At 36.6% G+C, this 57,671-nt stretch carries 53 protein-coding genes (1 of these 53 only partly in view); 41 read left to right on the top strand and 12 right to left on the bottom strand.

Annotation, left to right across the window (positions count from 1 at the left end):
- From AC0VZ9_RS27470 to AC0VZ9_RS27445, 6 genes are all read left to right on the top strand, one after another.
- On the top strand, positions 1 to 843 hold the end of the coding sequence (locus tag AC0VZ9_RS27470; protein ID WP_159870499.1) for a tyrosine-type recombinase/integrase. 1,164 nt of this gene lie to the left of the window's left edge; only the last 843 of its 2,007 coding nucleotides appear in the window; its start codon lies off the left edge, out of view; its stop codon occupies positions 841 to 843.
- Positions 836 to 1,240, top strand: coding sequence for a DUF6262 family protein (locus AC0VZ9_RS27465; RefSeq protein ID WP_236566336.1), 405 nt, complete (start codon positions 836 to 838; stop codon positions 1,238 to 1,240). Before AC0VZ9_RS27470 ends, AC0VZ9_RS27465 begins: the two co-directional genes overlap by 8 nt.
- Before the next feature lie 705 nt (positions 1,241 to 1,945).
- Positions 1,946 to 2,698 (top strand): hypothetical protein, encoded by a 753-nt coding sequence (locus AC0VZ9_RS27460; protein WP_159870502.1) that lies wholly within the window; start codon positions 1,946 to 1,948, stop codon positions 2,696 to 2,698.
- A gap of 361 nt (positions 2,699 to 3,059) precedes the next feature.
- Entirely contained in the window at positions 3,060 to 3,395 is a 336-nt protein-coding gene (locus AC0VZ9_RS27455; protein WP_159870505.1) for a YolD-like family protein, read from the top strand.
- A gap of 39 nt (positions 3,396 to 3,434) precedes the next feature.
- Entirely contained in the window at positions 3,435 to 3,830 is a 396-nt protein-coding gene (locus tag AC0VZ9_RS27450) for a YolD-like family protein (RefSeq protein WP_236566337.1), read from the top strand.
- A gap of 2 nt (positions 3,831 to 3,832) precedes the next feature.
- Positions 3,833 to 4,195 (top strand): YhjD family protein, encoded by a 363-nt coding sequence (locus AC0VZ9_RS27445; protein WP_159870508.1) that lies wholly within the window; start codon positions 3,833 to 3,835, stop codon positions 4,193 to 4,195.
- Between the two features lie 42 nt (positions 4,196 to 4,237).
- Here AC0VZ9_RS27445 and AC0VZ9_RS27440 read toward each other — a convergent pair whose 3' ends face one another.
- The gene (locus AC0VZ9_RS27440) at positions 4,238 to 4,516 is read right to left on the bottom strand and encodes an HU family DNA-binding protein (RefSeq protein WP_159870511.1); all 279 of its coding nucleotides are present in this window, start codon (positions 4,514 to 4,516) and stop codon (positions 4,238 to 4,240) included.
- Positions 4,517 to 4,924: 408 nt separating this feature from the next.
- Here AC0VZ9_RS27440 and AC0VZ9_RS27435 point away from each other — a divergent pair, with 408 nt between their 5' ends.
- The 12 genes from AC0VZ9_RS27435 (at position 4,925) to AC0VZ9_RS27380 (ending at position 19,877) form a co-directional block, all read left to right on the top strand.
- On the top strand, positions 4,925 to 5,350 hold the full coding sequence (locus AC0VZ9_RS27435) for a hypothetical protein (RefSeq protein WP_019380475.1): 426 nt from the start codon (positions 4,925 to 4,927) through the stop codon (positions 5,348 to 5,350).
- Entirely contained in the window at positions 5,347 to 5,946 is a 600-nt protein-coding gene (locus tag AC0VZ9_RS27430) for a hypothetical protein (protein WP_009336127.1), read from the top strand. The genes AC0VZ9_RS27435 and AC0VZ9_RS27430 overlap by 4 nt, the downstream gene beginning before the upstream one ends.
- A 219-nt stretch (positions 5,947 to 6,165) precedes the next feature.
- Positions 6,166 to 6,537 (top strand): pilin, encoded by a 372-nt coding sequence (locus AC0VZ9_RS27425; RefSeq protein ID WP_159870514.1) that lies wholly within the window; start codon positions 6,166 to 6,168, stop codon positions 6,535 to 6,537.
- A 73-nt stretch (positions 6,538 to 6,610) separates the two neighbouring features.
- Entirely contained in the window at positions 6,611 to 6,955 is a 345-nt protein-coding gene (locus AC0VZ9_RS27420; RefSeq protein WP_159870516.1) for a PrgI family mobile element protein, read from the top strand.
- Complete coding sequence (locus AC0VZ9_RS27415; RefSeq protein ID WP_019380453.1) at positions 6,952 to 7,872, top strand: hypothetical protein; 921 nt, start codon at positions 6,952 to 6,954, stop codon at positions 7,870 to 7,872. Before AC0VZ9_RS27420 ends, AC0VZ9_RS27415 begins: the two co-directional genes overlap by 4 nt.
- On the top strand, positions 7,811 to 9,916 hold the full coding sequence (locus tag AC0VZ9_RS27410; RefSeq protein WP_159870518.1) for a VirB4 family type IV secretion system protein: 2,106 nt from the start codon (positions 7,811 to 7,813) through the stop codon (positions 9,914 to 9,916). The genes AC0VZ9_RS27415 and AC0VZ9_RS27410 overlap by 62 nt, the downstream gene beginning before the upstream one ends.
- Before the next feature lie 16 nt (positions 9,917 to 9,932).
- Positions 9,933 to 14,018: a hypothetical protein gene (locus AC0VZ9_RS27405; RefSeq protein WP_159870520.1), complete on the top strand. Its 4,086-nt coding sequence runs from the start codon at positions 9,933 to 9,935 to the stop codon at positions 14,016 to 14,018.
- 4 nt (positions 14,019 to 14,022) lie between these two features.
- Positions 14,023 to 15,420, top strand: coding sequence for a hypothetical protein (locus tag AC0VZ9_RS27400; RefSeq protein WP_475397537.1), 1,398 nt, complete (start codon positions 14,023 to 14,025; stop codon positions 15,418 to 15,420).
- A 582-nt stretch (positions 15,421 to 16,002) separates the two neighbouring features.
- On the top strand, positions 16,003 to 17,826 hold the full coding sequence (locus tag AC0VZ9_RS27395; RefSeq protein WP_475397532.1) for a reverse transcriptase/maturase family protein: 1,824 nt from the start codon (positions 16,003 to 16,005) through the stop codon (positions 17,824 to 17,826).
- Positions 17,827 to 17,933: 107 nt separating this feature from the next.
- Positions 17,934 to 18,668, top strand: coding sequence for a M23 family metallopeptidase (locus AC0VZ9_RS27390; protein ID WP_475397536.1), 735 nt, complete (start codon positions 17,934 to 17,936; stop codon positions 18,666 to 18,668).
- Between the two features lie 43 nt (positions 18,669 to 18,711).
- The gene (locus AC0VZ9_RS27385; RefSeq protein ID WP_159870522.1) at positions 18,712 to 19,242 is read left to right on the top strand and encodes a hypothetical protein; all 531 of its coding nucleotides are present in this window, start codon (positions 18,712 to 18,714) and stop codon (positions 19,240 to 19,242) included.
- A 2-nt stretch (positions 19,243 to 19,244) separates the two neighbouring features.
- Positions 19,245 to 19,877, top strand: a complete 633-nt coding sequence (locus AC0VZ9_RS27380) for a hypothetical protein (RefSeq protein WP_159870524.1) — start codon at positions 19,245 to 19,247, stop codon at positions 19,875 to 19,877.
- Between the two features lie 20 nt (positions 19,878 to 19,897).
- Here AC0VZ9_RS27380 and AC0VZ9_RS27375 read toward each other — a convergent pair whose 3' ends face one another.
- Both AC0VZ9_RS27375 and AC0VZ9_RS27370 read right to left on the bottom strand, forming a co-directional pair.
- On the bottom strand, positions 19,898 to 20,608 hold the full coding sequence (locus tag AC0VZ9_RS27375; RefSeq protein WP_159870526.1) for a hypothetical protein: 711 nt from the start codon (positions 20,606 to 20,608) through the stop codon (positions 19,898 to 19,900).
- 11 nt (positions 20,609 to 20,619) lie between these two features.
- Positions 20,620 to 21,654 (bottom strand): hypothetical protein, encoded by a 1,035-nt coding sequence (locus AC0VZ9_RS27370; protein WP_159870528.1) that lies wholly within the window; start codon positions 21,652 to 21,654, stop codon positions 20,620 to 20,622.
- A gap of 215 nt (positions 21,655 to 21,869) precedes the next feature.
- On the opposite strand from AC0VZ9_RS27370, the gene AC0VZ9_RS27365 reads away from it, so the two are divergent.
- Positions 21,870 to 22,718, top strand: coding sequence for an ATP-dependent DNA ligase (locus tag AC0VZ9_RS27365; RefSeq protein ID WP_019380460.1), 849 nt, complete (start codon positions 21,870 to 21,872; stop codon positions 22,716 to 22,718).
- 177 nt (positions 22,719 to 22,895) lie between these two features.
- On the opposite strand, the gene AC0VZ9_RS27360 is transcribed toward AC0VZ9_RS27365, so the two are convergent.
- On the bottom strand, positions 22,896 to 23,393 hold the full coding sequence (locus tag AC0VZ9_RS27360) for a hypothetical protein (protein WP_159870530.1): 498 nt from the start codon (positions 23,391 to 23,393) through the stop codon (positions 22,896 to 22,898).
- A 386-nt stretch (positions 23,394 to 23,779) separates the two neighbouring features.
- Here AC0VZ9_RS27360 and AC0VZ9_RS27355 point away from each other — a divergent pair, with 386 nt between their 5' ends.
- The 3 genes from AC0VZ9_RS27355 to AC0VZ9_RS27345 all read left to right on the top strand — a co-directional run bounded on the left by AC0VZ9_RS27355 (position 23,780) and on the right by AC0VZ9_RS27345 (position 24,878).
- Positions 23,780 to 24,019: a hypothetical protein gene (locus AC0VZ9_RS27355; protein ID WP_159870533.1), complete on the top strand. Its 240-nt coding sequence runs from the start codon at positions 23,780 to 23,782 to the stop codon at positions 24,017 to 24,019.
- Positions 24,020 to 24,065: 46 nt separating this feature from the next.
- The gene (locus tag AC0VZ9_RS27350) at positions 24,066 to 24,251 is read left to right on the top strand and encodes a hypothetical protein (RefSeq protein WP_159870536.1); all 186 of its coding nucleotides are present in this window, start codon (positions 24,066 to 24,068) and stop codon (positions 24,249 to 24,251) included.
- A gap of 423 nt (positions 24,252 to 24,674) precedes the next feature.
- Entirely contained in the window at positions 24,675 to 24,878 is a 204-nt protein-coding gene (locus AC0VZ9_RS27345) for a hypothetical protein (RefSeq protein ID WP_159870539.1), read from the top strand.
- A 127-nt stretch (positions 24,879 to 25,005) separates the two neighbouring features.
- On the opposite strand, the gene AC0VZ9_RS27340 is transcribed toward AC0VZ9_RS27345, so the two are convergent.
- Entirely contained in the window at positions 25,006 to 26,415 is a 1,410-nt protein-coding gene (locus AC0VZ9_RS27340) for a YfcC family protein (protein WP_159870542.1), read from the bottom strand.
- A gap of 112 nt (positions 26,416 to 26,527) precedes the next feature.
- On the opposite strand from AC0VZ9_RS27340, the gene AC0VZ9_RS27335 reads away from it, so the two are divergent.
- The 7 genes from AC0VZ9_RS27335 (at position 26,528) to AC0VZ9_RS27305 (ending at position 34,623) form a co-directional block, all read left to right on the top strand.
- Positions 26,528 to 27,325, top strand: a complete 798-nt coding sequence (locus tag AC0VZ9_RS27335; protein ID WP_159870545.1) for a MurR/RpiR family transcriptional regulator — start codon at positions 26,528 to 26,530, stop codon at positions 27,323 to 27,325.
- Between the two features lie 12 nt (positions 27,326 to 27,337).
- Positions 27,338 to 28,468 (top strand): M20 peptidase aminoacylase family protein, encoded by a 1,131-nt coding sequence (locus tag AC0VZ9_RS27330; RefSeq protein ID WP_159870548.1) that lies wholly within the window; start codon positions 27,338 to 27,340, stop codon positions 28,466 to 28,468.
- A 1-nt stretch (position 28,469) separates the two neighbouring features.
- The gene (gene menC / locus AC0VZ9_RS27325; RefSeq protein WP_201306616.1) at positions 28,470 to 29,615 is read left to right on the top strand and encodes an o-succinylbenzoate synthase; all 1,146 of its coding nucleotides are present in this window, start codon (positions 28,470 to 28,472) and stop codon (positions 29,613 to 29,615) included.
- A gap of 299 nt (positions 29,616 to 29,914) precedes the next feature.
- Positions 29,915 to 31,210 (top strand): IS110 family RNA-guided transposase, encoded by a 1,296-nt coding sequence (locus AC0VZ9_RS27320; RefSeq protein ID WP_159870551.1) that lies wholly within the window; start codon positions 29,915 to 29,917, stop codon positions 31,208 to 31,210.
- 712 nt (positions 31,211 to 31,922) lie between these two features.
- The gene (locus AC0VZ9_RS27315; protein ID WP_159871962.1) at positions 31,923 to 33,218 is read left to right on the top strand and encodes an IS110 family RNA-guided transposase; all 1,296 of its coding nucleotides are present in this window, start codon (positions 31,923 to 31,925) and stop codon (positions 33,216 to 33,218) included.
- A gap of 458 nt (positions 33,219 to 33,676) precedes the next feature.
- Positions 33,677 to 34,018 (top strand): YunG family protein, encoded by a 342-nt coding sequence (locus AC0VZ9_RS27310; protein ID WP_159871936.1) that lies wholly within the window; start codon positions 33,677 to 33,679, stop codon positions 34,016 to 34,018.
- Between the two features lie 89 nt (positions 34,019 to 34,107).
- The gene (locus AC0VZ9_RS27305; protein WP_159871933.1) at positions 34,108 to 34,623 is read left to right on the top strand and encodes a phosphoribosylanthranilate isomerase; all 516 of its coding nucleotides are present in this window, start codon (positions 34,108 to 34,110) and stop codon (positions 34,621 to 34,623) included.
- A gap of 176 nt (positions 34,624 to 34,799) precedes the next feature.
- On the opposite strand, the gene AC0VZ9_RS27300 is transcribed toward AC0VZ9_RS27305, so the two are convergent.
- The 3 genes from AC0VZ9_RS27300 to AC0VZ9_RS27290 are packed head-to-tail and all read right to left on the bottom strand — an operon-like array spanning position 34,800 to position 36,413.
- Positions 34,800 to 34,967, bottom strand: coding sequence for a hypothetical protein (locus AC0VZ9_RS27300; RefSeq protein ID WP_159871930.1), 168 nt, complete (start codon positions 34,965 to 34,967; stop codon positions 34,800 to 34,802).
- An 11-nt stretch (positions 34,968 to 34,978) separates the two neighbouring features.
- Positions 34,979 to 35,950: an ATP-dependent Clp endopeptidase proteolytic subunit ClpP gene (gene clpP, locus AC0VZ9_RS27295; RefSeq protein WP_285871507.1), complete on the bottom strand. Its 972-nt coding sequence runs from the start codon at positions 35,948 to 35,950 to the stop codon at positions 34,979 to 34,981.
- Between the two features lie 40 nt (positions 35,951 to 35,990).
- Positions 35,991 to 36,413, bottom strand: a complete 423-nt coding sequence (locus AC0VZ9_RS27290; RefSeq protein WP_159871924.1) for a MerR family transcriptional regulator — start codon at positions 36,411 to 36,413, stop codon at positions 35,991 to 35,993.
- Between the two features lie 87 nt (positions 36,414 to 36,500).
- Between AC0VZ9_RS27290 and AC0VZ9_RS27285 the strand changes: the two genes are divergently transcribed.
- The 3 genes from AC0VZ9_RS27285 (at position 36,501) to AC0VZ9_RS27275 (ending at position 39,010) form a co-directional block, all read left to right on the top strand.
- Positions 36,501 to 36,647 (top strand): hypothetical protein, encoded by a 147-nt coding sequence (locus tag AC0VZ9_RS27285; RefSeq protein WP_159871921.1) that lies wholly within the window; start codon positions 36,501 to 36,503, stop codon positions 36,645 to 36,647.
- A gap of 63 nt (positions 36,648 to 36,710) precedes the next feature.
- Positions 36,711 to 38,006, top strand: coding sequence for an IS110 family RNA-guided transposase (locus tag AC0VZ9_RS27280; RefSeq protein ID WP_341071464.1), 1,296 nt, complete (start codon positions 36,711 to 36,713; stop codon positions 38,004 to 38,006).
- Between the two features lie 518 nt (positions 38,007 to 38,524).
- A complete protein-coding gene (locus AC0VZ9_RS27275; RefSeq protein ID WP_159871956.1) occupies positions 38,525 to 39,010 on the top strand; it encodes a YjdJ family protein in 486 nt (161 codons plus the stop codon).
- 213 nt (positions 39,011 to 39,223) lie between these two features.
- On the opposite strand, the gene AC0VZ9_RS27270 is transcribed toward AC0VZ9_RS27275, so the two are convergent.
- Complete coding sequence (locus AC0VZ9_RS27270; protein ID WP_009333976.1) at positions 39,224 to 40,453, bottom strand: IS110 family RNA-guided transposase; 1,230 nt, start codon at positions 40,451 to 40,453, stop codon at positions 39,224 to 39,226.
- Between the two features lie 389 nt (positions 40,454 to 40,842).
- On the opposite strand from AC0VZ9_RS27270, the gene AC0VZ9_RS27265 reads away from it, so the two are divergent.
- From AC0VZ9_RS27265 to AC0VZ9_RS27250, 4 genes are all read left to right on the top strand, one after another.
- Positions 40,843 to 42,129, top strand: coding sequence for a S41 family peptidase (locus tag AC0VZ9_RS27265; RefSeq protein WP_159871958.1), 1,287 nt, complete (start codon positions 40,843 to 40,845; stop codon positions 42,127 to 42,129).
- Between the two features lie 299 nt (positions 42,130 to 42,428).
- Positions 42,429 to 43,631 (top strand): IS110 family RNA-guided transposase, encoded by a 1,203-nt coding sequence (locus AC0VZ9_RS27260; RefSeq protein WP_159871975.1) that lies wholly within the window; start codon positions 42,429 to 42,431, stop codon positions 43,629 to 43,631.
- 434 nt (positions 43,632 to 44,065) lie between these two features.
- The gene (locus tag AC0VZ9_RS27255) at positions 44,066 to 45,793 is read left to right on the top strand and encodes a T7SS effector LXG polymorphic toxin (protein ID WP_236566356.1); all 1,728 of its coding nucleotides are present in this window, start codon (positions 44,066 to 44,068) and stop codon (positions 45,791 to 45,793) included.
- Positions 45,794 to 45,823: 30 nt separating this feature from the next.
- Positions 45,824 to 46,342: a SecY-interacting protein Syd gene (locus tag AC0VZ9_RS27250; RefSeq protein ID WP_201306633.1), complete on the top strand. Its 519-nt coding sequence runs from the start codon at positions 45,824 to 45,826 to the stop codon at positions 46,340 to 46,342.
- A gap of 351 nt (positions 46,343 to 46,693) precedes the next feature.
- On the opposite strand, the gene AC0VZ9_RS27245 is transcribed toward AC0VZ9_RS27250, so the two are convergent.
- Positions 46,694 to 47,929, bottom strand: a complete 1,236-nt coding sequence (locus tag AC0VZ9_RS27245; RefSeq protein ID WP_159871969.1) for an IS110 family RNA-guided transposase — start codon at positions 47,927 to 47,929, stop codon at positions 46,694 to 46,696.
- 382 nt (positions 47,930 to 48,311) lie between these two features.
- On the opposite strand from AC0VZ9_RS27245, the gene AC0VZ9_RS27240 reads away from it, so the two are divergent.
- From AC0VZ9_RS27240 to ltrA, 5 genes are all read left to right on the top strand, one after another.
- Positions 48,312 to 49,607, top strand: a complete 1,296-nt coding sequence (locus AC0VZ9_RS27240) for an IS110 family RNA-guided transposase (protein WP_159870551.1) — start codon at positions 48,312 to 48,314, stop codon at positions 49,605 to 49,607.
- Positions 49,608 to 50,205: 598 nt separating this feature from the next.
- Positions 50,206 to 50,745, top strand: a complete 540-nt coding sequence (locus AC0VZ9_RS27235) for an RNA polymerase sigma factor (RefSeq protein WP_285871337.1) — start codon at positions 50,206 to 50,208, stop codon at positions 50,743 to 50,745.
- The gene (locus tag AC0VZ9_RS27230; protein ID WP_159871184.1) at positions 50,735 to 51,643 is read left to right on the top strand and encodes a stage II sporulation protein P; all 909 of its coding nucleotides are present in this window, start codon (positions 50,735 to 50,737) and stop codon (positions 51,641 to 51,643) included. The genes AC0VZ9_RS27235 and AC0VZ9_RS27230 overlap by 11 nt, the downstream gene beginning before the upstream one ends.
- A 184-nt stretch (positions 51,644 to 51,827) precedes the next feature.
- Positions 51,828 to 52,112, top strand: a complete 285-nt coding sequence (locus AC0VZ9_RS27225) for a hypothetical protein (RefSeq protein ID WP_159871187.1) — start codon at positions 51,828 to 51,830, stop codon at positions 52,110 to 52,112.
- 834 nt (positions 52,113 to 52,946) lie between these two features.
- The gene (gene ltrA / locus AC0VZ9_RS27220) at positions 52,947 to 54,746 is read left to right on the top strand and encodes a group II intron reverse transcriptase/maturase (protein WP_159871190.1); all 1,800 of its coding nucleotides are present in this window, start codon (positions 52,947 to 52,949) and stop codon (positions 54,744 to 54,746) included.
- Positions 54,747 to 55,131: 385 nt separating this feature from the next.
- Here ltrA and AC0VZ9_RS27215 read toward each other — a convergent pair whose 3' ends face one another.
- Together AC0VZ9_RS27215 and AC0VZ9_RS27210 are read right to left on the bottom strand one after the other, a co-directional pair.
- On the bottom strand, positions 55,132 to 55,404 hold the full coding sequence (locus AC0VZ9_RS27215) for a hypothetical protein (RefSeq protein ID WP_251284901.1): 273 nt from the start codon (positions 55,402 to 55,404) through the stop codon (positions 55,132 to 55,134).
- Positions 55,405 to 55,415: 11 nt separating this feature from the next.
- The gene (locus AC0VZ9_RS27210) at positions 55,416 to 57,137 is read right to left on the bottom strand and encodes a helix-turn-helix domain-containing protein (RefSeq protein ID WP_159871196.1); all 1,722 of its coding nucleotides are present in this window, start codon (positions 57,135 to 57,137) and stop codon (positions 55,416 to 55,418) included.
- Between the last annotated feature and the right edge of the window lie 534 nt (positions 57,138 to 57,671).

Raw genomic sequence — 57,671 nt, 5'->3', positions numbered from 1 at the left:
GAAAAGCATACTGTTCCTATATCTAAGGAAATCGTAACTATTATAAAAATGCAACAAGAGTATGTACTTTCGCGTTCTCAAGGAGACGATAATCCTAATAGGTTCTTGTTTCCTGTGCTATCCGGTAGAAATAAAGGTAAAGCTGTATCACAGAAAATGGTGAGCAATGCCCTTAATCGGTTGGCACTGAAGATGAAAGTATTAGACAAGGATGGCTCTATTTATCATTTTAAAAACCATGCTTTTCGGCACCGTTATGGCGTAACCTTAATAAATAATGGAATGAATATTCTCCACGTACAAAAATTAATGGCACATACAAGCCCTGAGATGACTTTAACATACGCTAGAATACTAGATAATACCCTCCGTAAGGAATGGGAAAAAGTCGAAAATGCAGTTCGTTTAAATCCTTATGGAGAGGTTATACATGCAGATTTAAGTGAACAAGTTGAAGAAAATGGTCTTGAGTTAGAATGGATACGTCATAATATGGATTCCGTAAGACTAGACCATGGTTTTTGTATAAAAAGCCCGAAACTTAATTGTGATTTTTTAGAACAAACATTAGAACCACCTTGTATAAAGAATAATTGTCGAAGCTTTCATGTAGATCAAACGTTTTTAGATTATTACAATAGTCAGATCATAAAAATGGAATCGGATATTGAATTATATAAAAAAAGTGGACGTCATCGCTCTATCGAATTAATAGAGCCAAAAATAAGTAAATACAAGGAGATCCGTGACTTAATATCTGAGGGCACTGAAATCTTAGGACTATCAAAAGAGAGAAGAGAATATATAGGCTCAGAATGTAATAAAGGAGGACCACATGGCTAATATAAATCCAAATACTCAAGGATTAAAAACATATGCGTTACAGAAGAAAATAATTACGAAGGAACGTGTGGATGAAGCCTTAAAAAAAATGTATAAAGAGAACATGAGAATTAACTTTAATTCAGTTTCAAAAGTGGCCAAAGTATCAAAAGCATTTCTTTATAAAGAATTAGAGTATCGCAATAAAATTGAATCATTTCGAAAAGAACAGGAAGGAATTCAGTCTCTAAACCATTATAAGAAAAGTGTATCGGAAACATCGAAAGATGTCATTATTGAGGCATTAAAGAGTAAAATAAGTGAGTTAAACCGAAAAAATCGGGAATTGGAACTAGAAAACAAACAACTAAAAGAAACACGTAAAGTTGAGCTAGGGAATATTTATGACAAGATATAGTAAGGGTATCATTCCAACTCAAAATATCTGATTAAAAAGTCATGAAAAATAAAGTGCGATACATTTTAAACATGACTAATTTGTATCGCCCTTTTATTCAATTAAATTCTATAACGGTATAACACCTTAGCTTCTATTTTTGTTGAAGATTATTGCAAGGCATTATTGAACAAAATCTACCCCCGTTGTTGTTAAAATCCTCCACCATACAGTTCGAACTATCTCCTGGCTTAGCGTTTGGATTCGTTGATATATGAGGATTATTTATGTTTTTCTTACGTCTTCAATCTATAAATAGAGCAAATGTTAAAATCATTATTACCTTTTTTTTAGAGCCGCGAAATAACCTCTGATAAACTGATTACATTCAAATTGTAGACCTATTCTTTCTTATATGATGGGTCTTTAAAGTGTTCCTTAACCTCTATGAGCTGCCCTATAAAAATTTTTTCCTCATTATTTATTAGTGCAGGAAAATTATCCTCAACCTAAAGCCTTGATTCGAGATTTAAACCACTTTTAATTCTTTGAGATCATAGGGAATAATTACCGTTTTCCTCGTTTATCCATTTTTGGGAAGGTTTTATATAGCATATCTCGAAAATTAAAATATGTATTATTTATTTACAAAGGGGGAATGTGAGAACAATTTTTTTACTCCAATAAAGAGCAAGAAAGAAAAAAACAACAAAAAAGGAGAGAAATATGAAAAAGATAATTCAATTATTAAGTGTCTTTGTTTTAACAGTAAGTATATTATTACCTTTTTCTACAAATGCCCAAACTAGGGAAATTCCTCCCCAACCTCCTCAAGAAGTACTCAATGAAGAAACAGGTCAAGAATGTGGATGTGAAAACGATAATAGTGAAAATTCATTAGTGAAAGAATCCATTAAAGTAGAGGATACAACAGTAATCAATAATTTTAAATCTCAGTATAATCAGTGGGAATCTTTAGGAGTAACTTATTATAATACCAATGAGTTTAATTGGAATGAAGTTACACTAACAAAATACGAAAATGGTGACTCTTCATTAGTTGTACCTTCTACCAAACTTGAACAAGGTGGTAATTTAGTATTTCTAATGGCTGGTTATTCAGTGGAAGATGGGGAGATTCTAAACCCAATTTTGATGGAAATTGACCCACAAGAAAATGATGAACGGCCAAGTGTCGAATATAAAACCCTTGATAACGTTGCTGTTGCTGGATTCTTATTTAGTGAGGATGGTGAATATTTAGAAAAGATCGAATACCCTGATAATCAAGTGAATGGCTATTGGAACGATGTTGCAAAGTGTATTAAGAATTCTTGGAGTAAAATCCCAAGTTGGTTAAGGACAGTTTGCTCTTCTGCTTGTTTCAGCGTTGTATTTGGAGGTAATATTTGGGGTGCTGCAGTTTGTGCCGGATGTTTAGGTGGGCATGTAATGCATTGCATGATGAGTAATGCGTAATAATAGCATCAGTAAACAAAAACTAGTTGTGCATGGGTTAATATTCCTTATAGCCACTATTTTAGCTGTTATATATTATCCCTCTGGAGTCTCGACAATTTGTATAATAGCGGCTTGTTCATCTGTATTCTTTCTAGGTAAACCAGCCTTCTCAGGGAAAAATAAAAAAGATGTTGATTAAAATATAATAAAGGAATAAATCAACAAAATTTAAACCCATCATCTGAGATGGGTTTCTTTTAATACTCAAAACCTTATTGAATAGCAAGATTGAAAAAAGGATAAAATTATAATACAATAAAAAGAACATATGTTCGATAATTTAGCAAAGGATTCATTTGTAGAGAAAAGAGGGGACAAAATGATCCGCGATAGAGGTACTAAAAAGTGGGTTTCACTAATGTTACCTGAACATGTAAAGATGTTGAGGGAATATAACGCAAATTATAATAAGATTCCAAAACCGTCTCTTGATGAACAGAAATATGAACAGTTTAATGAAATCGTATCTGAGGCTATGGAAATGAATAATACCTTGGAATTTGCTTATTATTTTCAAGGGGATATCAGACAATATATTGGCAATATTCACTATTTCGATGTATTAAAAAATGAGTTAAGAATTATTGATCAACGGGCTGAAAAGCACTTTTTAAAATTAGAAAATATCATGGGCATATCAAACTACTATGAATAATATTCTAAAAAAATTGAGCAAAAGTAAGAGTTGGACTAAATGGTAAGGATTATCTATATAAACATATCTTTAATGAATGAATGTTTGAAATTAAAAAGATTTATCGAAAAAAGTCTTGATAACAGAATAAAATGGCAGCCAGCTCATTTTATGCCAGAGCATAGGGCCATGCTTAATCGAATAACAATCGACGACAAAAAGCAAAAAAAGCCTCAGTTGGATGAACATGAATTTGAGGAAATAGGTTATATTGTCATGGAATCCTTAAAGTGTACCATCCCAATTAAAGTGACGATTTGGAAAGACGGGTTTTTTATGTTTAGAACCGGAATCGTAGATAAAGTGGATATGCTAATGAAATATTTACTCTTAGAATCTAATGGTGAGTTATTAAGGATATCTATTCACGAAATTACGGCTGTTGAGAGGATATAAAAATGACCAGGATTCCAGATAAAGACCGGGATATTTTAGAGCAAGCTATGTATCTCCCGATGCTCCTTACCATTCTCGAAAGGGATCGAATATTATTTGATAAAGGTTCCTTCAAACTTAAACAACCATACTTGGAACTTATTGATGAGACGATAAAGGCCGTTCAATATGATCTAAAAATAACTAAAGATGCAATGAGGAAAGGTCAAATGAAGGTTGAAGAAATCACCCGGGATGAGGCTTTCACGATGTTTTTATTTATTTACAAAGGCTATGAGGAAAAACATAATTATTTTAATCCAAGAATTCGAAATAGGGTCCAGGAACTAATGGAGTTTTACCTGTATAAGCGATTTAAATATTAAAAGCCCTTAAGAAGGGCTTTACTACATTTAGAACCAGTTATTTTAACTGTTTTTCACTGCATCTTTCAGTGCTTTACCTGGAGAAAATGCTGGTACTTTACTCGCAGCAATTTCAATTTCTTCACCAGTTTGCGGATTACGCCCTTTACGAGCGGCTCTTTCACGAACCTCAAAGTTACCAAAACCTAAAAATTGGGCTTTTTTCCCTTCTTTTAATACATTAGTAACTGCTTCAAATACTGCATTAACAGCTTTTGAAGCATCCTTTTTGGAAAGCTCACTACGTTCAGCCACTGCATTTACAAGTTCTGTTTTATTCATTTTGGTCACCTCTAGAAAAATTTGGAATCATCAATTTATGTTGCACTATAAGTAATAGCATATAAGCTTGTTTATATTCAAGAAAAATAATCTCTTCATATTTTACTACTTTACCAGCTTGAGTTTAAAATCTGCTAAAATCACTTCACTTTTACTTTCGTCACAGCTTTAGATTTTTTTGCTGCCTTCCCTAATTCCTTCAGCAATGTTTTTTTATCCTTTTTAGAAGCCATATATTCCCCACCTGCCCTCTTATTTCGTTCGTTAATTTTTAGTTTGTCCAAATTAATAAATTCTAAACGTACTATACTCTCCACTAGATGAATAGATTAACAATATAACTATTTAACATTTTGACACTGGGATAAAAGAGGAGAGAGGGGCTCTTTTAGAAGAGGGGGGAGTATATTGAAAGCAATCAATCCAATTTTTGATAACAAAAATAAAAACAAGCTATCCGTAACTCATACACCCAATGTTCGGAAAAAGCCTGTAACGAAGGCTGAGGGCAGAAAAGAAAGATGCGATAAAAAGAAAGATGTGAAGATACCATTCAATGACGAAGAGAGGGTATTAATTAAAAGGCTTGCTAAAATGCGTGGCCTGGAACCGACTCCTTATTGCACTTTGTTAATCAAGAAGGCGCTCAAGGAAGAGCATCATTTTCCTCCCTGTTATTACAATCCAAAAGGGAAACCTTATCCTGCAAAACTTGAAGTTCATTACCATGATCAGCTTTTTGATTATAAAGTTAAATGGGATTGTAGTCTAAAAGAGGCTGCCTACAGGATTATAAGTTTCATGCTAACCATTGAAAGAAGGTTATTGTTATGAATAAAACCAGATATGGTCAATATGAAATATATGAAGAAGAACTTGACGATTTATCTTATCAACCAAGTGGATTGATTGATAAGTTAATTTTTAATCTGGGTAGAAGCTTATATAAATCTCAAGAACTTCAATACTCTTTTTCTGTGCCTGCATCTGAATACTTAAGGGGAGAACTATTTTGCAATGATGTATCTGAAGCCATGGAGTGTAAATTCACGCAAAGAGATCTAATAAGTTTACTCCTTGACGATTTTTTGTATCAAGCAAAACAACGAAACAATCCATATGATCTTTATCATGAATTAGATATAAGGAGTGAACACTCGTTAAAGGTGAATAGCTATGAAGGTGGGAATAAAACATATAACCGTAATACATCTAAAGGAAAAGAGCGTATATTTGAATGTACCATCAGAAGAAAAGAAGCCTTACGACTGGAAGTAATTTTAAGTGATATAGCAGAATTAGGGGAAAACAAATCATTTACAGTTAACCAGGTGCTAAGAATTCTTTATAGCGACTTTATACAGAAATATAGAACTGGAAATTTAACCAACGTAATAGAAAATATTGTTGCTCGTTATAGAAACTTATAATCCTTATTAAAGTTGGTACCATAATTTAGGATTTCACGGAGCAATAGGCCCTTCAAAAAACAGGAATAAAGGCTTGACCATATCCAATATTTACATTATTATGATGATATATAAATTAAACCAACGGGAAAGCCCCGAAGAACTAAGAGCAGATACTTTTTGTATCTGCAGCTCTTAGCTTCTTCGGGGCTTTTTTTGTTCCTCGAAGGAGGTGGAACCATGAAAAAGTCTATGAAAAAATTATTTCCATTTGTAGCGTTAACTGCAGTATTTGCCTTTTCTTTACTTCTTTTCTCTCCAGAGGAAGCCGCAGCAGCTTGGAAAAAATCCGGTATTACCCCTCAGGGAAATTTGCAAAACAGTAAAATTTACACCGATCTTGCTAATATTGTTTACTTTATTACAGCTGTAGGTGGATTCTGGGTTATTGGATGCCTATTATTCGCGGGTATGAGACTCTCAGCTGCTCAGGGCGGAAATCCACAGGCCCGAACGCAGGGCTTTATTGGAATCTTAATGGCTGGACTTGGAATTTTCATTATTGTTAAAGCAACGACTATTGCTGGTTGGTTTGCAGGATTCGGATCCTAATTAGAAATTCAAATAGAAAAACTCATACCCCTCTAAATTATTAGAGGGGTAGATTTTTAAAGAAGGTGCTCATTTGAGAAAAGAAACTGTTCCAATTGATATGTCCTCTGAACAAAAAACAATACTAGGCTTTATCTCTATAAGGCAACTTATCTACCTCATCATTGGCGGGGCCATTTTATATACATATATCCCCATAGTCTTTAACATATTCCCGCATTTTATCGTCGGTGGGATAGCTGCTCTTATTTCAGCAATTCCCACACTGGTTTTTATTTTCATATTTGGTTTTTGGAAAAAAACAAAACTTCATCTAAATTTTGACCACTATTTTCTAATTAAGCTTAATTACGGAACACAGATAGGCATTTGGCGGAAAGGTAGCCGTTCTAAAAATTGGAAGGTGACTAATAAATGATTGAACTTATCGTAATGGCAATCTTCGGGGTTGTTGCTTATGTATTTTACAAAATGATGTTGAAGGAGCCCATTCTCCCTTGGAAAGAAAAAAAAGTTTATGAATCAGATACCCCATCAAATAAAAAGAAACAAAAAAAGAAAAAGCATGAGGTTTCAATCGAAGAAGAGCCAAAGCTTTTTCAAGAGTTATTTGATGAAGTAAAGGACATATCAAACCATATGATTAGGTTTAATGATAATTCCTTCACCATGATAGCTGAAGTTGAGCCGGTCAATTACTTCCTTAAGAGCCAAGATGAACAGGAAGCGATCGATATGGTTTTTGAAAGTTGGTTAGCTGCCATTAATTACCCTGTACAGTTTTACCTACAAAATCGTTTTATAGATATTTCTGAACCGGTTCAGCAAATGAAAGAGAGCATGAGAAATTCAGAAGACCTTAATGAAGCAGCATTAAGTTTTGGCCAATCAATGATTGATGACTTACAAAATTGGCAATCACAAACACCACGTTATGAGACTAAGAGATATCTCATATTTACTCATAAAATCAACGCAAAGGACATTTCAGCTGATTCAGCTGAAGAATTAGAAGAAAAACTTGTTGAGAAATCATTTGCTGAATTAATGAGGAGATTGAATGCCGCTAAATCTCAATTAAGGAGAGCGGAAATGAATGTTTCTCTTCTTCCTACAGAAGGGATTTATGAATTGCTTTATCACACTTTTAATCGTCGAAAAGCAGTAAAAAATCGTTTCAAAGATTTAGTAGAAACAGAAAAAAATGCATTGTACGTAACAGCTGAGCAGACTGATGAACATATTGAAGCGGTTAAGGAGGCTATTGAAGAAAATGAATTTAACCAAGAAGAACAGCGAAAAGAAGATCGAACAGAAGAAAGCCAAGCAAGTTAAAGAAAGTAAGGTTAAAAAGAAAAAACAGTCCGGTAAGGATGAAGCGATCTCAGATCATCAAATGGTGACTAAGCCTACAATGTGGGACATTATTTCCCCTGAAGGCTTAAAAATTAATAGTGAAGATTTTGGAATAATAAAGCAATCTCTAGGAACCAAAACATATTTCCGTCCAATTTATATTCCAAGAGACGGCTATCCCAGAAAAATGCAGACTAATTGGCTCTACAATCTTTCTTCAAGTGGAGAAGTAGACGTTCTAATTGATGTACATAAAGTAGGAAAATCAGATGCCATTAGAACCTTACAGCGGCAAATTACAATGCTCCAGTCGAACTTAACCTTTCAGACTAAAAGAGGAAACATTGATCAAATTAATGATTTGGAATCTAAAATTCGAGACACAGACTTACTTATGAGCGAAATACAGTTCTCCGAGAATGACATGTATAACGTTAGTTCGTTAGGGGTTTTATATGGCCAAAGCGAGAAGGAACTAAATAGGTACAGTGAAGCCATCGAGGATGAAATGAGCAGTCAATTCTTCTCTTTAGTCTCGACCTGGAGCAGAGTCAAAAAAGGTTTTAAAAGTGTTATTCCTTTTGGGAAAAATGAGATTCCGGATTCATTTCGTAATATTGACCGCCGTGCTTTATCTACCTTCGCTCCCTTCATTAGTGGCAGCGGTAAATACATGGGAGGTATTCCATTAGGAATAAATAAAATTACTGGCCAATTAGAGTTTATCAATAGTTTTGGGAATGAAGAGTACCGTCCACAAAACTATAACATGTTTGTAGTTGGTATATCTGGTTCAGGTAAATCAGTAACTCTTAAGCTCTTAATTGCTCGGGAATTAACTGGTGCAAATATCTATAGCAGATTAATAGACCCAGAAGGTGAATTTGTTCGAATCACCAGACGATTAGGTGGTATCAATTTAAACATTAGTGAAGAAGAAGATATTTGCATTAATCCTCTCGCTATTAACTTTACTGACGTCCCAATGGATGAGCAAGATGAAGAGTTAGATTTATTAGAAGATACTGATGAACGAGAAGTTATTGAAAAAGAGGGGAAGAAATTTATTCGGTTTGTACCTCTTAGAGAAAAAATGAATGACATTCTGGACTTTTTCGATATTATTTGCCGCGGTAAGAATTCGGAAGATCGAGGCCTTGATGTTTTTGAGAGAAACTATTTAGAAGAAACAGTTCAATACATCTTTAATGAAAAGTTAAAGCTTACATCTCATCCGGATTCCTTATTCAGCAACGAGGTAGTTCAAGTTGACAACCAATTGATCCAATCAAAAGTAAGGAAACCGGAACCGACTATATCTGATGTGTTCGAATACTTAAAAGATCATTATGAGGAAGAGCCAAAAGCTCTAAGATTAATAGCCGCCATTCGCCCCTTCTTAAGGGATGGCTCAAAGCCTATCTTCGATGGACAAACATATCTTGGCAAGGGAGTTACCCAATCATTGCAAGATGCAAGGCTGGTTAATTTTAATATTAGCCAAATGGAGGAAGGCTTTTTACGCCCAATTGCTTATCATGTAATCCTGAATTATTTATGGGAGCATTTTGTGAAAAATCTAGATAACGCAACAAAAAAGAAATTTGTTTACGCCGATGAAGCTTGGACATTAATCGATTCTGAGCAAACAGTCAGTTTCCTTGAAAAAATGGCACGAAGAGCCCGTAAACGAAACACAGGTCTTCGATTGGCAAGTCAGGACTTTGTACGCTTTGTTACTAATAACAAAGCTAGAGGGATTCTACAAAATACACATGCTTATCTATTCCTTCAGCAAAACAAAATTGATTTGAAAGTTATTAAGGAAAACTTTGACCTTAGCGCTGGTGAAATAAATATCTTATTCGGGAATCCGGATAAAGGTGAAGGAATTCTTCGGATGGGAAAAAGCTCCGTGTGGTTACAAACAAATCCTAGTGAGGAAGAATTATTCTTCATTGAATCTAACCAAGCAGTTTATGAAGAACAAATGAAGCGAAAACAACTCATGGAACAGCGTTAGAAGGGGGTGGTGGTCCTTGCAAGATAAAATTATGGATATATTTGAGTCCCTATTTGAGAAGATGCTCGAATGGATATTGGGTCCCTTTAAGGATCTAGACACTCTTAAGGGGCTCATTTATGACACAGGAAAAGAAGAATACTATTATGGTGTTTTTAATGAGGATCAATTTGGTGTTATAGCTCAAGGTATGGCTGTTATGCAGTCCTTATCTGTAGGGTTCATTTTAGTTTCTATTATATTAGCGGGTATGAGAATATCCTCTTCCGGTATAAATCCTTCTAACAGGACCTATACATTTGAATATTTTAAAGACTTTATTCTTGTAGCTATATTGTTTTTTAACTTGAGCACAATTTTCGAAATTATGTACTCCGTAAATGAAATGTTTGTTTCGACATTCTCAAGTGCAAAAGAAGTCATGGATGGAGATATTGCGAAACAGGCTACTACATTTCTAAAGCAAGGTGTTCTAGGGGGATTAATAATAGGATTGGTACTTCTTGGACTTTCAATATGGGCAAACTTCTATTATATGATGCGTACCCTTACACTAATGATTTTAACCATAATGTCGCCTTTGGCAGTGGCTCTTTACCTTATTCCGCAAACGAAAGGTATTACCGCTGGATTGTTTAAAGAATATGCAGGAACTGTATTTGTTCAATCCGTTCATGCCGGGGTATATTGGGTAATTGCAGCAATTGCTGGTGCGAATCCTGGTATCGGAAGTATCTTACTTTACATCATCTTTATTCCTGTTACGGAATCAATCAGATCTCTTTTAGGTTTAGGAGGACAGATGAATGACCGGTTAAGTAAAACGGCAGCCATGATGGGTGGTTCTGCACTAATGGGTGTTGCTGGTGCAGTTAAAGGGGCCTTAAGTGGACAATCTGTCGCTCAATCATTAAGAAGTGCTGCTGGCCAGGTAGCTAAAAATGCTAAAGGCGGAAAAGATGGTACTGAAGAAGACGGTGCAAAAGGTCTCCTTGCAGGAGCTGGAACAGACATAGGTTCTACCTCAAGAGCAGAAAGAATGCTAAAAGCTGGAGAAATTTTTTCAAAAGGCGGTAAAGCTGTCTTTGGAGCCGCCGGAGCTATTGCTGGTTCACCGATGGGTCCTGTCGGTTCAATTGCTGGCTCAACTTTAGGTTTTAGTGCTGGTGGTGCAATCGGTGGAGTAGCGGGAAGAGCGGGTATGGCTGGTGCAGAATTATTGGCAGACAGAGCTAAAGCTGGTTTTAAGGCGGGGAAAAACAAGTTTGATGGTTTAAAAAATGCTGAAGCTCATGCAGATGAAAAATTAGCTAATACCCTTGCTGATAAAGAAACCTCTCAATGGGCTGGTGAAAATAAAGATGCATTTCTAAAAGATATTAAAGAGCGTTTCCCTGATGCCACTGATCGCGAAATCAATCAAATGTGGGATAAACAAGTTGCGTCTAAGCAAAGTGATTTTCTCGAAAAAGCAAGATCAACAGTAAAAGGACTTAAAGCACAAAATGGGAAACTTGCAAAAGCTTCAGACTTAGTAGATTCCACCGTAAATAACCTGACTAATGATTGGGCAAGAAACAATGAAGATACCTTTAAACAAAATTATGATGCCGCTCATCCGTTGCCAGCAAATGCTACGGAAGCTGAAAAGAATAAACATAATCAGAATAAAAATGAAGCCTGGAATCAGAAGATAGCTGAAAAGAGAAATGCCATAAATGGTGTAGCCTTGGCAGCAGCTTCTAAACTCGGATTTGGCAAGTTAGATGGTCAATCTTTCATTAATAAGGATGACTTTATTAGTGAGGTTGGCAATCAAGTCGGTAGCGTTCTTGGCATCAATGGGAAACAAGAAAGTTTAGGTGCCGTTAAGGATGCAATCAATAGCGTTAACTTAAATCGTGCAAAAGCTACAGATTTGATAAATACTTCTGTTGGTGGCCTAACAAAAGAATGGGCCAGTAAAAATAAAGAAGCATTTATGAGAAATTATGATAATGAAAACCCCTTACCAACGAATGCTTCTACAGAAGAAAAAACAATGCATCAACAATCTAAAGAAGCTGCCTGGAATCTAGCACTTGGCCAAAAGCAAAATGCTATTAAAAATGCTGCCATTTCGGTTGCCTCCAAACTAGGGAATGGATCTCCAGTTGATTCATCCTCTATTAATAAGGAAGAGTTTGTAAATCAGCTTGGAAATAAAGTCAGTTCCATTACCGGTTTTAATAATCCTGAAAGTATTCAAGCAGTCAAAGCTGCGACTAATGGAGTTAAAGTGGGACAAGCTCAGGGTTCTGAATTAATCGGTGCAACTGTAAGCAATTTGACAAGCAAGTGGGCTAAAAATAATCGTGAATCCTTTATGAAGAACTATGATATGTCCAACCCATTGCCTGCAGATGCAAGTTCAGATACTATACAAACCCATAACCAAAATCGGGAAGTTGCTTGGCAAAATGCGGTTGCTGGTAAAAGAAACACAATTAGTCAGATTGCTAGTAAGGCCGCTTCTAAATTAGGATATATCCCTTCTAGTGCCAATTCTTACATTAATAAGGACGACTTTGTTAATGAGGTTGGAAATGAAGTAGGCGCGGTAATTGGAGCGGGTCAAAGCGCTAGCCTCCTCGCTGTTCGTGGAGCTACAAGTGCCGTAAAGAACGCTTCACTGTATTCAGGGAAGTCGGTAAATACACCATTCTTACGTAATCAATTAGCTTCAATGCAAACAAACAAGCAAAGGGACGCTTTTGTTGAACAGCATATTAGTAGCAACCCTGGGGCAACCAGACAAGAGGCTGTTCAAGAATGGAACACAACACATGCACCATCTCAATTTCAAAAGAACTTAAACGCGTTAGCCAATCCTGTAAGCGGACTCCCTAGACATATACCTTTAGACCATCGGTTAATCGGAGGAGGTAGTTTCGTTAGAGGAGCATCTGCTTTAGGTGCAGGTGTTGCTAGTGGAGTCATTGAAAGTACGGGTATTATTTCTGGTCCGAAGGCTGTTGGCCAATTTCTGAATGATACTAAGATGGGGGCATTCGGAACAGCATTAGTAACAGATACAAAAACGGCATGGGAAAATAGAAATCCTGTACAAAATCCAGTCACTGCAGCAGCAGATTCTGTGGGAATTGGATTAAAGAATGCTTGGAGTGCAGCAGATAATCATGTTGCTCAAAATGTGGTCGGTAAACAAGCCGGTTTTAGAAACACTGTTGCTTATTCAGTAGGTATCTTGGGAGGAGTAAAGGGTTATAAAGCCGGAGCGAATTATGCAGCTGGAGGAACACAAGTAACTAAAGCATTTGGCTTAAAAGGATGGAATCCATATAACAACGCTGTTAATCAAAAGTCTCCGGATGTTGCTGAAATATCTGAGATAGAACAAATGGCTCAAACTATAATTGGTGATGATGGCCAAAAAACACTTGCATCTGGAGCAGTTCGAATGGTTACTTCTAAGGGTCAAACAGTCCTTCAAGTAAGAACGAAATCGGGACAGCTTCAAACAGTTTCTCGTATTGGCTCGGGTGATTCTTCTTTAAAAAAGGGAGAAACCCTTTATCAAGATTTATCAATTCAAGATGGCCAACTCACTCCAACTTCTAATGTCTACCAAGAAGACAGTGGAGGAGGGAGGGTTAATTTAAACCGCACCATAAATGTTAACCCTAATAGACTGGTAGCTAATAGGAACACACCTAAAACTCCAAGGGTTGTAAAAGAAGTACGAAGCTATAACCAATTGGTAGATAGCGGACAGTATTATTTAAAAAATGCAATGAGTGAAATGTCCAACATTGAAATGATTGTTGACAGAAATCGAAGCTACCTTCAAGGAGTAAAGAATGGACAAACCTACCGCATTTCTCCTTATGGACCGGGTGATACAAGAATTAGCCCTGATGAAACTCAAAAGATCACCTGTGAGATGAGAAATAATAAGCTGATTCCAAATAATCCTGATGGTTATACTACTACATTAAAACCAGAGGATTTAGTCGCTTATCGTCCAGCTAACAAACGAAATATGATGAGAAAACAGAATGACAAGTTCAGAAATAAAGCATTTGTGGAAGGCTTGAGGTGATCGCATGCTGCCTTCACCTCAAGAAAAAGAACGAGATCCATCCGTATTAAGAAAATATGCTGAACATAAGGCCAAACAGCAGGGCAGGAAAGTAGCTAAAAAGCTAGCTAAAAAAGGAGCTAAATTTGCAGTTAAATTAGCTAAATTCGCGGCAAAAAAGTTTGTCTTGCTACTTGGAAAAGTACTAGCTTGGCTAGTTGGAGCTGTTGGCCTCCCTGTTATAGGGATAGCTTTAGCGGTAATTGTTGCTCTTATTGTTATCTCATTAGCCTGGAGCTTCATGTTCGGTACAGGCGATGGACTAGAGGGTGAAGATAAGAAGATTCATGAATATATCGTGCAACAGGCAAATGGCACAGTAAATATGAATAGTTCACTTGAAAGACCCTATCGCGTACCCGAAAAACTAATAGCTGCCACTATTCAATTAGATGCTTTCCAAAAGAATGATGATATTAAAAGCGTCATTAAAAAAATGGCCAATGCTCTTGCTCCTACATTTGATTACGGTCAATATGATGAATGGAAAGAAAAACAGGTCACGGTATGTGAAGATGGAAAATGTAATGCTGGACCTGTAAAAAGAACCTCAAATATGGTTACAAAATTAAACCATGTAGAGTATTGGAATGGAACAACAACTTTTACGTACACACCTAAAGTTACTCCTTGGAAAACTAGTGAGAAGATCACATACCGGGAAGAAAAATATAAAGAAAAAGTAAAAGAAACATACACCGTTACTGTAGTGGAGTACTATATCGAATATGAGACACGGCCCTATACAGTTACCGAATACGTTCCTTATGAAGAAAAAATTGCTGTTGTAAAACTTGATGAAAACGGTAGAAGGTACGTAGAGTATATAACTGTTACAAAGTATAAAAAGGTAACTAAAACAGAGTATAAAAAAGTTCCTGTCAAAAAAGCTAAATCAAGGGAAGAAGAAAGGGTTAGAGAAGTAGAAGTCGAGAAAGTTCGAAAAATAGAAGTAAAAACAATTACGAAAACACGTCAACAATATTTCGAGTCCTCTAAATCTACTATTACTGATTATGCTACTTTTGATAGCATCCTCAATTCTTATGGGCTTGGTCTAACCGATAAAAGTATAGTAGAAGCAAACTATATGTTTATGGGAGGAACTATTGCTTATACAGATTGGCTTCAAACGATGGGAACCGGCGGTAGCTTCGGTGGTTCTCCTGGCTTTGACGGAACTATAATACCTGGTGCAGGTGTACCTCCACAATACATGCCTTTCTATCGATCTGCAGAAAAGAAGTATGGTGTTGATTGGTATGTATTAGCAGCTGTACATTTTGTTGAAACTGGATTCAGTTCACATAAAACTATGGTTTCATCTGTTGGCGCTGTTGGACACATGCAGGTGCGACCATAAGGTCACATAAGAAATTTCCATTAGCAAGGAACAGGTTAGACCACAACGACCTGTCGTCACCCAGCTTATCCGTGAGGGAAACCAAATATCGGGGAGTGTAGCATGCTGGGAAAGCCATAAGTTACTGAAATACCACAGTACGACTGAATGGCAAGGCGAAAAGTTGTAAATGAGGATAAAAGCTAAACTGCCTGAATGACAGTCCGAGGGGGTTAATGGTCCACCTATAACGGAAGGTATTTATAAACGTTATACAGTCAAAGGAAGCGAGATAATTGAAGGCTTGGTTTCTGATAACACAACCGATTAATTGCGTGTCAGTTGTGCAGTGGTCTAAGGCTGACCATCTTCAATAAGAAGAAAAGGGCGAACGTCATATCCGACATTACAACGTGCTTGTTCTTATGTGTACTAAATGGTGATTACCTAAGTTGGAAAGCCGTTAGGCTATGCACAAAGGTGCTGAATATCCAATAAGGTAACGGAGTTCCTGTAGTAGTCCGAGGTAAGGAAAGCTTACCACATGGCGAAGGGGAACAGTTTATCTAGTCTAACTTAAATTGGAAAGGAGCGTGAGGCTCTATGAGAAGTCCAAAAGTAGTGTTAGACAATCTAGCGAAGCAAACAATTCGAAAAGATTATAAATTTCAAAGGCTCTATAGAAACCTTTACAACATGGAGTTTTATCTTATCGCATATGCGAAGATTTACTCCAAAGAAGGCAATATGACAGAAGGTGTAGATGGGCAAACCATTGATGGTATGAGTCTTGAACGTATTGAAAAACTTATCGAAAAACTAAAAGATTTTAGTTATCAACCTAAACCGTCTAAACGAGTCTATATCCGTAAAAAGAATGGCGGTAAAAGACCTCTAGGTATTCCATCTTTTGAAGATAAGCTATTACAAGAAGTTGTGCGAATGATACTTGAAAGCATCTATGAGAAGAATTTTTCCGAAATGTCTCACGGTTTCCGCCCTATGAGAAGTTGCCATACCGCATTGGCTCAAGTGAAAGATAGATTTACGGGAGTCAAATGGTTCATTGAAGGCGATATTAAGAGCTTTTTCGATAATATTGACCATCATACTCTTATTGGAATACTAAAAAGAAAAATTGATGATGAACACTTCATCAATCTGATATGGAAATTCCTAAGAGCTGGGTACCTAGAAGACTGGCATTTTAACAAAACATACAGCGGGGCTCCACAAGGCGGAATCATTAGTCCGATTCTCTCGAACATTTACCTAAACGAACTTGATCACTTTATGAAAGAATATAAAACTAAATTTGATAAAGGGAAAAGTCGAAAAAGGTTAAAAGAATATCGAACTCGAGAAGCTAGACTATCTAGAGCAAGGGCAAGATACAAAGAGAAATGGGACGAAATGAAAACGGAAGAGAAAGAAGAAGCACAACTACATGTTAATAAACTTAAAGAACACATGATGGAACTTCCTTACAAGGACCCAATGGACGATAACTTTAAAAGAATTCAATACGTTAGATACGCTGATGATATCCTAATAGGAGTCATTGGGAGTAAAGTAGACTGTAGGAATATTAAGCGTGACATCACTCAATTTCTGGAGAATGAATTAAAAATTGAATTATCACAAGAAAAAACGCTAATTACTCATTCTAAAAAGAGAGCGAGATTCCTAGGGTACGACGTAAAAATCAGTCATGATAACTTAACGACTAAATACGAAACAAATGGACATAAACGGCGTACTAGAACTATGTGTTGCGAACTTTTACTCCCTCATGAAGTTTGGAGAAACAAACTGATTGAATACAAAGCGTTAAAAATAGACCCAAACACAAAGAAATGGAAGTCAGCTCATCGAGCGCACCTACTTCAAAATGACGATTTAGAGATACTTTCAACGTATAACGCTGAAATAAGAGGTTTGTACAATTACTATAGATTGGCGAATAACGTCTATAAACTGCATGGTTTTAAGCACATTATGGAATACAGCATGTATAAAACATTCGCCAACAAATACAAATCAAGCGTTAAAAAGATAATCAATAAATTCAACATAAATGGTCATTTTGGCGTTAGATATGATACTGCCAAAGGAAAAAAGGTTTCCTTCTTCTATAATGATGGATTTAAAAAGCTAAATCTCATCTCTAAAGAAGAAACAATAGACGTTATCCCTTCGGGAAGAAATATAATTTATAATCGAACGAGTTTAATTGAAAGACTTTTAGCTGGCCAATGTGAATGGTGCGGAAAGACAAATCTTCCACTAGAAATACATCACATTAAAAAGCTAAAAGACCTTAAAGGCAAGAAGAGATGGGAGAAGCGAATGATTGAACGTAATCGCAAAACCATGGCACTTTGTAAGGAATGCCATCTCAACTTGCATAACGGGAAGCTAGATTGATAAATGGAGAGCCGTATACATCGAGAGGTGTACGTATGGTTCGGGGAGGAGTTCTCGGAAACCTACCATAGAAATTATGGAAAGGCGCTGGGTTCTTACTCTACTTCATGCCCGCAACATGGGTTGGCTGGAAGTACAATATCGGCGGAGGACTAGTTTCGTCAAGTCTAGATATCACCAGTCCAGCAGTCATTGCTGCTGGAAATGGATACGGAAGAGATGCCCAAAATGACGGCAAAGCAGACCCTTGGGACATGGAAGATGCCATTCATACCGCAGCATATTACTTATCAAAAAATGGATATGCAAAAGATGCAAGAAAAGCCATTTGGCAATACAATCACGCAGATTGGTATGTTAATAAGGTACTTTCCAACGCAGAGAAATTTAAGACTGCAGCAACCTATGAAGGTGGTGGAGATACTCCTCCATTAAAACCAGGTAGCTTTATGAGGCCAGCTATTGGTCCTGTGTCTTCTCCTTTTGGAGCAAGATGGGGAACGGTACATTATGGAACTGATATCGCTTCTGGGGGTAAATCCAAAGTTCCTATCGTTGCTTCTGCAGATGGGACAGTTAGCCGATCATATTTTTCTTCATCTTATGGAAACGTTGTTTTTATTAAGCACAACATTAATGGGCAAGCTTATGAAACAGTTTATGCTCATATGACCAATAGAGCAGTGAGTCAAGGTGCAAAAGTCAAGCAAGGGCAATTTTTAGGCTATATGGGTACGACCGGGAATTCAACTGGAGTACACTTACACTTTGAAGTGCACAAAAACCAGTGGACACCCAATAAAGGGAATGCGATGAATCCGGCATTAGTTGTTCAATTTTAATAAATGAGGGGGATTCCCCCTCTAAAAAGGAGAATCAGTATTTGTGAAAAAGCTAGGGATTGCAACTATTATCATTACTAGTATCTTAATTTTAATGGGATGTTCCTCAAAACAAAATGCTACAGCAAGTTTAAAGGTAACTGAAGAAAATAAATCCTATCTAGAAGAATATGATAAGTCCTTACAAGTATATTTTGATCAAATGACATCAATTTTTAAGTCCTTTAATAATTCATTAGATGGCTTATATACTGAACAATACAGCCGTGAACAATTCGCAAAATCTATGAAAGACAATATAGAAATATCAAATACACTAGTTTCTGATGTTGAAAGTTTAGATGTAGAGCCCGAATTATTTGAGAACCATCAAAATCTTATTGCGCTAATTAATCGTTCTCACGGACTTTTGTTAACTGCTATTGATATGGCCAACACTGAAGAAAATGAAATTGATAAAAACTATCTAAGAACTGAGTACCAAGAAATTAAAACGAATCAAGCATCTATCAATAATGAATGGAAAATACTAAGAAAGAGTCTTGAAACCTCAGACGGAGAGACACCTCAATAATCATGAATAAAAAATTCGCCGCTTTAATATCAATAATGGCCATTTTAGGTGTTTCTTTGTTTATCTATCTAGATATCAATTCAGACAAACAAAGGATTGAGTTAGACGCTACTAAAGAAGAGGTACTGAAGGAAATAAAAGATTCAAAAGAATACACTGAGAAAACAATTCAATTAGCGGAAGGTAACGACCAAGACATCGGTTATTTCCATCCAGAACATGCTGAGCATGAGGGAAAAGAAGATCCCAAAAAAGATGCCATAAAATATTTTATTGCTGGGCTTCTTAGCAACAATACCGACATCTTTTTATCTAGTTTTTATGTAGAGTCTATCTCTCAAGATTTATTTAAGAGTAAAAATCCCGATAAAGATGCTGTTACTAAAGAAATAATGGATAAAATTTCTCGCAATGGTACTCTAAAAGAGATTTTGTATAAAGTAAATAAAGGGTTCTTAAATGCAGATAGCAACACAATCTCACTAACCATTAAATACGACGATCAAAAAGAAGCCACAGTAAATTTTGATCTTTTAACTTTATCAGACTCTCACCATGAGGATGAAATAGGCACTTACGTAATAACTACTTCTGCATGGGATATCATTAAACAGATAGAAGCCAGCCTCCAATAACAGGAGAGCTGGCTTTTAAATTACATTGGCTTTATCACATTTTTAGCTGTGTTCCAGGAGCCAAAATGTTTATGGAAGGTGGTACTTCTAGGCAAGTTATTCTCAGAAGCATATATATCCCATCTTGCCATGCTTGATGTTAAAAATATATCCTTATGCTTAAGTGCTATGCGTATTAGATCATCTTTTGATAAATTAATCTTTTTTTCCTTGTTAAGAATTTTTGTAATTTCCTCGTAATCAAAAAATTTCTTTATAGTCTTGTAAGTCGGAAGTTTATTCTCTTTTGCATAAACATCCCATTGTGTACGATTTTGGAAATTGGGAGCATGGTTTTTGAGTATATCTTTAATGTCTTTCTTTGTATATGTCGGTTTTCTTTCACGTTTATTCCCAACATATTTCCTTACTTCACTCCATGTTTCAAAACTCTTTATAAGCGTCTTAGAAGAGGGTAAAGAATGTTCCCTCGCATATAGATCCCATACAGATTGGGTCCTAACATGATTCTTATGCTTTTTGACTATTGTTCGTATCTCGCTCGGAGTATATGATGTATTTGTTACCGGAAGCCCTAGCTTACGTTTTAATTCATTCCATGACCCATAATTAGCGATCAACTTATTTGAATCTGGTAAACCAACACTTTTTGCATATGAGTTCCAATGTGCAGCAGTTGTTATTTCCGATTTGTGTTGTTCTAATTGATTTATTAATTCCTCGTTATCCATAGATTGCCTCTCTATTGTACTCTTCCTTCAGATTGTATCATCATCCTTACTATCTCCTCATTGGAAGCATTGAAATTTACTATTTCTTGGACTGCTTCATTGAATCTTTCTTTATTTGGAGTAATAGAAATGGTTTTTTCTAAATTATCCTTTTTTTGAATGTATGTTGACTGTATTTCATCAATGTATTTTCTATATTCATCCCGGTAACTAAATTGCTGAGATTTCGCTTTAATATCCTTAAGGCTATTTTCAGAGTGATAGAAAGTAATCCGATCAATTGGGACTGGCTGAATACCTCTACCTGGGTAAATCTCTTCTGGCTTAATATCTATCTGAAATGGCCCAATACCAAATTCTGAGCCATTGCACCGTTTCATAATGGATTTTATTCCCCATAGGCCAGCACTGAAATTCTCAGTATTTAAAAAATATGGTTTTGGAAAAACAAAAAATACTTCGTTTTCCTCCGTTATCCCTAATAAGAATAAATGGTCTCCCTTAGTAGGAATTCGGTTCAAATACCTTATTGCCTCATCTTCAGTAATTTCATTATAGTTCTCCTTTATGATATCAATTGGAGTACTATTAGCTTCTTTATATTTTCTCATTCGTTCTCTTTTTCGTTCTTCCCGGACTTCTTTTGGTGTAAATATAGTATCGTAGAGTGACCACAACAAAATAAAAGGTAATGCTAGTACAACCACAAAAGTACCCAAAATTGCAGCACCTATATTACTTGAGCCAATAATTGAAAATATAATACCAAGAACTAAGGTTAGAAATCCTAGTACTACAAACAATATGCAAATCCTAAATGCAACCATAAAGATGCTGAATCCAGTCATATAAGATTCACCTTCATATATGAGACCCCATTTATCGAGAAAACTTATCAAACCGATTGCTTCGAAAATAGGGACGATATGATCCCATTGATAAGCAGCAAGTAATACAATTCCTATAAAAACTAAACCCGCTAACCCTGTTTGTTTTCCTCTGTTATATTGCAATGCTGCATTAGCCGCACTAAGTAAAGTGTTCATCCTATTCACCACCAGTAATTAAATAAAAAAATAAATTCGTTTTAAATTACACCAATTTATAGTGTTTATTATATTACCTAATTATGGCAGGGTCAAGAAAATTTAGACTTCAAATCCTCCAAAATGGTTACTTTACAAGCATTTGGATAACTTGCCACCAATTTTATAAGGATACTATTGAAGGTATCTGTTAATGTTGAAATGAGGTGGTATGGATGTTTGTTTCACCAATGTTATTGCATAAATTCAGTCCTCCATTCGATGAGCTTCCATTTGATGAAAATGAATATATCTCCGAATTAAAAATAGATGGGATTAGGTTACTTCTAGCTAAATGGGATAACGTTATAAAACTATATACTCGACATGGAAATGAAATAACAGGGAAGTTTCCTGAGCTCCTGAATATAGTTATCCCAAATGGAACGATCCTGGATGGAGAAGTAGTTGTGCCTGGTCCTGGAGGTAAACCTGATTTCGAGGAAACAATGAGCAGATTTCAAGCGGGGAGAAATGGAATACAACCCATACAGTATTGTGTATTCGATATTATCTATCTTGAGGATAAAAGAATTACGCATTTACCTCTGCTCAAGAGAAAAGAACTATTAAAATCTTTAATCAAACCTTCTCAATATATAGCACCGGTCGAATGGACAACCGGAAATGCGGAAGCATATTTTAATTTAACCAAAGAGCATGGACTAGAAGGGATTGTTATAAAAAAAGCAGACTCCTTATATAAAATTAAAAATAGGTCTCATAATTGGCTTAAAGTCATCAATTACTCTTTCGCTGATGTTTACATTACAGGATTGAGAAAAAACGAATTTGGACTCCTTCTAAGCTTGGAAGAGGGGAACAAAATGAGACCTGTTGGATTAATGGAGTTCATGGTTCCAGCAGCGAGGAAAAAGTTTTATCAAGAGTACCGTAATTATGTAGTTGATGAAAACAAGGACTTTATTTTCCTGGAACCAAAAATAAAGGCAAAGGTAAAATATCGTAACCTGACAAAAGAAAATAAATTACGTATCCCTTCCTTTGTAGAATTTATCTCATAATGAAAAAAGTTTCGTTTTGAAGTGCATATCAAATAAATGTCAATAAAAATGGCTTGCTAACTAAAAATAGTTTTGGCAAGCCATTTTTAAGTTTATAGAGTTCTTCGCGTCACAAATCCCTTTTTAACTAGTATAGTGAACAAAGATTTAGCAACGATTTAGTCAGTTGTTAGGATACTAATATGAAAACGACATGCTTCCAAATACACCTGTGATCCATGAAGTGGCTGGTCCTGATAACGTGTATCTTCCAGAAAAGACGTAGCCTGCAGGACTTACAAAAACAGGTGCTGAAGCTAAAATGTATTTTCCAGGACCATTTGGCCTTTCACCAGAATTAAAATAGTTATAGTAAGTAGTTAATGTCATAAGGCAACCGGAACATTGATACAAATTCCCAATCCATGTACTTCCATTGGTTAGAGTATGCTTTCCAGTCCCGCGAGCCTTCATTTGATGTTTTGTTCCTGTCTCTGGACAGGGAACGTATAAGACTCCAATATCCCCATCTTGCTTTTTCTTACTCTTACTAGTATCAGAGAAGCTTTCGTGCGCATGATTGTGATGTTCTATATCATGGTTATGATTATCTGTATGATTTGTAGATGCACTAGTTGGAGAAGAAATAGATATTAATAGTAGAAGCGAGAATACCAAACTAATAAACTTTTTCAAATAAAACACTCCCCTTTAATTGATTTGCCCTAAGAAAACCACTATTTTTGATTTCCTTACCCCATAAATTACCAAACACCTCCTGTTCATAAGAAATTCTATCTTTAATAGAAACACCCTTTTTTTGGAAAATAAAATAAGATAAACAACCCATAAACTTATTAATTATGCTTTTCTTAAGGATCTATTCTCATAGCTTAAAAGGCCCTGTTTTTTTAATAGGTACATATTTTTTATACTTGTGATTCTTCAATAAACATTAATTACTTTTTCTTATCCAAGTAACAAAGCAGATTAGATAATCAAAGAAATTATTATTTTAAAGCTCTCTATATGATAGAATGAGGAACAAATGTAAAATTTAGGGTATTAAATGAGGTGAGTTGATGGGAAAAGAACAAAAAAATGGTAAAGGTATACTCCTAACAATTGGGTGGTTATCTGTCATCTTATTAACTTTTAACTTAATGCCGCCTATGCTATTGTTTTTCCCCATATGCATAGGAGTTGTAATAAGGCGAGATTACCAGGGGAGTAAGCAAGGGTCAGCAATGATTTATTTAGGAATTATAGGCGGAATCATTGGTTGGCTTTTAGGATGGTACGTCAGTAATAACTTAATGTAGGTATAGCACTCACGTCACTAAATTATCCAAATTGGAGTGTAATAATTTGAATGATGTAAAACCTTCAATAATACAAAGACTGCGAGCAAAATATGCAGCATTAATTACTGCATTGGCTTGTTTATATAGTGTAGTTGTAAGTTGGGGAGAGAATTGGTTTTTTACTGTTTTTTTGGGATTAGGAGTTTTAGTATGTGGTTTGATGAGTTATTTCGATATAAAAAGACATTGAAGGAAAGTCATTAGGAGCATTCTTTTAATGTAAAGGGCACAAGAGGGGGTAGTTAGCATAAGAGGGAATTGAAAGTGGTGACTATTGGCTTAAAAAAAGCATTAGATATCCGTTAATATTTTTTGTAGTATCAATTGTTTGTCAGTTTATTGTTAATAAAGAGGTTAAGTGGGTTGATAATATAGGGATATCTTTTATGATGTTCTTATTTATTCTTTTATATAATTGGTCAAGCAAACCTAATAAATGGAAGAAAGATAGAAGTAAATAATACTTTTATTCAATTTTTATTAACACTTGAAGTGCTCGTGAAAGGATAATCGCTTTCATTCTTGAATTCCTTATTAAGCTAAAGGGATAGTTTAGCTTAATAAGGAATAATGAGCATTAAGAAACAAATACAAATATTATGAGGTGTCGGTAGTGACTAATACTGAAAAAATACAAAAATTCTTAAAAAGTACTTGTGATATTTATTGTGATGATTGTCTGTCTGAGGTTTTAAATATTCAACCAAGGCAGCAGGTTAATCAGATTTGCAATAAATTTAAGAAACAAGGCGATATCAAAAGAGAAGTTAAGCAATGTAGTTATTGTTCTAAGGATAAATTGGTCAACTTTATATAGTTTTGGTTATCACTTTCTTATTGAACGGGGGAAGTAGAGTTTAAAATAAGAGAAAAGAAGGCTCTTAATTACAGTTTACCTTCATTATCACTTTCCAGGCTGTGATTGGCAGCTCAAAAAGCGCAATTTAAAAAGGTCCCCAATTCATCCATACGCCGATTACAAGGAAAATTGATCCCAGGATGATCCAAATCATAAGTAATGGAAAAATGAATCGGATCCATTTTATCCACGATACACCTGCAATTGCTAAATTTGCCATCAATATCCCAGATGTAGGTGTAATTACATTTGTAAAACCATCTCCCATTTTGTATGCTTGTACTGCAACTTGTCTGGGAATTTCCATAATATCTGCCAATGGTGTCATAATTGGCATAACTATAACGGCCTGGCCACTTCCAGAAGAAACTAAGATATTAAATAATAAGTTGGCAATAAACATTACCAACGCACCCATAACACTAGTAAAAGGTGTCATCAGATTTGCCATACCCTGAACAATTGTATCTAAGATCTTCCCATCTTCTAACACCACTACAATGGAACGAGCCATTCCAATAATCATTGCTCCATACACTAATCCCTTAGCACCCTTAAAGAGTTCTACGATAAGTTTGTTTGGTGATATCTTTGCAATGATTGCAGTTCCCACTGCAATTATTAGAAATATTGCAGCCATCTCATTTAAGGACCAATTGTATTGAAAAACCCCAAATACATAGATTCCGATTCCGATTACAAGCCAGAACAACACAAGTTTATGTACACCAGTGAGAACAACCTGTTTATTTAACTGATTTTTCTCTTCGATTTTCGGAAAAGGGGTATTGCCCAATACACTTTTAGCAGGATCATTTTTAATCTTATTAGCATAATAAGCAATGTAGGCAATGGTTGTAATTAGTATTGTGATATAAATGACAATTCGGTACCCGATACCAGAAAACAAAGGCAGCTGGGCAATTTGCTGTGCAGTACCTGTTGTTAGCGGGTCAAGGAAAGCGGTATTAAATCCTGCGTATGCTCCAAGATATATAATTGATACACCCACTATAGCATCCATCTTCATTGAACGTGCCAGAATGATACCTATAGGTATAAATGCTATTACCGCATTAACGATAATCCCTAGTGCTCCAAAAATTGAAAAGAGGATACACACAACTGTTATCAAAAGTAATTCTTTATTTTTAGTTTTTTCTATCGTTTTTAAAATCATTGCATCAATTGCACCAGTTGATTCGATAACTGCAAACGATCCTCCAATGATTAATACTAGGAAAATCAAAGGAGCGGAACTAATCATCCCTTCTTGAATGGCAAGAAATATGTCTAGAAGACTTGCAGGTGAGGAAGCTATCTGCTGATAGCTATCTGGTACTACCATTGTTATACCTTCTATTTCTTCTCTAGAGAACTCACCAGCTGGTATAAGATAAGTCAAAACCGCCATAAGGGCTAAAATACCAAATAAAATAATATAGGCATCAGGTATACCCCATTTTAACCCTTTCTTTTCTTTTGCTTTCTCCATTGTAAACACCCCCCCGTTTGAATTTTCTTAATATTCATTGACTTTTATTATAATAAAGCATAAACTTTATTTTAACAACAATAAATTAAATACTTTATTTTGGAGTTGAAACATGTCTTATATCGAAAAAACAAACAAACACTATAATTCCTTAACGAAAGGATTAAAAAAAGTAGCTGAATCATTACTCTCCAATCCAGTTTTATTTGCCACTCACCCGGCTAAAAAAGTAGCTTCTTTAATTGATGTAAGCGAGACAATGGTTATCCGCTTTTGTAAAGCTATAGGCTACATTGGCTTTGCAGAATTACAAAAAGATGTCCAATACAGATTGTTAACGATTCAGCCGCCAGGTAAAGAGGTTTCCCCCGATACATCTGATTCATTTGAAAATGTAATGAGCATTGATGAAGGCATTATCCATCAGGTTGCAAAAAATATTGACTGGGATATTGCCAGAAATATTGTTGATCAGATTGTTGGTTCTCGTTCAGTAAAAATAGTGGGGTATTACCAATCATTTGCTTATGCACATTGGTTTTCATACGTTCTAAATAGTCTTTTGGATAACACCACTTTATATCGCCCTGAAACTGATGTTGGTATCACTAAAGATGGTAATGAACATACGGTCTTAATTTTTTCCTATTATCGATATGCTTTGGAATCAATTAGATTAGCAAAAGAGGCAAAATCCAATGGGAATAATATTATCGTCATTACAGATTCACAGATCTCACCAATTGTGGAATATGGAGATCTTGTTTTAACTATAAACACATCACAAAAGTCCCTATTGGAAAAAGGGCCTGTAACCTTTTCTGTTTTAAACACACTTCTGCTCCATATAGCCCAAAAGGTTGGAAAGCTCGATTTTGTGAATCCCACTAATCGATACTATATTCAATGAAAGGTGATAAAAATGGTAGCTTATCTAAAAGAGAAGATCGATGAAACATTTGATTATTTACATTCACACCCAGAACTAAGCTGGAAAGAAACTAATACGACAGAATATATTAAAAAGCGTTTGGAACAGGCAGGATGTTCAGTCAAAACGTTTGAGGATTGTACAGGAGTAATAGGGGATTATGGAGATTTCTCGGGAGATGTGCCAATTGTTGCAATTCGTGCAGACATGGATGCACTCTGGCAAGAGGTCAACGGTGAATTACAGGCTAATCATTCATGCGGACATGATGCCCATATGACTATGGTTTTGGGCGTTCTCTGGAAAATACAAGAGCTAGAGGGTCTTAAAGACAAGGTCGGTGTAAGGTTTATTTTCCAGCCTGCAGAAGAAGTTGGTGCAGGAGCACTAAAGCTAGTAGATAAAGGAATCGTTGATAATGTCGATTTTCTATATGGGATTCATCTAAGACCAGTCCAAGAAACACCAGATGGCTATGTTACTCCCGCTATTATGCATGGTGCCACAGGTTCTATGGAATTTGAAATCAGAGGAGATGATGCACATGGTGCGCGTCCTCACTTAACTCATAATGCAATTGAAATTGGAAACTCTATTCTAAATTCCTTTAATACAATTCACCTAGATCCAAATGTGGCTCACACAATAAAAGCTACTCGATTCATTTCAGGAGGAAAAAATACGAATATCATACCTGGCAGTGCTTCTTTGGCTATTGATTTACGCGCGCAGACAAATGAAATTATGGAAAAATTAAGACAGAGAGTGCTCGAAATTTTACAATCCTCCAGTGAACTTTTTAATACAGATATCGTTTTGACGAATGATTATGGAATTGCGGCAGCTGAAGTCAGCAATGAAGCATTAGAAATGGCTGAGCAAGCAATTGTTAATTGTTTAGGCGAAGAAAAGTTGGTTGCCCCCCTGATTACACCTGGTGGAGATGATTTTCATTTTTATACGATTAAAAAGCCACATTTAAAAGCAACTATGGTTGGGCTAGGATGCGACCTAAAACCTGGCCTGCACCATCCGAATATGACTTTTAATAGAGATTCCTTACTCAATGGAATAAATATTTTATCTGAAATTATCATTCTACATAGTAAAAAGGGGTGTTGATATGAAAGGAATTTATATAAAAGAGGTGGTACTGCATCATACTAGGGTATCTTTGAAAGCCCCTTTTACTACAAGTTTTGGCACTATCCAAACTAAGGATGTTTGTATCGTTGAAGCAATTGACGAATCTGGTATCTCAGGCTGGGGAGAAACGGTTACCAGCAATGAACCATATTATAATGAGGAAACAACTTATACCGCAGTTTATATGTTAAAAGATTTCCTTATTCCTAAAGTTATTCAAAAAAAAATCTCCCATCCTAAAGAAGTCCATAAAATGCTCTCTTTTGTACGCAGAAACCAAATAGCAAAAGCTGCCCTTGAAACGGCCATGTGGGATGTTTTTGCTAAAAAAAATGGAAGTTCATTATCAGAGGTTCTTGGAGGAGAAAAGAAAAAGATAGCTGTTGGAAAAAGCATTGGTATTCAAGAAACACCTGACCAATTAGTTGAAAAGGTAGGGATGTATGTTAAGGAAGGATTTAAAAAAATAAAAGTAAAAATTGCCCCAGGAGCTGACATTGAATATATTGATGCTGTTCGCAAGAAATATCCCGATGTCCCCCTTATGGCTGATGCTAATTCCGCTTATACCTTAGAGCATATTGAACACCTCAAAAAGTTGGACAAATATAACCTCATGATGATTGAACAGCCTTTGGCCCATGATGATATTATTGATCATGCTATTTTGCAGAAAAACATCTCTACACCAATCTGCCTTGATGAAAGTATTCATAGTTTTGAAGATGCACGAAAGGCAATTGAACTTGGCAGCTGCAAGATCATAAATATTAAAATCGGCCGTGTTGGAGGGCTCCAAGAATCTATTAGAATCCATGATTTATGTGAAGAGCATAATATCCCTGTATGGTGCGGAGGAATGCTAGAAACTGGAATAGCAAGAGCACATAATATTCATATGACAGCACTATCTAATTTCACAATGCCTGGTGATACAGCCCCTTCTTCTCATTATTGGGAAGATGATATAGTAAAGCCCGAAATCACAATGGAAAATGGATACATCCAGGTTCCAGAAGGATTGGGAATAGGATATGAGATTGATCGAGGGAAATTGAAGAAAATATTGACTCATTCTGAAAGAATCTATTCAACTGAATCTACTCATCCAACCCTAGGATAGTTTAAACAAAGATATTTTTTAGAGGAGCAATTCTTATATAGCCAGGTGTTACAAGGGTATAACATCCTTCATAAAATTAGAAGAATTGATTAAACCAACCTTTATTTATACAATAAGGTGCCTATGTTCAAAATCAGCTGCCTAATCAGGTGGCTTTTTCTTTTTCAACAAACGGGGCAGCATTCCTGTAATGAATGAAAATGGAGTTTGAACAAAAAAATAACCTCTTGGTAGAATGAGAGAGTCCTGAAGCCGGCAAGCAAAAAGGACAAAAATCTCAAACACCAGGAGGCTTTACAATGAATTATAACCAGAATAAGAAGATTGCTCAAATCACTTCTCAAACTCTTATTATAGGAGTCGATATTGCGAAATTCCAACATGTGGCTCGTGCCCAGGATTTCAGGGGAATGGAGTTTGGATCCCCGTGTCAATTTGAAAATACAAAAGAAGGATTTGAAAACTTTCTTAAATGGATTTCGGAAATCAAAAAAGAACAGCGTATGAGTAAAGTGATGGTTGGCATGGAGCCAACAGGCCACTATTGGTTTAATCTGGCCCATATCTTAAAAGAAAATGGGATAAAGTTTGTCGCAGTAAACCCGTTGCACGTCAAGAAAAGCAAAGAGTTGGATGATAACTCACCCACCAAAAATGATGTGAAAGATGCCAAGGTCATAGCCCAGCTGGTCAAGGATGGAAGATACGCCGAACCAACAATACCGCAAGGTGTTTATGCAGAACTCCGTGTGGCAAAGAAAATACGCGATCTTTTAACTGAAGACCTACAAACGGTCCAAGGACAGGTGCACAACTGGATTGACCGGTATTTTCCGGAATTCCTCAAGGTTTTTAAGAAATGGGAAGGTAAGGCTGCTTTACAATTCTTAAAGCTCTATGCCTTGCCACATGAAATAGCTGTATTCACCGAAGAAGAACTACTCGTCCATTTGAGAAAGTCCGTATCTCGGAGTGTTGGATTAAACAAGATCCGCGAATTAAAACAGGCAGCTAGCCAGTCCATCGGACTTCGACAAGGTGCTGAAATGGCCAGGCTGGAGCTAAAAACCATTCTGGCTAAGTATGAATTAATTCAGTTACAATTCGAAGAATTGGACGCCAAAATAGACAGCCAGCTTGATGAAATACCAGGTGTACAACAAATGTTAGCGATAAAAGGTGTAGGCAGGGATACAATTGCCGGCTTCTTTGCGGAAGTAGGAGATTTAGGTGAATACAATCATCCAAGGCAGATTATCAAGCTGGCCGGCTTAAGCTTAAAAGAAAATACATCCGGCAAGCACAAAGGAAAAACGACCATCACAAAAAGAGGCCGAAAGAAACTCAGGGCACTGTTATTCAGGGTCTGTATGATTCTCGTTGCCAAAAATTCTGCATTTAAAGCATTACATGCTTACTATACTCAACGTCCGGATAATCCTTTAAAGAAGATGCAGTCCCTGATTGCTTTGTGTAATAAACTAATTCGGATTTTCTTCAGTATAGGAAAAAAGCAATTTGATTTTAATGAGGAAAAGATGCTAAAGGACATCCCTCATTTGGCAGTAACAAAGAAGACGGAAATGGCAGCTTAACTTTGGTTTAGATTAGATAAGTAGTAGTTCTTGCTTTTATAGTTTTGGAGACATTTGAAGCACGGATTAGTCGGCAAAGCAACTAAATTACGGGCTTGGACCCTGTGGGGCAGCATGGCTGACATCCACCTCATGGAAAGGTTGGACGAAGGAATTTGAGAGCGAAGACTCTGTGAGACATGGGAGGGTTGACCTCCATGAGTAAATGTGGACATCCACCAGTGCGGTTATATTTTTACTCATCCACCATTTTCTGTAAGGGATTGGTTAGTGGGTTCTAACTCTTTTTTCTCACTCTGTCCAAAAATATCCTTTCAAGTGAAGATCCTCCATTTATAAAGTGAGTTACCGAAAGGTAAATAACTATGAAATTCTAAGAAAACAAGAGTAAATAAGTGTTTTCGCTTCTTTTATTGAGGGAGGCGGAGGCGTTAATTCTAACTCATTCGTCATAATTTTATTAGACTTTGTTAAGCTGAAAGTAAAACTGATTTAAAATAGACTGTATTATTACAAGTCCTTATTTCAGATGAAGAGTGCAATACTCTAAGATTCAGCTGCCAAAGGGTAGCTTTTTCTTTTTAAACAAACGGGGCAGCATTCCTGTAATAACTGAAAATGCGGTTTGAATGAAAAAAGACCTCTTGATAAGATGAATGTGTCCTGAGCTGGCCAGCTAAAAGGGACAAAACATCTACTCGGAGGTCTTACCATGAATTATAACCAAAATCATAAAATAGCTCAAATTACACCTAATACCCTAATAATCGGGATTGATATTGCCAAGCATCATCATGTAGCTAGAGCACAGGATTATCGTGGGATGGAGCTAGGATCGACTTGCTTTTTTGATAATACCCAAGAAGGATTTAGGGCATTTATTAATTGGATTAATCAAATAAAAGAGTCATACGAAATGGAGTCTGTCATTACTGGAATGGAGCCAACAGGCCATTATTGGCTTAATTTAGCTCATATTCTAAAGGAGGAACAGATTAAGTTCGTAACGGTCAACCCTTTACACGTCAAGCATAGTAAGGAGCTAGACGATAACTCTCCAACAAAAAATGATGTAAAAGACGCAAAAGTCATTGCACAACTAGTTAAAGATGGTAGATACGCCGAACCAACAATACCACAAGGAGTTTTCGCGGAACTGCGTGTGGCTAAGAAATTACGCGATTTATTAAATGTAGACTTACAAATTGTGCAGGGACAGGTACACAACTGGATTGATCGATACTTTCCAGAGTTCTTTACCGTTTTTAAAAGTTGGGAAGGGAAGGCAGCTCTTCATTTATTAAAGCTTGAAGCATTACCGGATGAATTGGTGAGTTATACAGACGAAGGATTACTAGAATACCTTAGGCAAGCAGTGAAACGTAGTATAGGCATAAAGAAGATTCAGGCCTTAAAGGAAGCAGCCAATCGGTCGATTGGCATTCGTCAGGGCGCCATGATGGCTAAAATGGAATTAAGAGCGTTAATTCAAAAGTATGAACTCATTCAAGCCAAGTTCGAAGAGCTTGACCAAACTCTGGATACACTCCTTCAGGATATTCCAGGCGTTGATCAAATGTTAGACATAACAGGAATTGGACGCGATACAGTGGCGGGTTTCTTCGCTGAAGTAGGAGATTTGAGGGAGTATAATCATCCCCGTCAAATAACCAAGCTGGCAGGACTCAGCTTAAAAGAAAATACATCAGGAAAGCATAAAGGAAGAACGAAAATCACGAAACGGGGTCGAAAGAAATTACGAGCCTTATTATTTCGGGCATCTATGATTCTAGTAGCGAAGAATAAAGCCTTTAAAACTCTACATCATCATTACACAACAAGGCCTGACAATCCGTTGAAAAAGATGCAGTCTTTAATTGCTTTGTGTAATAAGCTTATACGCATTCTCTTTTCTATTGGGAAGAAACAGTTTGTGTTCCAGGAAGAGAAGATGTTGAAGGATATCCCCCATATGCATGCATTTATTCAAGAACCAATAGCAGCTTAATCACTATCAAACTGACTTTTAACGAGTAGATTTGGACGGTTAAACAGACAAGATCAGCATGGGATTAGTCGGCAACGCAACTAACGTAAGGACCTAGATCCTGTAGGGCAGCATGACCGACATCCACCTTATGGAAAGGTTGAACGAAGGAATGTAGGAGCGTAGACTCTGTGAGACTTGGGAGGGTAGACCCCCATAAGATATGTGGATATCCATTGGTGCGTACATACCTATTTATCCAATTTTTTGGAAATTAACCGAAGGTTGGCTAGTTTCTTGCGCTCATTTTCTTCTTAAACTGCTTGATTGTGTTCTTTTCGTACTTATCAACTCTATAAAGTTAAACAAGCTGGATAGCGATATTGAGAAAAACCGCGTATTTAAGAGATAAGTGTTTGTTTATTGAGGGAGGTTTGTTGAATTAGAAACCAATCTGAAAATTAATAAAGGAGATCTAAATGAGGGAATCAACATTTATGAAGCTGCAAGAAGCATTATTAAAATCTTGGTCAATCAAATCAAGTTTCAAATGGACTAAAGACAATCCGGCTAAAGGCCAATGCGGTGTAACAGCGTTAGTAGTAAATGATTTACTAGGCGGACTTATAAGAAAGACCCCGTTATTTGAAGGATGGCATTTTTACAACGAAATAAATGGTATACGTTATGATTTTACTGTTTCACAGTTCAATGAAGATATCAGGTATATGGACATTCCTTCAAATAGAGAAGAGGCATTCTTGGATACAAATCAGAAACAATATGATTTTCTCAAGCAAAGTGTAAAGATACATTTATAAGAGCGTTTTAAAAGAGACGCACTAGAACAAACATGGCAGGTTAATGTAATAATATTTTTTGTGAAATTAAGTGAAATATGGAGGGACAAGTGTATAATCATAAATTTAATGAGTTTATTAAAATTGCAAAGAAACTAAATGATATTGAGATTATCCCATTGTTAATGGGTTCGGTTGGTTTAGAAATCGTTACAGGAAAAAGTTGGGATGCTCAAGACTTAGATATTCATGTACCTGGTGATGTAAGAGGGTGGGAAGTACCGCCTGAATTAAATATACACAACTGGAATGAAATTGTGAACATTATGAAATCAATGGGATATAGCTTGATTGATTTGCATGAGCATGAGTTCTCTACAGAGGGATTAACAGTTGAGTTTGGCATTACTGACACACTACCAAGTTTTGCCGGAGTACAATTAGAGGATTTAGAAATGCATGAAATGGAAGAGGTAAAGTATTACTTACTAAATCTTGAACAGTATTTAAGTGTTTACGAGTCATCATCCAAGGATAGCTATCGAGCAGATAAAAATAATAATAAAGATATTAGGAAGATAGATTTCTTAAAAAGTATGTTAAATGGTAACCAAAAATCTTACTAAATCTAATTGAATTAACTGATGTTTTGTTAAAAATAATTGGAAGCCCTTTTCTTATGTAACAAACGGGGCAGTTTTGTTTTAGAAGGACATTTTTTTTAGTGTGTAGTGGAAAATTAACATTTCTTACTTACTAAATGAAAAGCAATGAGGAGGGCTATGTAGCCTCTCCTCATTAGTTAATCAATTTTCTTTTCATTAAACAGGGTAACTGCTCGAATGTTTGCTGTTGATCGGAGTTGCCTAACCCTGATTTTTGCTTCTTCAATATCCTTTGCTTGAACCTGTTGATAAAACACCACTCCGCCTAGTTCATATTCAACCGTAAAAGTCTTGGATTCATCCATGCTAATCACTCCTAATGATGGGTTAAGATTTTATCAATTAATCCATAATCTATAGCTTCTTCAGCCGTTAGGAAGTTATCCCGTTCTGTGTCTCTTTCTATTTTTTCTTTAGGCTGCCCTGTGCGTCCTGAAAGAATAGTGTTTAGATGGTCTCTAAGTCTTAAGATACGTTTTGCACTTATCTCAATTTCTGTAGCTTGACCTCTTGCTCCTCCCAGAGGTTGATGAATCATTACTTCACTATTAGGCAGGGAGTATCGTTTTCCTTTTTCTCCTCCAGCCAGTAAAAATGCCCCCATTGAAGCAGCCATACCTATACATAAAGTGCTGACTGGTGCATTTATCAGTTGCATCGTATCATAAATAGCTAAACCTGCTGTGATGGAACCACCTGGTGAGTTAATATAAATAGATATATCTTTTTCAGGAGAATCAGAATCAAGGAACAACAACTGGGCAACAATGCTGTTGGCCACTTGATCATTGATTTCACCTGTTAACATGATAACTCTATCTTTTAATAATCGAGAGTAGATGTCATAAGACCGTTCGCCTCGATTCGTTTGTTCAACAACATAAGGGATAAGATTCATTTTTTCTCCTCCTTGAGATGATTGACGTTCAGATATATTCAAAATCTTTGCTGCAACTTCTTGATTAAGGGAATGGCACCTAATGTCTTCTGGATCCACGAGTTGTACGTGAATATGATTTTTTACACACTGAAGTTCCTGTTGGTGGTCAGTGAAGGTGGTAATTACCACAATTTCAACCTCATGTTCGTGCAGCTGCTGTTCGGTAAAGATCTCAAATAGTATGTCTAACGGATCTGTGAGGTTATTAACAATAATCAACCCATTCTCTTCAGGCAATCCGTTTAAGTTAGTAACTCTATGTAGCCCATCTGGTAGAAGAATTTTTACCTGAAGTTGACCAATTATCTGTTTTGGGAGGGGATCAAGACTAATACAAAGGTGAGTCATTCCTTCTTCATTTTCTATCTGCTGTTTTGAAAGAGCTAAATTAACTTTCATGATTATTTCCTTTTAACACATTCGTGACTGAGTCAATCACTTTTTGTCTAACGTCAGCTGAAAGGTGTTTGTTGATGGTAATATAAATATCTTCATTAACCATGTGCAAATGTTGTTGAACAATTCTCTCTGAGTTCAAAAAGGAAAACTGTTCAGCAATCCCTTTTATTTCATCAATCGAAAGGCCAGACAGAGTTTCTTGGATACTTGCTAATGATTCTCCTGTTTTGCTTAATGTTAGGGCAGCCCTAAAGTAATGTAAGTGATTGTCAGTATAGACTCTTTTATTGCCATGCAGTTCAAGTGGTGGCACCAACTCAAGCTGCGTGTAATAGCGAACGGTTCGTAGGTTAATGTCAGCTCCTTCTTTTATTAAAATGTCTGTAATTTCCTGAGCTGTATAGAATTCCATTGTAAGATTGACCCCCTTTTCACATCTGTTACAGTTAACTGTTATAGTTACATTATAGTGTAACGAGAAGGAGTTTAAAACCAATTTGTGAAAGATATTGTAAAAAATTCACTTAAGGTATTTGTTTTTAGTAAATGGGATGCTGCAGCAGCTCTTTTTCTTATTGAACAAACGGGGCAGCATTCCTGTAATGAAGGAAAATGGAGTTTGAACAAAAAAATAACCTCTTGGTAGAATGAGAGAGTCCTGAAGCCGGCAAGCGAAAAGGACATTACTCAAATACCAGGAGGCTTTAAAATGAATTATAACCAGAATAAGAAGATTGCTCAAATTACTCCTTACACCCTGATTATAGGGGTGGATATCGCGAAATTCAAGCATGTGGCACGTGCCCAGGATTTCAGGGGAATGGAGTTTGGAACTCCTTGTTATTTTGAAAATACAAAAGAAGGTTTTGAGCATTTTCTTAATTGGATTTCGGAAACGAAGAAAGCACGTAGTATGGAGAAAGTGATTGTCGGTATGGAGCCAACAGGTCATTATTGGTTTAACCTGGCTCATATTTTAAAAGAGAACGAGATTAAGTTTGTAGCTGTAAATCCCTTGCACGTAAAGAAAAGCAAGGAACTTGATGATAATTCTCCAACTAAAAATGATGTAAAAGATGCCAAGGTCATTGCTCAACTGGTCAAGGACGGAAGATACGCCGAACCTACTATACCGCAAGGTGTTTATGCCGAACTCCGTGTGGCAAAGAAAATTCGCGATCTTTTAACCGAGGACCTTCAAACGGTCCAGGGTCAGGTGCATAACTGGATTGACCGGTATTTTCCGGAATTTCTTAAGGTCTTTAAGAAGTGGGAGGGCAAGGCTGCATTACAATTCTTACGGCTTTATGCTCTACCGCATGAAATAGCCAATTTCACAGAAGATGAATTGCTTATCCATTTAAGAAAATCCGTAAAAAGAAGTGTAGGTGCTAATAAGATTCAGGAATTAAAGCAAGCAGCGAGTCAGTCCATCGGACTTCGCCAAGGCTCTGAGATGGCAAAAATGGAGCTGAAAACTCTTCTGGCTAAATATGATTTGATTCAGAAGGAATTCGAAGAATTGGACGGAAAAGTAGATTCCCTGCTTGATGAAATTCCAGGTGTAGCGCAAATGTTAGCGATCAAGGGTGTTGGAAGAGATACTGTCGCTGGTTTCTTTGCGGAAGTGGGTGACCTAAGTGAGTACTCTCACCCCCGACAAATCATTAAGCTGGCTGGCTTGAGTCTGAAGGAAAATACGTCTGGAAAGCATAAGGGCAAAACAACCATCTCCAAGAGAGGCAGGAAGAAGCTAAGGGCTCTGTTGTTTAGGGTTTGCATGATTCTAGTTGCCAAAAATTCAGCTTTTAAGGCCCTGCATGCTTACTTTACACAACGGCCGGACAACCCGTTAAAGAAGATGCAATCCCTTATCGCTTTGTGTAATAAATTGATTCGTATTTTCTTTAGTATAAGTAAAAAGCAATTTGAATTTAGTGAAGAAAAGATGTTAAAAGATATCCCTCACTTGGCAGGATCAAAGAAGGCAGAACTGGCCGCTTAATTCTGGTTTCGTTTAGATTAGAAATAGTTCTTGGCTTATAGTTTTGGAGACATTTGAAGCACGGATTAGTCGGCAAAGCAACTAAATTACGGGCATGGACCCTGTGGGGCAGCATGGCCGACATCCACCTCATGGAAAGGTTGGACGAAGGAATTTGAGAGCGAAGACTCTGTGAGGCATGGGAGGGTTGACCTCCATGAGATATGTGGACATCTACCAGTGCGGTCATATTCTTACTACTCCACCAATTTCTGTAATAGATTGGTTAGTGGGTTGTAGCCCATTTTTCTCTGTATGTCTAAATATATCCTTTTCAGTGACTATCCTCCAATTGAAACCATTTACCGGCAGGTAAATAGCTATGAAAATCTAAGAAATCAGGAGTAATCGGGTGTGTATGCTTCTTTTATTGAGGGAGGTTTGTAGAAGAAGCGAAATGGGATTTTAACCCATATATAACTTGTAATATGTTAGTATTTAAGAAACAGGTTAAATATTATATTGGAGGCCATTTAATTATGATTCGGTTTGTACTTCAATTTAGTGTTTCCATTACTTTACTTTTGTTTTCTACAGCTTTTGCTTGGTTTGAAGGGAGTGCTATTTTAGATAACCCTTGGGAATGGAGATATTCTACACCTTTTACACAGTTATTATATGGAGTAGTAAATAATCCAAGTGACATATCACAGCTGGATTACTTTGTCTATGCTTCTAAATTCCAACCCACTTTCCCCATAATTATGATTTTGAGTAGTTTATATTTGTTAATTCTAATTGGGTGCAATATCTTAAAGCAGGAGAAAAATTGGTTAGCCTATTATCTAACTTTTTTAGGTGGAGGATTATTTTTATTTAGTTATTTTACTTCTAATTCTCCAACAGTAGGTGGTCATATACTATTTTCTATTTTCATTATTAGTGGTTTATTATGCGTATCGGCTGCCTTAATAATTTACTTTCAAATTTTAAATCGAATCAAGGTAAATAAGGTTACTAACTAATTTAATTAAGAATTAGCGTTTGCTTTGCTTCAATAAGGAGCAAAGCATTTTTCTTATTCGACTAAAGACCTGCGGTAATATGTCAACTCCAAAAGTTTAAAGATGTTTAGTTTTCAATTTACTTGTGACTAAAAAAGACCGTAAGGAACTACACCAGTAAATAAATGTAATTTACTGGAAATCAGGAAGGCTTGCGCTGACAAAGTATATTTGTCAGATCTTCACGCACCTTTCTTGCGCAAAGACTTGGCGTTTGCGAAGCAGCGCATCCACCAATCGCACGAGTTTTCTTGCTGTTAGGACGAGGGCACGTTTGTGTTGATGTTTTGGAACTTCAAGACATTTCTTTTGGTAAAACTCGCGATATTCGGGAATCTGTCTCCTAACCGAGTTGGCGGCTTCAACGAGGTAGTAGCGCAGATATTCGTTTCCTTGTCGCGAAAGAGAAGTGTCTTCAGCTGTAAAGCGGCCAGACTGGTGTTTCCGCCAGTATAGACCTGCATATTTGGCAATCTTGCTTTCATCTTCAAAACGTTCAATCTGGCCGATTTCGGCAATAATGCCTGCGGCATATACAGGCCCGATGCCCGGTATAGTCTCCAAGGTCTGGGAAAGGCCTGTCATTAGACGGGTAATGGCTTTGTCGATTTCCTTGATCTGTTTCTGAAAGGAACGGATCAGCTCAATGGAAGTACCTAAAAGGAGATCCATTGAGTCTTCTACCACTTTATCTAAGCGGTAGGAAGAGCGGACTGCCCGTTGGATGGAAGTAGCTACTTTATCGGGATCAGAGAAACGATTCTTCCCGTGTTCCTGAAGGAACGCAGCCAATTCATCTAAAGGCATCTGGGCCAGTTCTTCCAGGCTGTATCTTTCGAGGAAGAGGTCCATCATCGCATTTCCGAAGGCGGAAGAGTCCACCTCATGGGAAAAGTTGCTGCACTTGAAATTCAGATGTTGGAGAAAGTGCTGTTTCTCCTTTGTCATCATCTTAACCAAGTGATAACGTGAACGGGTCAACTGTTGGAGTGCGACATACTGGCTCTCCTTGACAATGGACATCTGGTTACGGCCGAATCGGACATAATCGGCAATCACGAATGCATCAATTTCATCCGTCTTATTCATATCCGAATAGCTTTTCTTGAAGTTGGCAATCTGTTTCGGATTAATGACGAACACTTGAGTGTCAAAGACCTTAAGGTCTTCATCATAATGAAGGAACATAGAAGGATGGAAGCTATAGACCGAAGTGGACTCCAAACCGATCTTAACGCTTTCAACTTTACGTCCTTTCGCAAGGCCGAGGATTCGTTCCTTCAAAACTGTGGCTCCTGGAAGGTCATTTGATACCGTGAAGGTATCCACTTTTGATCCTTCCTGATCAAGGATACAGCCTTTCATGTCAAACGAACTTACGTCTAAACCAACAAATAATCGCATGGGGGTTACCCTCCTTTCATTGTGGAATCATTGGGTATTTCCTTGGACGCCTCGAGATATCTCTAGTATGGACGCCGATCATCAACCTCGTGTATCAGAACTGCATCTGCATCGAAAGCCGCCTCAGGGCTGCTTGTCACCTGAGTTCGAGAGGCAGTGCGCTCAGCCTGCGAGTATGAAGTGCCGCACGTACACTGAGAAACAGTCTTTAGATGTAGTCAAGCTACAGGGGCAGGAAGAATTGTCCCAAATGATCCTAAGACCATTATCTAGAAATATCTCGAGACGTCCAAACAGACCACCTTATATTGATAGAAAAGATGAAAAAGAGAATGGTATTTAAGGAGTTAAACATAATATACGAGGGGCAGGTTTGTTGAAGAAGGAATATGTCCTCAATTATAGAATTAAAAGGATTATATAATAAACAGATTGAAGGTGTAAAAATGATGGTTTTCCTTCCTATAGATCAAAGATTATTTGTTATAAGTGAAACGATTAGAAATATTGAGCAATACTTTGTTCACTGGGAAGACAGTGTTATAAGTCCGAAAGAGCTTTCATCCCTTACTTCTTATTACTTCAAGAAGGCGGCAGAGATAGAAACACAATATGATTTTACATTACTAATGTGGGAATTAATTGGTGGTTTTCGAAATGGACATACCTGGTACGTAGACAAAATAATGGTACCCAAGTATGGACATCAAAATTTCATCCTTGAACCAATATCAAATGAATGGAGAGTAAAAAACTCTTTTGACGAAGAGTTAAAAATGGGTGACTTGATTGTTTCTGTAGGAGGAAAGAACCTTAATGAATGGTATCAGGAAATTGGAAAATACATCGGTGCTAAAAAGGAAACATCCCGTAGGATAAAGTTAGGAAATATGTTATCTTTCTTTTTAAATGCTAAAAATATTGAGGTTGAATATTTGGATAGTAAGGGTTCTTTAAGGACAAAGAATGTTCAATGTTTAGATGTCAATAATTACATCAAATTAGTTGAAAATGCTTCTATTACCACGCAGGGATACTGGATTAAAGAAAATAAAGTTGCTTATATTAAGATACCAAGTTTTAGCAGTAAAAGTTTTGAAGAAGAAGCGATAAAACTTATACATAAATTTAAAAATTCACCATCATTAATAATTGATTTACGAGGTAATGGTGGAGGAAGAACACCTTTTGATCTGATTAATTTTCTTATGAAGATACCTTATAACTCTTGGCTAGAAAGATCTAGACATCCTGAGTGGATGTACAAACGTTATACTAATGAAGAATTTAAATTTCAAGAGGACTTTAGATATACATTATGTGGTCCCATTAAATACTATCCAAAAGACATTGACAATTGTTATCAAGGAGAAATAATCATTTTAGTTGATAAGTATACTGCTTCAGCAGCTGAGGACTTTACAATGCCTTTTAAATATCATAAACGTGGAACGATACTTGGAGAATCCACCTACGGATCAACTGGTCAACCAGCATACGTAAACTTAACAGAAAATATAAATTTAGGGATTGGATCTATTCGAGTATATTATCCATCTGGTGATGAATTTGAAGGAATTGGTATTGAACCTGACATTCAAGTTAACGTTACTAGAGAAGATATTTATAATAGAACAGATTCTTATATTGAAATGGCTTTGGACGTATTAAAGTGATAGGAAATAATGGGACACTTTGTGAAAAAATGTACTTAAACAAACGGGTGCGTTCGTATTATAGAGTTAACCAGTTTTTACTGGTTGCTCTTTTTTTTATAGGACCTATTATTTCAGTAGCCAGGGTAGAACGTACGGGTGCGTGGGAGTTAGATCTCGTCAACTAAACTGTTCGCCCCCTACTTGTAGAATGATGTTTGAGGCTGGTTGGGACAAATAATCTCGTATAACAAGCGAAGCTATGGAACTACAGGAAGGTATAGGGGTTACTGGTGAGTAAAACTAAGGGAGAGATATTAATGAATCCAGTCATTGGCCTAGATGTAGCCAAAGGAGAAAGTGAGGTTCAAGCCTTTTTAGATAAAGACAAGCCGTTCGGGAAAAGTTTCAGTGTAAAGCATACCAAGGAGGATTTAGATTCGCTTATTTCTTTTTTGAGAGAGATAGAGGGACATACTGGGGTTAGGCCAGCAGTTATTCTTGAATCTACAGGACATTACCATACACCGATTATTCAATGTCTTGAGGGAAGTCAGTATCTATACATCTTGGTAAATCCCATCATTTCTTATCAAGCTAAGAAAACAAGCCTTAGAAAGGTAAAGACTGATGCCGTTGATGCATATCACCTTTGTGTTCTTTACTACAAGGAAGAATTTGAGCCATATAAGAAAAGAGGACTGAGACTTCTAAACCTGAGAACATTGTCAAGGCAATACGAAACCGTTACGAACCTTTACATCCAGGCAAAACTTCAGTTTCATACTCTTCTTGATCAGATATTTCCTGAATACAGGGGAGTCTTCGGGGATTTATTTTCGAAAGTTTCTCTTAAAATATTAAAGGAGTTTCCAACATCCGAAGATGTACTGATGGCAGGAGAAGCAAAGATTTTGGCACGAATTAAGGAAATGCGTATTAAACGATCCCCAAGTTGGATGAGGGAGAAGGCACACAAATTAATGGCTTCAGCTAAGCGGAATCCATTCCAACAAGGTGTTTATGAAAGCCAGTTGTTCAGTTTGGATATGTATATCAATATGCTTCTTCAATACCAAGAACACCTATCAAGCTTGGAGAGGCAGATAGATGTCCTGGCAGAAGAAATTGAAGAATGTAAGATAATCCAATCAATTCCCGGTATAGGAGAAAAAATCGCGGCAACGATTATTTCTGAAATCGGGGAAATTGACCGGTTTAATCACCCTAAAAAACTTGTGGCTTACGCAGGAATAGATCCAAGTGTCCATTCATCAGGTAAGTTCACCGCTACGATAAATCATATTACCAAACGAGGTTCAAGCCGATTACGGCACGCTTTATATATGGCCGTATTATGCGGTATAAGAAGCTCGAGGAACAAGAAGCTAAAAGAATATTATGATCGGAAACGAAATGAAGGAAAGCCTTCAAAAGTAGCGATGATAGCTTGTGTAAACAAGCTTTTACACTGGATTTATGCAATCCTAAAAAGGAATGAGCAGTTCCTAGATATGGCTTAATCAACAAGAAAAAGCAGCTAATGAAAAACCTTCCAAAAGGTATTTGGAGGGTTATTTGGCGTGCCTTCCAAAGTATAACACGGAAGAAAAAAATTTTTAATAAGAAGTTCTTGACTCCTATTAGCTGGTTTAGTTGAATTAGCAAATCCTTAAATAACAAAAACTCGCAATTTTCTAATGCGAGTTTTCTTTGTTATAACCTGATGGTAAGCAACAATGTTTACGAAAACAGCCAAAAAAATAAAGAGTGGGTTATGCAGCTATGTATTTATCTTAAGTCGGGATCAATGATGACTACAGCATATTTAATGGAATAAACAATTTTTAAGGAACTTTTTACACTAATTCATGCCAAAATTCCTATTCAACTAATTGCCCGAGTCCTTTAAGATAAAATGGAATAAAATGTAATTTACAATGCGGAGCTGATTCTGTTGAAGGTATTAGAAGCAGATTCCTTGTTTGCAGGAATCGACAAGACGAGCAATCAATTATCTATCCTTAAAGATCAGGTAAATCAAGTTCAGGTATCCATCCAGGAGCTGGTGTCTCTTGAAGATGCTTTTAAAGGGCAGGGCGGCCAGGCTATACGTGCGTTTTACCAGGAATGCCACCAGCCTTTTCTGCAATTCCTTGAATCCTGGATTGGCGAGTATCAATCCTATTTAAAAAGTTTCATAGGTTCATTGCGGGATCTTGAACCCTCCCCTTCAGGCTTTATCCGCCAGGAATTCCTGGAGCATGAGCTCAAACAGGGGCTGAGAAGCACCCTGCAAATTACCGCAGATCTAACACAGGAAGCAAATGAGATTATGAAGTCCGTAAGCGATATTGTTGTGCTTCCGCGGCTGGAGGATGGCCGTTTTATCCAGGCATCAAAGCGAGCCGAGGATTCAAGCCGAGAAACAGTTGAGAAACTGGAGGACTTCGACCATCGGGAAACGGCTGCATTGGAGCCTCTCCTGCAAGATCTATCCCTTATGAACCAGTACATCCAAAAAATGGCGGGCATGTTCCAAAGCGGAAGCTTATCTCTGGCCCAATATCAGCCTAAATCTCTCAACTGGAAGGATTTCCACGAGGATATATCGAATCCCAACCCAGAGAGTGAGCAAAGTATTCTTCAGGATATAGCTGAAGGTGCCATTGAAGGGACTGGCAAAGCTGTAGGAGATACATGGGAAGGCTTGAAGTCAACCTATGAGCTGGGAAGAACCATCATGGGACCGTTCAGTCCGCTGTTTTTGGGCAATGAAGTGCTGTTTAACCGTGACCAGCTTCTTGAAAACCAAAGGAAGCACCAGGAATTTTATTTAGGCATTATTAATGACCCTATAGGAAAAGTACGCCGGGCTTTGGATATGCCGAAGTATATATGGTCCGCTGTCACCACCGCCTGGGAGCGGGATGTCATAAATGGTGATACCAAAAGCCGGACAGCTTTCTTTACCTATGGCCTGACTTCCTTGGGAATTGGCATTCTTGGTGATAAGGGGATTGGGAAGGCTGGAACCATTGCCAAGTCAGTTCGCCAGGCTGGTAAAGGAGAGAAGGCACTACCGATTTACACGCCGGTTCAGACACCAGCCATGGCAGGAGGGGGACTAGCTCGAGGGCCGGTGCCTTACAATGTTCTTTTTGATCCGTTGACGAAAATCAAGATGGTGACTGAAGATGTGTTTGGGGTTAAGGGAATAGGTATTACTAACCAGCATATAAGAACTTATAGAAATGCTAATTTAAAAAAACTAGAAGAAAAATATACTGCTGACCCTAGAATTACAGTTGAAATGCCATATGTAGGTAAGGGGAAATCAGGAACAAATGCAGAAGGTTGGCTACGTGATAAAGACTTTTATTGGAAAGAAATAATGAATAAACATCCAGAGAGTTTAAGTAAAGCAAATAAACAAAAAATCAACTTGGGTTTTTCTCCTATTAATGATAAAGCGTTTAGAGAACATTTCCCGCAATATGATATAAAGGAATTATACAATGATACTTTAATCCATCACCATGTAGGTGGGGGTGGGCAGGCAGTTGCAGTCCCTTCAAAGTTACATCCTGGGACAGGTGGAATTCATAACGCAGAAAAAGCTGCAGGTATTTGGGGAAATGATAGTCAATATGCTGAATTACTTGAAAAATTTCTAAAAAAGTAAAGGATGATAACATTGAAAATAAAAGAAGCAATGCAAGAATACTTTCAGTTGAGGAAAGAAGTAGCAAAGGAAGGTTTGGATTTTTTATTTAAAACACCTATTAGTAGTGAAGATAACCTAATAATTTATGAAGGTAAAGTCGATGAGGATGAATATATCACATGGAAACCTGTAGAAATGACTGTTTCACAAGATTTTACAAGTATAGAAGATGAATTTGACATAAAATTGCATAAAACAATTGTTGATTATTTTAACTCATATTGGTTTGCAGACTTAGATGGTTTTTATCAAGAAAACTATATTAAATTAGAACCTGTCATACCTAATAATGAGATAAGTTCATTCAAGGAATCTTTGAAAGGATATAAAAAAAATCATGGGGATAGTTTAGAGAAGATACCTCTTGGGATTGAGGGAAATGGTTTGTTGTTGGTAATTGAGAACAATAGTGGAATAGTTCAATTAGAAGATTTTGAAAGAGGTACATTTGAAAATATTGCTGAGAATATTGAAGAATTAATAAGAAATTTGAGATTAAAAAGATAATATTTTATTTAGAGATGATTTTCCCAGTAATTAATGTAAGTAATATACTTTTTTTTCTTTAGTTTTGGATACAGACCCTTAAATTATCATTCTTCTTCAAATGAAGGGGCAGCATCCCTAAAATAAAAAACAACATTGTAAAAAATGTACTTACACTATAGGGTGCCTTACTTTAAAATCCAGCTGCCGAACCAGGCAGCTTTTTCTTATTTAACAAAACCAGCTAATAGTTTGTCAATATTTTTCATTAAAATATCGAAATTCATCGTGATATACTAAAAAAGGGTATACTAAATAACCTTCATATTCTCTGAACTGGAAGGTTTTTCGTTATTTAGTTAGATGTTGCTACTATGCTATATCTTGGAAAGTTGTTCTGTCTCTTAATAAGGCAAATATCCAGTGTAAGAGCTTATTTACACAAGCAATTACAGCTACTTTAAATGGTTTTCCTTCCTCGCGTTTCTTATCATAGAACTCTCGTAATTTCTTATTTCGAGGAATGATTTCATCGCTTGTTTTGCTCTTGCGACAGTCACGTATCGCACAACGAACAGCCATATATAAGGCGTGGCGAAGCCTGCTGGAACCTCTTTTAGTGATTCGGTTTTTTGTGGCGGTAAACTTGCCTGATTCAAAAACACTAGGATCTACTCCAGCGAAAGCCACGAGCTTTTTAGGATCAGTAAATCGATCTATCTCCCCAATTTCAGAAATGATCGTGGCAGCGATCTTTTCACCGATACCAGGGATAGATTTGATAATATTATATTCTTCAACTTCTTTAGCGAGGGCATCTATCTCTGATTCCAATGTGGATAGGTGCTCTTTATATTGAAGAATAATATTAATATACATACCTAAGCTTAAGAAATGACTCTGATAGACTGTCTTTTCAAAGGGATTGCGAGTTGCCGCCTCTTTTAGTTGTAAGGCTTTTTCGTTGGCCCATCTGATTGAGCGACTTTTACATAATTCCTTAATTCTATTTGAGAGTGTTTCATCACTAGCTTCTAATATGTCTTCAGAGGACGGAAACTCCTTTAAGGTTAAGAGTGATACTACAGAATATAAATCACCGAACACTCCCCGATATTCAGGGAATACTTGATCTAGAATAGCCTGGAACTGAAGCTTTGTCTGAATCATCACTCCTGTAATATTCTCGTGTTGTCTTGTAAGGTTACGAAGATTTAAAAGCTGAACCCCTCGCTTTTTATAAGGTTCTAACTCCTCCTTGTAAAACAACTCGCAGAGGTGGTAAGCATCGACGGCATCTGTCTTTACTTTCCTTAAACTTGAACTTTTCGCCTTGTAGGAAATCAAAGGGTTAATAATAATTAATAAATATCCACGTTCCTCTAAATATTGGACTACTGCTGTTTGATAGTGTCCAGTAGCTTCAAGAATAACTGGAGGTTTTAAACCTGTTTCTTTTTGTACTACCTCTAAAAACTCTACAAGTAAAGCAAGACCCTGAATAGTATGTGCTACTTTAAAGCTCTTTCGGAATGGTTTACCTTTATCGACAAAAGCTTGAACCTGACTTTCCCCCTTAGAAATATCCAGACCAACGACTGGATTCACCAAAATCATCTCCTAATCTTTAATTTTGCCGGTACCCCTTATTCTCCTTGCAGTATCACAGCTTCGCTTGTTATACGAGATCTATGTCCCAACCAGCCTCAATCATGTTTCAACAAGTAGGGGGCAAACTGTTTAGCTGACGGGATCCAGGTCCCACGGGCAGTTACGTTTTACCCCGGCTACCGTTATAATAAGACCATATAAAAAATGGTCAACCAGAAATATTTTCATATCTGGATGACCTTATAATACGAAAGGGGCAGCATTCCTGTAATGAATGAAAATGGAGTTTGAACAAAAAAATAACCTCTTGGTAGAATGAGAGAGTCCTGAAGCCGGCAAGCAAAAAGGACAAAAATCTCAAACACCAGGAGGCTTTACAATGAATTATAACCAGAATAAGAAGATTGCTCAAATCACTTCTCAAACTCTTATTATAGGAGTCGATATTGCGAAATTCCAACATGTGGCTCGTGCCCAGGATTTCAGGGGAATGGAGTTTGGATCCCCGTGTCAATTTGAAAATACAAAAGAAGGATTTGAAAACTTTCTTAAATGGATTTCGGAAATCAAAAAAGAACAGCGTATGAGTAAAGTGATGGTTGGCATGGAGCCAACAGGCCACTATTGGTTTAATCTGGCCCATATCTTAAAAGAAAATGGGATAAAGTTTGTCGCAGTAAACCCGTTGCACGTCAAGAAAAGCAAAGAGTTGGATGATAACTCACCCACCAAAAATGATGTGAAAGATGCCAAGGTCATAGCCCAGCTGGTCAAGGATGGAAGATACGCCGAACCAACAATACCGCAAGGTGTTTATGCAGAACTCCGTGTGGCAAAGAAAATACGCGATCTTTTAACTGAAGACCTACAAACGGTCCAAGGACAGGTGCACAACTGGATTGACCGGTATTTTCCGGAATTCCTCAAGGTTTTTAAGAAATGGGAAGGTAAGGCTGCTTTACAATTCTTAAAGCTCTATGCCTTGCCACATGAAATAGCTGTATTCACCGAAGAAGAACTACTCGTCCATTTGAGAAAGTCCGTATCTCGGAGTGTTGGATTAAACAAGATCCGCGAATTAAAACAGGCAGCTAGCCAGTCCATCGGACTTCGACAAGGTGCTGAAATGGCCAGGCTGGAGCTAAAAACCATTCTGGCTAAGTATGAATTAATTCAGTTACAATTCGAAGAATTGGACGCCAAAATAGACAGCCAGCTTGATGAAATACCAGGTGTACAACAAATGTTAGCGATAAAAGGTGTAGGCAGGGATACAATTGCCGGCTTCTTTGCGGAAGTAGGAGATTTAGGTGAATACAATCATCCAAGGCAGATTATCAAGCTGGCCGGCTTAAGCTTAAAAGAAAATACATCCGGCAAGCACAAAGGAAAAACGACCATCACAAAAAGAGGCCGAAAGAAACTCAGGGCACTGTTATTCAGGGTCTGTATGATTCTCGTTGCCAAAAATTCTGCATTTAAAGCATTACATGCTTACTATACTCAACGTCCGGATAATCCTTTAAAGAAGATGCAGTCCCTGATTGCTTTGTGTAATAAACTAATTCGGATTTTCTTCAGTATAGGAAAAAAGCAATTTGATTTTAATGAGGAAAAGATGCTAAAGGACATCCCTCATTTGGCAGTAACAAAGAAGACGGAAATGGCAGCTTAACTTTGGTTTAGATTAGATAAGTAGTAGTTCTTGCTTTTATAGTTTTGGAGACATTTGAAGCACGGATTAGTCGGCAAAGCAACTAAATTACGGGCTTGGACCCTGTGGGGCAGCATGGCTGACATCCACCTCATGGAAAGGTTGGACGAAGGAATTTGAGAGCGAAGACTCTGTGAGACATGGGAGGGTTGACCTCCATGAGTAAATGTGGACATCCACCAGTGCGGTTATATTTTTACTCATCCACCATTTTCTGTAAGGGATTGGTTAGTGGGTTCTAACTCTTTTTTCTCACTCTGTCCAAAAATATCCTTTCAAGTGAAGATCCTCCATTTATAAAGTGAGTTACCGAAAGGTAAATAACTATGAAATTCTAAGAAAACAAGAGTAAATAAGTGTTTTCGCTTCTTTTATTGAGGGAGGTTAGTCGAAGAAGGATAATTCTTAAAAAAGAAGAACGAATAAGTAATATGGTTTTTTTACTTGATAAATCAAAAAGTATCGTCAAGGACGGTCTTTTGATATGATAATAAAATTTTTGTAACCTTTTCCATATCTCAAACGATTAATTAGCGAATACATAATTGGGGGGATAATTTTGGCTGATAACGATTACGAAAACAGAGTTGTTGAAATCTATCGGCAATATTATTTGGATGTCTATCGGTTTCTTATTTGTTTTACAGGAAATCAAAACGATGCTGAGGATTTGACCCAAGAAGTGTTTATTCGCGTTCTGAATAATTTTAAAAATTTCCATTCTGGAAGCAGCAGCGTAAAGACTTGGATTTTTTCGATAGCTAAGCATATTGCAATTGATCATTATCGCAAGAAAAGATTTAGTGCAATCTTTACGGATGGGTTTTTTAAGCAGTTAGCTTCAACCGAAAAAGAGCCTAACGATTTAGTTGAACAAAATGAGATGAAAAAAATGGTTCATACAGCTATCTCAGGATTAAAACCTAGTTTTAGGGCTGTTGTAATCCTGAGGGCTATAAACGAATTTTCAATAAAAGAAACAGCTGAGGTTCTTAATTGCAGCGAATCCAAGGTAAAAGTAGATTATCATAGGGCATTAAAAATTCTTAAATGTAAGCTAGATATAGGTGCAGAGGAGGTAATCGAAAATGCAAACTGATAAGGATTTCATTAACCAAATTAAGGAAACCTATTCAATGGAACCGAGACCGGATTTTGTTTTAAATACTGAATTAGAACTTAGAAAAGCTGCAAGGAAAATGAAAAGAAAAAGAACTTTTAAATTGATTTCACTTACATCAAGTGGGTTCATCCTGAGCTTCCTTGCTATCTTATGGATTTTTTCATTTAATGGTAAAGAAACCATTGAAAATACACTTTCTTCATTTGTTGAAAACAATCCATTATCGGCAGTTAAGAACTCCGAACCTTTAGTTTATATTTATCATTCACATAATCAAGAATCATTTATCTCAGAAACGAAGACGAAGGATCCCAACAACGAACCTTACCATCCCACAAGGAATATCTCATTAGTGGGAAATAGATTTAGTCAGGCATTAAAGGAAAGAAATATCAGTTCAGTACACGATACTAGTGATACTATGGGAATTCTTCAGGACAGAGGGCTTTCCTATGATCAATCATATTCTGTTTCAAGAGAATCTTTAGAAGAAAGCCTGAAAAATAACCCTACCATTGAAATGATATTTGATATACACCGGGACTCAAATGAAAAGAATGGGACTACGGCCAAAATAAATGGAGAAGATTTTGCAAGAATCGCATTTGTCGTTTTTCGGTCAAATGTTAAAGACGAGGACAGTTTAAAATTTGCACAACACCTTCATAAGATAGTTGAAGGAAAATATCCTGGTTTATCGAGAGGGGTATTGGTTAAAACAGATCCGAATACTCAAAACACCTACAACCAGGACCTAAAAAATCAATCAGTTTTAATGGAAATTGGTGGAGTTGAAAATACATTGGAAGAAGAATATAGAACAGCGGATGCACTTGCGGAAGTTGTTGAGGAATTACTTAAGTATCAGAAATAATGCCAGAATCCTTGTGTTTGAATAGTGGGATTGCTGTTGCAATCCTATTTTTATTCTCTAAAAAGGAGCTTTTCCTTATTGTGCTAAGGGGCAGGTTTATTTAAGAAGGATATTAAGTAAATATAGAGAAGAATATAGTTATTCCATTTGATGTACAGAAAGTCTTTTGAAAAGGTGTGTTTAGTTGAAAATAATAACAAATAAACCCTATGTTTACTTCTTCTTCGATCCAAACATAGTAATTGCACGAGAAATTCCAAACAAACCATATAAAAATATAGAGGAGTTTTGTTTGTGCCCTGGGTTTCATTACACGTATGAACTTAAGGATAACGAGGTTTTTGAGTCTTTCCATCATAAAAAGAATAAACACTTAGAAGGAAAAGGTTATATAACAGACCAGGAGTCAACTTTCACTATGTTCAAGGTAATGAATGAACACTCAAAAGATAAATTAGACCTTGTTTAGCTTAGGCCTTAAAAGGTGATTTGCTATAGAACTTAGGGTGCAGGAGCAAAAGTCTAAGCTGTCATTTCGGCAGCTTTTTTCTTATTCAACCACTGGGGCAGCATTCCTGCAATAAGTTTGTGAAGAAATGTACTGTGCGAAACGTTTCCTTATAAGTGTATAAACACGAAATAGGAGGATTGCTAAAAAGCAATCACAACTGATTAATTGAAACTTGGAATGAGGGCCGTCATGTTGAGCTGAAACGAGTTATCTGATACTCCTACATGCACGGAATGGTAGTAGCCCGAACGTGTATGAAGCTAGGTGAAGTCGGCTGAAATGTACCTAAGTTCTTAAACAGAATATGGTTCATGATAGGTCGGGATGCTATAAAATATCTAAGGTGAGAATGTCCAGATGGACTGACGAACTTGCGAATGTACAGGTCTAGAATCTAATACGCTCGAAAGACGTATGCTGTAAATGCAGTGTCAAACACCGAAAAGTACGACTAGTACATAGGAACCTCGGAATATCTAACTAATGAGGATATAGAATTGACAGGCTTAAAGTAAGCACCTACGGATATATGTAAAGCTAGGTTAATCGGAACGTTGTAAGTAAGAAACATCCACTATTAAAAGACTACTATCTGGATGGTGTCTATAAGATAAATAAACATCGAAGTGACTTTATTCTTGCGAAAGTAGGGATATAGTACCGATGAAACGTGTAACGAACGTGGAGGGATGGTCCCAAGTCTTATTCGTTGAAGGCAAATCAATTTAATGAAACTCACAGGGTCGAGTACGATGATGGGATTTTCCGCAAGGAAGGAGAAACAATCCATCGGTGAGTACAGCTTTACGGCATGCAGAATATTACAGTATGCAAGACATATTTGATGACCTTTACGAGCGAAGTAAAAACAATGCTACAAAGGGTTTAAGGCTATATGAACATATCATATCGAAAGACAATATCTTATTAGCCTTTCGAAACATCAAAGCGAATACAGGTTCAAAAACAGCTGGAACTGATGGCATCACGATTGATAAATATAAAATTGAAAACGTTGATGAATTTATTGAAGTAATTCGAAAAGCATTAAAGAATTATAAACCTCAAACGGTACGAAGAGTTGAAATACCTAAACCGAATGGAAAGAAAAGACCATTAGGAATTCCAACTATGAGAGATAGGTTAATACAACAGATGTTCAAACAAGTATTAGAACCAATTTGTGAGGCTAAATTTTATCACCATTCATACGGTTTCAGACTAAATAGGTCAACTCATCATGTAATGGCTAGATGTCAGTTCTTAGTCAATAATGTGAAGTTACATCATGTAGTAGACATTGATATAAAAGGTTTTTTTGACAATGTAAGCCATTCAAAATTAATTAAACAAATGTACAGTATAGGTATACGGGATAAAAGAGTATTAGCCATTGTTTCAAAAATGTTAAAGGCACCAATAAAAGGCATAGGTGTTCCAACTAAAGGAACTCCGCAAGGAGGTATCCTATCCCCCCTACTATCGAACATTGTTTTAAATGATTTAGATTGGTGGATAGCTAACCAATGGGAATGCTTAAAACTAAAACATTCTTATGCACCTAATAGTAAGACTAGAGCGTTAAAGAAAACGAATCTCAAACAAATGTATATCATCAGATATGCGGATGACTTCAAGATTTTCACAAATTCTCATGAATCAGCTATAAGAATACATCACGCCACCAAAGAATACCTAAAAAATCAATTAAACCTTGATGTATCTTCCGAGAAATCAGCGATTACTAATCTAAGAAAGAGAAAATCTGATTTTCTAGGTTTTTCTATTAAAGCAGTATCCAAGCGTAATAAATATGTAGCCAATACACATATTATGGATAAAAAGAAGAAAAACATACTAGATAAACTTAGATATTTAATTCGCGAGATTCAAAATAAGCCAACGCCAAAAACTGTTTTGGATTATAACTCTTATATTCTCGGAATAAAAAATTACTTTAAAATTGCAACTCATGTAAATATTGACTTTGGAAAAATAGCCTATCGTCTAACGAAAACCATGTATAATCGTCTAAAATCAATTGGGAAATATGGAAAACCCATTAATCCATCGGAAACATACAAGAGACTTCATAAGAATAATTTCAAAACATATAAAATTGCTGGTTTGCATTTATTTCTCTTCGGAGATACACAAACAAGTAATGCCATGAACTTCAGTCAAGATATATGTGACTATACAAAAGAAGGAAGGCTTAAACTTCATCAAAATCTTAGGGCTGACATTGCCATAGAAATAAACAAGATGTTACAAATACCTTACGGTAAAGACAACTTAGAATTTGCAGATAACAAAATTTCAAGGTACTCTATGCAACTAGGAAAATGTGCTGTAACAGGGGAATTTTTGACATCCGATAAGCTGCACTGTCACCATAAGTTACCCCGACATATGGGGGGGACAGATGAATTTAGCAATCTTGTAATCGTACATGAAGATGTACATAGATTAATCCATGCTACTAATGAAACGACGATTGAACGATATAGGAACATTCTTCAATTGGATGGAAAACAACTGAAGAAACTAAACCAATTCCGTAAAGTTTGTAATTTAATTGCTTTAGTCTAAAAGAATAAGATGGAACGCCTAATGCGGTGAAAATCGCACGTTGGGTGTGGAGCAGGGGAAAAGATGGAGATTACATCAAAGTCTTACCTATTGCTATTAAATTATAGGGTGCTTTAGTTGAATAAGAAATTAAAATTAGATCACACATTTTAGATATATCTATTATGTGTGGTTCTTTTAATATCAAGCAATGTATTCCTATAACCTTAATATAACATTGGTTATATCGGTATATGCGAGATAATGACAATGATGGTATGGTTGGAGAGTAAGCATCTAAACTTTGAGGAAAATATATGAAAGAAGGAACATTTTCCTCTTTGTCTATTCTTATTTTAGTTCCAACTGAAGAACAAGGCCAAACTCATCTATGAGTTTGGCCTTTTTAAAATGGTAAGTCATCTTTTATTATTGGTCTAATTTGCTTTACGTCTTCTGTAATATCGTTATTTTCATTCCATGTCACTTTTTCAATTACAGTTTGTCTAAAGCCACTTTCCCTTATTTGAGACTGTATCCATTCATAGGTTGTTACTGCCGCTGTAAAAGTAGGGTTTTTTTTAAACTCATGATCACGGACATGAAAAGTACCTCTTCTTAAACCCCTGTTACCTTCAATGTCCATTATTGTTTCAATCACAATTTCCAACGGGTTCATCCTTTTTAGGTTTAATTAAGCTTTTGCTTCAGCCAATTCAACATTTTCTCATCGTTTTTCTTATTCTGCCTTTTATTTTCCCTTTTTATATAGCGCGATAGGGTAGTGTGAGCAATGCCTATTTCCTCAGAAGCTTGCCGGATGCTAATATTTAAAAACTCCAATGCTTCCTTCATTTTTTCAGGAGTTAAAGTAATCGGCCCTTGTGAGTCTTTTGCACTTTGTATAGCCATAGAATGTCCGCTTGGTACTAATTCAATATCTGCTGCACTTTGCGCTATGGATGTTTCGATTAATCTTTTGTTTGTCACTGGTTGCGAAGAAAGAATCTTTCTGTTTTCCTTTACAATATAATCAGCCGGCAAAATATGTACATTTAACTTACTCCAGTATTCTTTAACCCAGTTTCGTTTTCCTACCATTTCTTCGTCTAATTCATCTAAATACATCCATTTTTTTATAACACCATCAGCCTGGAGATCATCCAAAGTGTTTTCAAATTTATCCCTTAGTGCAACTCCAGTATAACGGGAGGAGAAGTCCATTTCTTTTAAAAGAGTTCCTACCTTAAATGGCTGCCCAAGCGTGTTCCTAACCGTTCTGATCCTCCATTGGAGGTTTAAATACCTTGTCAGCCGTTTATGAGCTCTTTGGCTGGTATGGCTGTATTTAAAGACCTTTAAATCTAATATACCAAGTGTCTTTTTAGGACCTTCCAGATAAGGAGTTAAAATAGAAGTAGGGCGCACCTGGACAGCATATATTCCTTTAGCTTCTCCTGTGTTCTTATCATAGGCTATACGTATTTTTCCTATTTCAAACATCTTCTGGAAATCCTTAAATTTATACAGCTCGCTATCTTGAAGGCCTTCCGTATTTACAATCTTAATAGTCTGGTCACCTAAGGATACCCAAATACTTGAGAGTGCCGCTACTCTTCTCATAATGTTAAAACGGTCTTCTTCCCGGTAATCAAATTCTTTACCAGCAAAACTTCTCTTTTTTATATTTCTTAGTCGCAAAGCATCATTACTATGAAACTCTATGTATCCATCACTCGACTTTGGCTGTGTAAGCCATAAATATGATATCAAATCAAATAAATCCGCGGTCAAGTCATCTAACGAGTTAAGCGTTTCACCCAAGGTCTCTAGCCATACTTGCTGCTCTATCGTTAATTCAGTTTGTAATTCATGCGGCCGCAGCTCAGCAACCCCTTTAACGTTACCTCGATTGTCTATAATTTCAGTCGCTAGATAACCTGCTTCGCCTTCTTTGAAATCATTCTTCTTCGTAACCATATCTCTCATTAGATGAAAATCCATATTCGTGCTGGAAAGGATATAGTCCTTCTCTAGCGCTTCTTCAATTTTATTGTCGTTAAAACTATATTTCACTTCGACTTCAGGAAACTCCTGGTGCAGATGACCTGTTATAAATGCTTTTATCGTGTCACCAGATGAGGAGACAACATCTTTGATCATTTCCTTAGTAATTGGTTTCTGGTGAAAAAATGCTTCTGTAAAAAGGGAGATTAACACTCCAAAAGAACGCATATCATCTGTGGGCTTTTGATTTAATATTTCTTCTTTTGTCATTTGATACGCTAAGCTGCTCCACTTTGACAAAACATGAGGGCGATCCATAAAGAGTGATTTAACTTCCTCAAAAAGAACAATTTTCAGAGCTTCATAATTTAGGATTAAATGTTCTGGTATGTCTTCATATTTCATTTTTCTAACCTCCTTAGAAAAAGGGGTGAATTTGTCCTCTTAATAATATCAAAATGCACCAAATAAAAATTAAAAAATCGAGAAATGCACCATTTTACCCGACATGCCTAATCAAAATGCACCACTTTTCAAAAGAAATGCACCACTTTTGATATAACTAACTTATATAAACCCTTATAAATCAAGGGTTTAATAGATATTATATCTCTTTTTCTCTGCGGAGGTTGTAGGGGTTAACAGCCGGCTATATGAATTTATAGCGGAACCTGTATAGAAATAAAAATAAAACGCACCACTAAAAATGCACCATTTGATGGGCATCTAGCGGAACCTGTATGGATTAAAAACCTTGATTTAAAAAGAAAGTTGGTAATTAATATTAAAAAAACCAAATGAAAGTTCAAATACTGAAATCAATTACTGCGACTGCTGCATAACTTAAAATGCACCAATTCAAAGACATTATAGCGGAACCCGTATAAATATAATCCTTTACATTATAGATAAATCCCCATTTATCAAAGGTTTATTAAT

The organism is Cytobacillus sp. QJM3NY_8 (genome assembly GCF_056173585.1).
This window is presented reverse-complemented; position numbering and strand designations above follow the sequence as displayed.

Coding starts and splice junctions, on each gene's coding strand:
- AC0VZ9_RS27310 (WP_159871936.1), top strand. CDS start 33,677: ATGAGGGAATCAACATTTATGAAGCTGCAAGAAGCATTATTAAAATCT.
- AC0VZ9_RS27300 (WP_159871930.1), bottom strand. CDS start 34,967: ATGGATGAATCCAAGACTTTTACGGTTGAATATGAACTAGGCGGAGTG.
- menC (WP_201306616.1), top strand. CDS start 28,470: ATGAAAGGAATTTATATAAAAGAGGTGGTACTGCATCATACTAGGGTA.
- AC0VZ9_RS27465 (WP_236566336.1), top strand. CDS start 836: ATGGCTAATATAAATCCAAATACTCAAGGATTAAAAACATATGCGTTA.
- AC0VZ9_RS27380 (WP_159870524.1), top strand. CDS start 19,245: ATGAATAAAAAATTCGCCGCTTTAATATCAATAATGGCCATTTTAGGT.
- AC0VZ9_RS27445 (WP_159870508.1), top strand. CDS start 3,833: ATGACCAGGATTCCAGATAAAGACCGGGATATTTTAGAGCAAGCTATG.
- AC0VZ9_RS27250 (WP_201306633.1), top strand. CDS start 45,824: ATGCAAGAATACTTTCAGTTGAGGAAAGAAGTAGCAAAGGAAGGTTTG.
- AC0VZ9_RS27410 (WP_159870518.1), top strand. CDS start 7,811: ATGAATTTAACCAAGAAGAACAGCGAAAAGAAGATCGAACAGAAGAAA.
- AC0VZ9_RS27230 (WP_159871184.1), top strand. CDS start 50,735: ATGCAAACTGATAAGGATTTCATTAACCAAATTAAGGAAACCTATTCA.
- AC0VZ9_RS27330 (WP_159870548.1), top strand. CDS start 27,338: ATGGTAGCTTATCTAAAAGAGAAGATCGATGAAACATTTGATTATTTA.
- clpP (WP_285871507.1), bottom strand. CDS start 35,950: ATGACTCACCTTTGTATTAGTCTTGATCCCCTCCCAAAACAGATAATT.
- AC0VZ9_RS27370 (WP_159870528.1), bottom strand. CDS start 21,654: ATGAACACTTTACTTAGTGCGGCTAATGCAGCATTGCAATATAACAGA.
- AC0VZ9_RS27270 (WP_009333976.1), bottom strand. CDS start 40,453: ATGCGATTATTTGTTGGTTTAGACGTAAGTTCGTTTGACATGAAAGGC.
- AC0VZ9_RS27340 (WP_159870542.1), bottom strand. CDS start 26,415: ATGGAGAAAGCAAAAGAAAAGAAAGGGTTAAAATGGGGTATACCTGAT.
- AC0VZ9_RS27415 (WP_019380453.1), top strand. CDS start 6,952: ATGATTGAACTTATCGTAATGGCAATCTTCGGGGTTGTTGCTTATGTA.
- AC0VZ9_RS27365 (WP_019380460.1), top strand. CDS start 21,870: ATGTTTGTTTCACCAATGTTATTGCATAAATTCAGTCCTCCATTCGAT.
- AC0VZ9_RS27275 (WP_159871956.1), top strand. CDS start 38,525: ATGATTCGGTTTGTACTTCAATTTAGTGTTTCCATTACTTTACTTTTG.
- AC0VZ9_RS27210 (WP_159871196.1), bottom strand. CDS start 57,137: ATGAAATATGAAGACATACCAGAACATTTAATCCTAAATTATGAAGCT.
- AC0VZ9_RS27375 (WP_159870526.1), bottom strand. CDS start 20,608: ATGGATAACGAGGAATTAATAAATCAATTAGAACAACACAAATCGGAA.
- AC0VZ9_RS27395 (WP_475397532.1), top strand. CDS start 16,003: ATGAGAAGTCCAAAAGTAGTGTTAGACAATCTAGCGAAGCAAACAATT.
- AC0VZ9_RS27440 (WP_159870511.1), bottom strand. CDS start 4,516: ATGAATAAAACAGAACTTGTAAATGCAGTGGCTGAACGTAGTGAGCTT.
- AC0VZ9_RS27280 (WP_341071464.1), top strand. CDS start 36,711: ATGAATTATAACCAGAATAAGAAGATTGCTCAAATTACTCCTTACACC.
- AC0VZ9_RS27455 (WP_159870505.1), top strand. CDS start 3,060: ATGATCCGCGATAGAGGTACTAAAAAGTGGGTTTCACTAATGTTACCT.
- AC0VZ9_RS27260 (WP_159871975.1), top strand. CDS start 42,429: ATGAATCCAGTCATTGGCCTAGATGTAGCCAAAGGAGAAAGTGAGGTT.
- AC0VZ9_RS27460 (WP_159870502.1), top strand. CDS start 1,946: ATGAAAAAGATAATTCAATTATTAAGTGTCTTTGTTTTAACAGTAAGT.
- AC0VZ9_RS27320 (WP_159870551.1), top strand. CDS start 29,915: ATGAATTATAACCAGAATAAGAAGATTGCTCAAATCACTTCTCAAACT.
- AC0VZ9_RS27390 (WP_475397536.1), top strand. CDS start 17,934: ATGCCCGCAACATGGGTTGGCTGGAAGTACAATATCGGCGGAGGACTA.
- AC0VZ9_RS27355 (WP_159870533.1), top strand. CDS start 23,780: ATGGGAAAAGAACAAAAAAATGGTAAAGGTATACTCCTAACAATTGGG.
- AC0VZ9_RS27315 (WP_159871962.1), top strand. CDS start 31,923: ATGAATTATAACCAAAATCATAAAATAGCTCAAATTACACCTAATACC.
- AC0VZ9_RS27430 (WP_009336127.1), top strand. CDS start 5,347: ATGAATAAAACCAGATATGGTCAATATGAAATATATGAAGAAGAACTT.
- AC0VZ9_RS27450 (WP_236566337.1), top strand. CDS start 3,435: ATGGTAAGGATTATCTATATAAACATATCTTTAATGAATGAATGTTTG.
- AC0VZ9_RS27425 (WP_159870514.1), top strand. CDS start 6,166: ATGAAAAAGTCTATGAAAAAATTATTTCCATTTGTAGCGTTAACTGCA.
- AC0VZ9_RS27215 (WP_251284901.1), bottom strand. CDS start 55,404: ATGAACCCGTTGGAAATTGTGATTGAAACAATAATGGACATTGAAGGT.
- AC0VZ9_RS27265 (WP_159871958.1), top strand. CDS start 40,843: ATGTCCTCAATTATAGAATTAAAAGGATTATATAATAAACAGATTGAA.
- AC0VZ9_RS27400 (WP_475397537.1), top strand. CDS start 14,023: ATGCTGCCTTCACCTCAAGAAAAAGAACGAGATCCATCCGTATTAAGA.
- AC0VZ9_RS27240 (WP_159870551.1), top strand. CDS start 48,312: ATGAATTATAACCAGAATAAGAAGATTGCTCAAATCACTTCTCAAACT.
- AC0VZ9_RS27335 (WP_159870545.1), top strand. CDS start 26,528: ATGTCTTATATCGAAAAAACAAACAAACACTATAATTCCTTAACGAAA.
- AC0VZ9_RS27290 (WP_159871924.1), bottom strand. CDS start 36,413: ATGGAATTCTATACAGCTCAGGAAATTACAGACATTTTAATAAAAGAA.